At 67.3% G+C, this 56,400-nt stretch carries 52 protein-coding genes and 2 pseudogenes (2 of these 54 cut by a window edge); 28 read left to right on the top strand and 26 right to left on the bottom strand.

Annotated features, from left to right (window positions below):
* Together DTA22_RS16320 and DTA22_RS16315 are read right to left on the bottom strand one after the other, a co-directional pair.
* Nucleotides 1-1,051, bottom strand: the 5' portion of a protein-coding gene (locus DTA22_RS16320; protein WP_112300379.1) for an alkane 1-monooxygenase. It extends 182 nt beyond the left edge of the window; 1,051 of the gene's 1,233 nt are visible here — the first part of the coding sequence; it begins with the start codon at nucleotides 1,049-1,051; its stop codon lies off the left edge, out of view.
* 260 nt (nucleotides 1,052-1,311) lie between these two features.
* Nucleotides 1,312-1,662 (bottom strand): YrdB family protein, encoded by a 351-nt coding sequence (locus tag DTA22_RS16315; protein ID WP_112300110.1) that lies wholly within the window; start codon nucleotides 1,660-1,662, stop codon nucleotides 1,312-1,314.
* Nucleotides 1,663-1,749: 87 nt separating this feature from the next.
* Here DTA22_RS16315 and DTA22_RS16310 point away from each other — a divergent pair.
* A pseudogene (locus DTA22_RS16310) lies at nucleotides 1,750-2,027 on the top strand (M13-type metalloendopeptidase); the annotation flags it as partial.
* A 114-nt stretch (nucleotides 2,028-2,141) separates the two neighbouring features.
* Here DTA22_RS16310 and DTA22_RS16305 read toward each other — a convergent pair.
* On the bottom strand, nucleotides 2,142-3,026 hold the full coding sequence (locus DTA22_RS16305) for an aminoglycoside phosphotransferase family protein (protein ID WP_112300109.1): 885 nt from the start codon (nucleotides 3,024-3,026) through the stop codon (nucleotides 2,142-2,144).
* 28 nt (nucleotides 3,027-3,054) lie between these two features.
* The gene (locus DTA22_RS16300; RefSeq protein WP_112300108.1) at nucleotides 3,055-3,543 is read right to left on the bottom strand and encodes a GAF domain-containing protein; all 489 of its coding nucleotides are present in this window, start codon (nucleotides 3,541-3,543) and stop codon (nucleotides 3,055-3,057) included.
* Between the two features lie 121 nt (nucleotides 3,544-3,664).
* Between DTA22_RS16300 and DTA22_RS16295 the strand changes: the two genes are divergently transcribed.
* Complete coding sequence (locus DTA22_RS16295) at nucleotides 3,665-4,747, top strand: NAD(P)H-dependent amine dehydrogenase family protein (protein ID WP_112300107.1); 1,083 nt, start codon at nucleotides 3,665-3,667, stop codon at nucleotides 4,745-4,747.
* A gap of 32 nt (nucleotides 4,748-4,779) precedes the next feature.
* Here DTA22_RS16295 and DTA22_RS16290 read toward each other — a convergent pair whose 3' ends face one another.
* The 7 genes from DTA22_RS16290 to DTA22_RS16260 all read right to left on the bottom strand — a co-directional run bounded on the left by DTA22_RS16290 (nucleotide 4,780) and on the right by DTA22_RS16260 (nucleotide 9,537).
* Nucleotides 4,780-5,478 (bottom strand): HAD family hydrolase, encoded by a 699-nt coding sequence (locus DTA22_RS16290; RefSeq protein WP_112300106.1) that lies wholly within the window; start codon nucleotides 5,476-5,478, stop codon nucleotides 4,780-4,782.
* Between the two features lie 54 nt (nucleotides 5,479-5,532).
* The gene (locus DTA22_RS16285; protein WP_112300105.1) at nucleotides 5,533-5,856 is read right to left on the bottom strand and encodes a putative quinol monooxygenase; all 324 of its coding nucleotides are present in this window, start codon (nucleotides 5,854-5,856) and stop codon (nucleotides 5,533-5,535) included.
* Between the two features lie 41 nt (nucleotides 5,857-5,897).
* Complete coding sequence (locus tag DTA22_RS16280) at nucleotides 5,898-6,470, bottom strand: TetR/AcrR family transcriptional regulator (protein WP_112300104.1); 573 nt, start codon at nucleotides 6,468-6,470, stop codon at nucleotides 5,898-5,900.
* Nucleotides 6,471-6,490: 20 nt separating this feature from the next.
* Nucleotides 6,491-6,961 (bottom strand): nuclear transport factor 2 family protein, encoded by a 471-nt coding sequence (locus DTA22_RS16275; protein ID WP_112300103.1) that lies wholly within the window; start codon nucleotides 6,959-6,961, stop codon nucleotides 6,491-6,493.
* Nucleotides 6,962-7,106: 145 nt separating this feature from the next.
* On the bottom strand, nucleotides 7,107-8,711 hold the full coding sequence (locus tag DTA22_RS16270; RefSeq protein WP_112300102.1) for a solute symporter family protein: 1,605 nt from the start codon (nucleotides 8,709-8,711) through the stop codon (nucleotides 7,107-7,109).
* On the bottom strand, nucleotides 8,708-9,061 hold the full coding sequence (locus DTA22_RS16265; protein WP_112300101.1) for a DUF485 domain-containing protein: 354 nt from the start codon (nucleotides 9,059-9,061) through the stop codon (nucleotides 8,708-8,710). Before DTA22_RS16265 ends, DTA22_RS16270 begins: the two co-directional genes overlap by 4 nt.
* Nucleotides 9,058-9,537, bottom strand: coding sequence for a nuclear transport factor 2 family protein (locus DTA22_RS16260; protein ID WP_112300377.1), 480 nt, complete (start codon nucleotides 9,535-9,537; stop codon nucleotides 9,058-9,060). Before DTA22_RS16260 ends, DTA22_RS16265 begins: the two co-directional genes overlap by 4 nt.
* Before the next feature lie 203 nt (nucleotides 9,538-9,740).
* Between DTA22_RS16260 and DTA22_RS16255 the strand changes: the two genes are divergently transcribed.
* The 6 genes from DTA22_RS16255 (at nucleotide 9,741) to DTA22_RS16230 (ending at nucleotide 16,249) form a co-directional block, all read left to right on the top strand.
* Nucleotides 9,741-10,346, top strand: coding sequence for a TetR/AcrR family transcriptional regulator (locus DTA22_RS16255; protein ID WP_112300100.1), 606 nt, complete (start codon nucleotides 9,741-9,743; stop codon nucleotides 10,344-10,346).
* Nucleotides 10,347-10,479: 133 nt separating this feature from the next.
* Nucleotides 10,480-11,673, top strand: a complete 1,194-nt coding sequence (locus DTA22_RS16250) for an acyl-CoA dehydrogenase family protein (protein WP_037226001.1) — start codon at nucleotides 10,480-10,482, stop codon at nucleotides 11,671-11,673.
* Nucleotides 11,670-12,473 (top strand): hypothetical protein, encoded by an 804-nt coding sequence (locus DTA22_RS16245; protein WP_112300099.1) that lies wholly within the window; start codon nucleotides 11,670-11,672, stop codon nucleotides 12,471-12,473. The genes DTA22_RS16250 and DTA22_RS16245 overlap by 4 nt, the downstream gene beginning before the upstream one ends.
* Nucleotides 12,470-13,318: an alpha/beta fold hydrolase gene (locus DTA22_RS16240; RefSeq protein ID WP_112300098.1), complete on the top strand. Its 849-nt coding sequence runs from the start codon at nucleotides 12,470-12,472 to the stop codon at nucleotides 13,316-13,318. Before DTA22_RS16245 ends, DTA22_RS16240 begins: the two co-directional genes overlap by 4 nt.
* Nucleotides 13,315-15,021, top strand: a complete 1,707-nt coding sequence (locus DTA22_RS16235; RefSeq protein ID WP_112300097.1) for an AMP-binding protein — start codon at nucleotides 13,315-13,317, stop codon at nucleotides 15,019-15,021. Before DTA22_RS16240 ends, DTA22_RS16235 begins: the two co-directional genes overlap by 4 nt.
* Nucleotides 15,014-16,249 (top strand): acetyl-CoA C-acetyltransferase, encoded by a 1,236-nt coding sequence (locus DTA22_RS16230; RefSeq protein ID WP_112300096.1) that lies wholly within the window; start codon nucleotides 15,014-15,016, stop codon nucleotides 16,247-16,249. Before DTA22_RS16235 ends, DTA22_RS16230 begins: the two co-directional genes overlap by 8 nt.
* 4 nt (nucleotides 16,250-16,253) lie before the next feature.
* Here the strand turns inward: DTA22_RS16230 and DTA22_RS16225 are convergent, their stop codons facing one another.
* The 4 genes from DTA22_RS16225 to DTA22_RS16210 all read right to left on the bottom strand — a co-directional run bounded on the left by DTA22_RS16225 (nucleotide 16,254) and on the right by DTA22_RS16210 (nucleotide 20,201).
* A complete protein-coding gene (locus DTA22_RS16225; protein WP_112300095.1) occupies nucleotides 16,254-17,048 on the bottom strand; it encodes an alpha/beta fold hydrolase in 795 nt (264 codons plus the stop codon).
* 73 nt (nucleotides 17,049-17,121) lie between these two features.
* The gene (catA, locus tag DTA22_RS16220; protein WP_037225990.1) at nucleotides 17,122-17,970 is read right to left on the bottom strand and encodes a catechol 1,2-dioxygenase; all 849 of its coding nucleotides are present in this window, start codon (nucleotides 17,968-17,970) and stop codon (nucleotides 17,122-17,124) included.
* A gap of 21 nt (nucleotides 17,971-17,991) precedes the next feature.
* Nucleotides 17,992-19,608 (bottom strand): 4-hydroxyphenylacetate 3-hydroxylase family protein, encoded by a 1,617-nt coding sequence (locus tag DTA22_RS16215; protein ID WP_112300094.1) that lies wholly within the window; start codon nucleotides 19,606-19,608, stop codon nucleotides 17,992-17,994.
* A 20-nt stretch (nucleotides 19,609-19,628) separates the two neighbouring features.
* Nucleotides 19,629-20,201, bottom strand: coding sequence for a flavin reductase family protein (locus tag DTA22_RS16210; protein ID WP_112300093.1), 573 nt, complete (start codon nucleotides 20,199-20,201; stop codon nucleotides 19,629-19,631).
* A gap of 238 nt (nucleotides 20,202-20,439) precedes the next feature.
* Between DTA22_RS16210 and DTA22_RS16205 the strand changes: the two genes are divergently transcribed.
* Together DTA22_RS16205 and DTA22_RS16200 are read left to right on the top strand one after the other, a co-directional pair.
* A complete protein-coding gene (locus DTA22_RS16205) occupies nucleotides 20,440-21,387 on the top strand; it encodes an AraC family transcriptional regulator (RefSeq protein WP_112300092.1) in 948 nt (315 codons plus the stop codon).
* A gap of 65 nt (nucleotides 21,388-21,452) precedes the next feature.
* On the top strand, nucleotides 21,453-22,892 hold the full coding sequence (locus tag DTA22_RS16200; RefSeq protein ID WP_245973416.1) for an HNH endonuclease signature motif containing protein: 1,440 nt from the start codon (nucleotides 21,453-21,455) through the stop codon (nucleotides 22,890-22,892).
* A gap of 26 nt (nucleotides 22,893-22,918) precedes the next feature.
* Here DTA22_RS16200 and DTA22_RS16195 read toward each other — a convergent pair.
* The 4 genes and pseudogenes from DTA22_RS16195 to DTA22_RS16180 form a co-directional block, all read right to left on the bottom strand.
* Nucleotides 22,919-23,902 (bottom strand): annotated as a pseudogene (locus DTA22_RS16195) (LLM class flavin-dependent oxidoreductase); the annotation flags it as partial.
* Between the two features lie 570 nt (nucleotides 23,903-24,472).
* Entirely contained in the window at nucleotides 24,473-25,684 is a 1,212-nt protein-coding gene (locus tag DTA22_RS16190; RefSeq protein ID WP_037225981.1) for a cytochrome P450, read from the bottom strand.
* Nucleotides 25,685-25,698: 14 nt separating this feature from the next.
* Nucleotides 25,699-27,063, bottom strand: coding sequence for an NAD(P)/FAD-dependent oxidoreductase (locus tag DTA22_RS16185; protein ID WP_112300090.1), 1,365 nt, complete (start codon nucleotides 27,061-27,063; stop codon nucleotides 25,699-25,701).
* Complete coding sequence (locus tag DTA22_RS16180) at nucleotides 27,053-27,271, bottom strand: ferredoxin (protein WP_112300089.1); 219 nt, start codon at nucleotides 27,269-27,271, stop codon at nucleotides 27,053-27,055. The genes DTA22_RS16185 and DTA22_RS16180 overlap by 11 nt, the downstream gene beginning before the upstream one ends.
* A 360-nt stretch (nucleotides 27,272-27,631) precedes the next feature.
* Here DTA22_RS16180 and DTA22_RS16175 point away from each other — a divergent pair, with 360 nt between their 5' ends.
* The gene (locus tag DTA22_RS16175) at nucleotides 27,632-27,916 is read left to right on the top strand and encodes an ANTAR domain-containing protein (RefSeq protein ID WP_037225973.1); all 285 of its coding nucleotides are present in this window, start codon (nucleotides 27,632-27,634) and stop codon (nucleotides 27,914-27,916) included.
* Here DTA22_RS16175 and DTA22_RS16170 read toward each other — a convergent pair.
* On the bottom strand, nucleotides 27,913-28,257 hold the full coding sequence (locus DTA22_RS16170) for a TraR/DksA family transcriptional regulator (protein ID WP_037225970.1): 345 nt from the start codon (nucleotides 28,255-28,257) through the stop codon (nucleotides 27,913-27,915). The two genes, DTA22_RS16175 and DTA22_RS16170, sit on opposite strands and share 4 nt — an antisense overlap.
* A gap of 86 nt (nucleotides 28,258-28,343) precedes the next feature.
* On the opposite strand from DTA22_RS16170, the gene DTA22_RS16165 reads away from it, so the two are divergent.
* A complete protein-coding gene (locus DTA22_RS16165) occupies nucleotides 28,344-29,105 on the top strand; it encodes a class I SAM-dependent methyltransferase (protein WP_112300088.1) in 762 nt (253 codons plus the stop codon).
* Between the two features lies 1 nt (nucleotide 29,106).
* Here the strand turns inward: DTA22_RS16165 and DTA22_RS16160 are convergent, their stop codons facing one another.
* Nucleotides 29,107-29,646, bottom strand: a complete 540-nt coding sequence (locus DTA22_RS16160) for a DinB family protein (RefSeq protein ID WP_112300087.1) — start codon at nucleotides 29,644-29,646, stop codon at nucleotides 29,107-29,109.
* Nucleotides 29,647-29,688: 42 nt separating this feature from the next.
* Nucleotides 29,689-30,708: an Lrp/AsnC family transcriptional regulator gene (locus DTA22_RS16155; protein ID WP_112300086.1), complete on the bottom strand. Its 1,020-nt coding sequence runs from the start codon at nucleotides 30,706-30,708 to the stop codon at nucleotides 29,689-29,691.
* 128 nt (nucleotides 30,709-30,836) lie between these two features.
* Here DTA22_RS16155 and DTA22_RS16150 point away from each other — a divergent pair, with 128 nt between their 5' ends.
* The 6 genes from DTA22_RS16150 to DTA22_RS16125 all read left to right on the top strand — a co-directional run bounded on the left by DTA22_RS16150 (nucleotide 30,837) and on the right by DTA22_RS16125 (nucleotide 39,216).
* The gene (locus tag DTA22_RS16150; protein WP_112300085.1) at nucleotides 30,837-32,081 is read left to right on the top strand and encodes a M20 metallopeptidase family protein; all 1,245 of its coding nucleotides are present in this window, start codon (nucleotides 30,837-30,839) and stop codon (nucleotides 32,079-32,081) included.
* Nucleotides 32,078-33,406 carry an MFS transporter gene (locus DTA22_RS16145; protein WP_112300084.1) on the top strand — a complete coding sequence of 443 codons (1,329 nt, stop codon included), beginning with the start codon at nucleotides 32,078-32,080 and terminating at the stop codon, nucleotides 33,404-33,406. Before DTA22_RS16150 ends, DTA22_RS16145 begins: the two co-directional genes overlap by 4 nt.
* Before the next feature lie 93 nt (nucleotides 33,407-33,499).
* A complete protein-coding gene (locus tag DTA22_RS16140; RefSeq protein ID WP_112300083.1) occupies nucleotides 33,500-34,642 on the top strand; it encodes a lipase family protein in 1,143 nt (380 codons plus the stop codon).
* 157 nt (nucleotides 34,643-34,799) lie between these two features.
* Complete coding sequence (locus tag DTA22_RS16135) at nucleotides 34,800-36,455, top strand: sigma-54-dependent Fis family transcriptional regulator (protein ID WP_112300082.1); 1,656 nt, start codon at nucleotides 34,800-34,802, stop codon at nucleotides 36,453-36,455.
* 116 nt (nucleotides 36,456-36,571) lie between these two features.
* A complete protein-coding gene (locus tag DTA22_RS16130) occupies nucleotides 36,572-38,080 on the top strand; it encodes an aldehyde dehydrogenase family protein (RefSeq protein WP_112300081.1) in 1,509 nt (502 codons plus the stop codon).
* 23 nt (nucleotides 38,081-38,103) lie between these two features.
* Nucleotides 38,104-39,216, top strand: a complete 1,113-nt coding sequence (locus DTA22_RS16125; RefSeq protein ID WP_112300080.1) for an NDMA-dependent alcohol dehydrogenase — start codon at nucleotides 38,104-38,106, stop codon at nucleotides 39,214-39,216.
* Nucleotides 39,217-39,259: 43 nt separating this feature from the next.
* On the opposite strand, the gene DTA22_RS16120 is transcribed toward DTA22_RS16125, so the two are convergent.
* On the bottom strand, nucleotides 39,260-40,255 hold the full coding sequence (locus tag DTA22_RS16120) for an LLM class flavin-dependent oxidoreductase (protein ID WP_037225949.1): 996 nt from the start codon (nucleotides 40,253-40,255) through the stop codon (nucleotides 39,260-39,262).
* A 108-nt stretch (nucleotides 40,256-40,363) separates the two neighbouring features.
* On the bottom strand, nucleotides 40,364-41,347 hold the full coding sequence (locus tag DTA22_RS16115) for an LLM class F420-dependent oxidoreductase (protein ID WP_112300079.1): 984 nt from the start codon (nucleotides 41,345-41,347) through the stop codon (nucleotides 40,364-40,366).
* A 200-nt stretch (nucleotides 41,348-41,547) separates the two neighbouring features.
* Between DTA22_RS16115 and DTA22_RS16110 the strand changes: the two genes are divergently transcribed.
* The 3 genes from DTA22_RS16110 (at nucleotide 41,548) to DTA22_RS16100 (ending at nucleotide 48,660) form a co-directional block, all read left to right on the top strand.
* A complete protein-coding gene (locus DTA22_RS16110; protein WP_112300078.1) occupies nucleotides 41,548-46,074 on the top strand; it encodes a non-ribosomal peptide synthetase in 4,527 nt (1,508 codons plus the stop codon).
* Nucleotides 46,075-46,105: 31 nt separating this feature from the next.
* On the top strand, nucleotides 46,106-46,882 hold the full coding sequence (locus DTA22_RS16105; protein WP_112300077.1) for an RsiV family protein: 777 nt from the start codon (nucleotides 46,106-46,108) through the stop codon (nucleotides 46,880-46,882).
* A gap of 155 nt (nucleotides 46,883-47,037) precedes the next feature.
* The gene (locus tag DTA22_RS16100) at nucleotides 47,038-48,660 is read left to right on the top strand and encodes a flavin-containing monooxygenase (RefSeq protein ID WP_174233819.1); all 1,623 of its coding nucleotides are present in this window, start codon (nucleotides 47,038-47,040) and stop codon (nucleotides 48,658-48,660) included.
* Nucleotides 48,661-48,734: 74 nt separating this feature from the next.
* On the opposite strand, the gene DTA22_RS16095 is transcribed toward DTA22_RS16100, so the two are convergent.
* Nucleotides 48,735-49,241 (bottom strand): hypothetical protein, encoded by a 507-nt coding sequence (locus DTA22_RS16095; protein ID WP_112300075.1) that lies wholly within the window; start codon nucleotides 49,239-49,241, stop codon nucleotides 48,735-48,737.
* Nucleotides 49,242-49,467: 226 nt separating this feature from the next.
* Here DTA22_RS16095 and DTA22_RS16090 point away from each other — a divergent pair, with 226 nt between their 5' ends.
* The 5 genes from DTA22_RS16090 (at nucleotide 49,468) to DTA22_RS16070 (ending at nucleotide 54,718) form a co-directional block, all read left to right on the top strand.
* The gene (locus tag DTA22_RS16090; protein ID WP_112300074.1) at nucleotides 49,468-50,628 is read left to right on the top strand and encodes a Rieske 2Fe-2S domain-containing protein; all 1,161 of its coding nucleotides are present in this window, start codon (nucleotides 49,468-49,470) and stop codon (nucleotides 50,626-50,628) included.
* 28 nt (nucleotides 50,629-50,656) lie between these two features.
* The gene (locus DTA22_RS16085; protein ID WP_112300073.1) at nucleotides 50,657-51,838 is read left to right on the top strand and encodes an acyl-CoA dehydrogenase family protein; all 1,182 of its coding nucleotides are present in this window, start codon (nucleotides 50,657-50,659) and stop codon (nucleotides 51,836-51,838) included.
* 37 nt (nucleotides 51,839-51,875) lie between these two features.
* Entirely contained in the window at nucleotides 51,876-52,781 is a 906-nt protein-coding gene (gene bphC / locus DTA22_RS16080; protein ID WP_112300072.1) for a biphenyl-2,3-diol 1,2-dioxygenase, read from the top strand.
* Between the two features lie 171 nt (nucleotides 52,782-52,952).
* Nucleotides 52,953-53,744, top strand: a complete 792-nt coding sequence (locus tag DTA22_RS16075) for an IclR family transcriptional regulator (protein ID WP_007297613.1) — start codon at nucleotides 52,953-52,955, stop codon at nucleotides 53,742-53,744.
* Between the two features lie 20 nt (nucleotides 53,745-53,764).
* Nucleotides 53,765-54,718, top strand: a complete 954-nt coding sequence (locus tag DTA22_RS16070; RefSeq protein WP_112300071.1) for an alpha/beta hydrolase — start codon at nucleotides 53,765-53,767, stop codon at nucleotides 54,716-54,718.
* Here DTA22_RS16070 and DTA22_RS16065 read toward each other — a convergent pair.
* Nucleotides 54,715-55,452, bottom strand: a complete 738-nt coding sequence (locus tag DTA22_RS16065) for a PadR family transcriptional regulator (RefSeq protein ID WP_037225928.1) — start codon at nucleotides 55,450-55,452, stop codon at nucleotides 54,715-54,717. The two genes, DTA22_RS16070 and DTA22_RS16065, sit on opposite strands and share 4 nt — an antisense overlap.
* A gap of 130 nt (nucleotides 55,453-55,582) precedes the next feature.
* Here DTA22_RS16065 and DTA22_RS16060 point away from each other — a divergent pair, with 130 nt between their 5' ends.
* Both DTA22_RS16060 and DTA22_RS16055 read left to right on the top strand, forming a co-directional pair.
* Nucleotides 55,583-56,101 (top strand): flavin reductase family protein, encoded by a 519-nt coding sequence (locus tag DTA22_RS16060; RefSeq protein WP_112300070.1) that lies wholly within the window; start codon nucleotides 55,583-55,585, stop codon nucleotides 56,099-56,101.
* 118 nt (nucleotides 56,102-56,219) lie between these two features.
* On the top strand, nucleotides 56,220-56,400 hold the beginning of the coding sequence (locus DTA22_RS16055) for an FAD-binding protein (protein ID WP_112300069.1). The gene runs 1,511 nt beyond the window's last position; 181 of the gene's 1,692 nt are visible here — the first part of the coding sequence; the start codon lies at nucleotides 56,220-56,222; its stop codon lies beyond the right edge, outside the window.

The following is a 56,400-nucleotide window of genomic DNA, read 5'->3' as shown; positions in this document are numbered from 1 at the left end:
CGTCCATGCTCCGCAGCGTCTGGTAGCGCCGGGTCGGGTTCGCGTGATGGTCGCTGTGGCGCTGCAGGTGGTACAGGAAGATGTTGGTCACGATATGGTCGGAATTCCAGCTGTGTGCGGGCGCGCAGCGCTCGTAGCGGCCACTGGCAGTCTTCTGACGCATCAGGCCGTAGTGCTCGAGGTAGTTGACCGTCTCGAGGAGAGAGAAACCGTAGATCGCCTGAATGATCAGGAACGGGATGACGACCGGACCGAAGATAACGATGAGTGCGCCGAACAGCACCACCGACATGAGCCAGGCATTGAGCACATCGTTGTGAATGCTCCACGTACTCTTGCCGAGTCGCTGCATCCGGGTCTTCTCGAGTTCCCAGGACGACTTCAGGCTTCCCCAGACGCTGCGGGGCAGGAACGTCCAGAAGCTTTCTCCGAAACGTGAACTCGCCGGATCCTCCGGGGTGGCGACCCGGACGTGATGGCCCCGGTTGTGCTCGATGTAGAAGTGGCCGTAGAAAGTTTGCGCGAGAGTGATCTTGGCCAGCCACCGTTCGAGTTCGGTCTTCTTGTGACCCATCTCGTGTGCGGTGTTGATGCCGATGCCGCCCATGACGGCGACGCTGAACGCGACGCCGATCTTCGACACCAGCCCGAGGCCGCCGTCGATGCCGAGCCAGGAGAGGTTGTCCGCCGACCAGAGGTAGCACGCGAACACCAGGCTCGCCATCTGGAACGGGATGAACACGTAGGTGCAGTACCGGTAGTACCTGTCGTTCTCGAGCTGTTCCATCACTTCCTCGGGAGGGTTCTGGCCGTCGGGCCCGAAGAACCTGTCGAGGATCGGGAGCGCGATGAACAGCAACAGGGCGCCGATCCACCACCACACCGGAGCCACCACCGACCATCCGAGTTGGTTGAACGCCCACACCAATCCCGCGGCGAGGAACAGGGCGGTCGGGGGTATCAACCCCATCAGCCACAGGTAGCGCTTGCGGTCGCGCCAGGCTTCCGGTGGTGCTTCCTCTGTCGTCCTGCCGATATCCGACGTCGTCACGGTCCGAACCTCCTCGTCCAGTAGCTGTCGCGGTATGAACCAGCTCACTCTGCATTGGACAGTACATGGCTATGCATCCAGAGTCTAGACAAATCAGCGTATTTGTAAATTAGTGCGGTGCTCTAACGCCGGGGGCTTCGCCACCGATAGAGAGTTCGACACTGTTCCACTGCTGAGGAGGCCTTCGATGTTCCGTGACCCCGGACTTCCCGACTGGCTCGAATTCGTCCTCGGCCTGCTCGGGTACCGCTGGTAGTCGTCTACTCCGGCGTCCGCGAGCGCGCCGCGAACGTCGCTGTCGCCACGACGGCGAACACCAGCCCCCACCACGGGTGACCGGCGACTGCGACGAGCACGCCGGTCACCGCGAACAGCGCGGTCTGAGCGAACAGTCGTGCGGGATTGTGTAGTCGTCGAAGCGATTTCGGTGCCATGGTGACGCCCCAGAGCACGGCCGCGGCCACTGGGAGGAGCGTCGCCAGTACCACCTGAACGACCGTCGAGTTCGCGAGCGACCAGCCCGCGACGGCGAGCAGGACCAGCATCGCGATCTCGCAGGCGAAAGCCACGACGTCGAGAACACCCACTCGTGGCGCGCCGGCTTCGCTCATCGACCCAGCTTAGATGCGTACGTTGAAAGGGAGGCCGAACACGGGACGACGGAAGAGAGACTGGTGCAGATCGGGGCCGGCAAGGTCTTCGGTGGCATCGGCTCCGTCATCGGACACGAGGCAACGCACGGGTTCGACGACCAGGGAAGCCAATTCGACGGCAACGGCAACAACGTGAACTGGTGGACACCCGCGGACCGAGAGCAGTTCGCGGCCCGGACGGAGAAACTCGCCGACCAGTTCGACGCCTACACCCCGATCCCGGCCGGCCCGACGTCCACGTCCACGGCAACCTGACTCTCGGCGAGAGCATTGCCGATCTCGGTGGAGTCAACGCGTCGTACGACGCACTGCAGGCCGTGCTCGATTCCGATCCCGGTACGGCGGAGGAGAAGATCGACGGGCTACAGTTCGGACAGTCGTTCGGCTGCCCTGCTTCGCCTGTGAGTACTTATTAACCACGGGCGGTTAATAAGTACTCACAGGCGAAGCATCGCGGCAATGTGCCCGAGCCGGGGCTGGTCGATCGACCCCTCCACGCAGCGCGCGAACAGCCACAGCTGTAGCCGCTCGACTTCGAGGCCGAGCAGGCCCGCCATCCGGTTCGAGAATCCGACCGGGTCGGCGGCGAGGCGATCGACATGGTCGAGCATGTGCTGCAGCACGTCGTACATCGGATCGCCGACGTACGGTTTGGGATCGATCACCAGCCACGGCTCGCGGGCGGCCGACAGCACGTTGTCGGGGTGCAGATCGGTGCACAGCAACCGCGACTGCGTTGCCGTCCTCGGTAGCTCGCGGAACAGCTCCATCCCGGCTCGCGCGAGGCCCGGATCCAGGCGCGGCGTGCGTGCGAGTTTCTCCTCGAACTCGTCGGCCCATACGTCGCACATGCCGGTGAGTGGGCGGAACGGAGTGCCGGCAGGGGGTTCGATCCACAGTCTGCGCAGCAACCCCGCGATCACGACGTCCTGTTCCTCGGGCGGCCGGACGTCGGACAGCGGGGTGCCGGGTTCGCAAGCTTCGAGGAGCAGCGCCGTGGTGTGGTCGAGCACGCGGTGGTCGAGCAGTCGGACGGCGCCGTCACCGTTCCACGCCGCCAGTCCGTCCGCCTCGTGCAGTGCCTCGTCGTGTCGCCAGCCGACCTTCAGTACCACCCGTTCGCCGGCGGCGGTGCGTGCGGGCGCCGTCCAGGACGTCACGCCGCCCGGCTGGAACGGGCGCCCGACGTCCAGCGACCACTCCCGGCTCACCGTCGCGACGACGGCGGGGAGGTCGGCCAGCCACGTTCGGCGCGGCGCGTCGGGAGCGTCGTACTCGGCCATCTCTCGCACGAGGTTCGTCGGCAGTTCAAGATCCGGCACACCGCATTGTGCCTCGCGGATCGTCGGGTCACCGCCTTCCGCGGTCCCACACGCGCTGCGTCTGCTCGGCGATGTCAGAGTGGTGGGTCTGCTGGAAGTTGCGTCCACCGCGGGCGAAGGTGTGCACGGTCGCGGGCGGTACGTCGAGCTCGGCGACGGGTGCGTCGAGCCACTCGCAGTCTCGGAGGTGCACCAGATCCACAGCCGCGGCCTCCGGACTCGAGTCGTAGCGCCACGGACCGTCGATCCGGCCGAGGAGGTAGAGCCCGTCGGCGTCACGCGACCAGACGAACGATCCGTCCAGCACCTGCGTGAAGCGTTCGAGCCGGCGTGCGGCCGGATCACCGTAGGTGCGCTCGGTCGCGTCGAGCGCCTCACTCAGATCGACGGGAGGTGGGGCCAGCAACCCGCCGATTCCACACACGTCCATCGCGAGCGCGCGCTGCACCGCGAGCCCTGGGTCCACGCCGTCGCGGCGGGAACGCATCGGTGCGCGGTAGACGTCGGTGGGTGTCATACGTATGGATTCTCCCTGACGCCGAACCGCGACAGCACGCTTCGGCGATCGCCTACCCGGACAAACTAGAACCTGTTACATTCGCGGGAGGGGTACTACTTCTGGAACTCGGAGAGAACTCATGAGCTACCGCGTCGTCGAATGGTCCACCGGTACGGTCGGGCGTCACGCCATCGCAGGCATCGACGCCCGCGACGACCTCGAATTGGTCGGCGTGTGGGTATCCAACCCGGAGAAGGTCGGGAAGGATGCCGGGGAGCTGGCCGGCCTCGGCCGAGAACTCGGGGTGACGGCGACCGACGACAAGGCGGCACTTCTCGCCCTGAAGCCGGACTGCATCGTGCACACCGCGATGACGGACGACCGCATCTTCGACGCGATCGAGGACCTGATCTCGTTCCTCGAAGCGGGCATCAACGTCGTGTCCTCGGGACCCGTTCTGTTGCAGTACCCGATCGGTGTGGTCCCGGACGAACTCGTCGACCGCATCCGCCGCGCCGGCGAACAGGGAGGCGCAAGCCTCCACGTGAACGGCATCGACCCCGGATTCGCGAACGACGTTCTGCCGCTGGCCATGACGAGCCTGTCGCAGCGGATCGACCAGGTGCGCTGCTCCGAGATCGCCGACTACTCCACCTACTACCAGCCGGTGGTGATGAGTGAGATCTTCGGATTCGGCAAACCCGTCGAGGAGACGCCGATGCTGTTCCAGCCGGGCGTGCTGTCGCTGGCGTGGGGGAGCGTCGTCCGCCAGATCGCCGCGGGACTGGACCTCACGCTCGACGAACCGCTGGTGGAGAAGTTCGAACGCATCCCCGCCGAGGAGGATCTGGACATTCTGTCGTGCCACATCGCAAAGGGCACGGCGGCGGCGGTGCGGTTCGAAGTCGTCGGAACGGCCGACGGGGTGCCGCGCGTGGTCCTCGAGCATGTCACCCGCACCCACCCCGAACAGAAACCGGACTGGCCGAAACCCACTCGCGGCGACGGGTGCTACCGCATCGACATCACGGGCGAGCCGATGATGACCGTCGAGTTCAACCACCACGGCGAGCACGGCGACCACAACGTGTCGGGGATGATCGTCACCGCGATGCGGCTGGTGAATTCGGTGCACGCGGTGGTCGAAGCGAAGCCCGGGCTCGTGACCGCAGTCGACATGCCCCTCGTCACCGGTCGCGGATTATGCGCTTCGCGCCCGTGAGTACTTATTAACCGCCCGTGGTTGATAAGTACTCACAGGCCGAAGGCACTGAGCGCATTTCGGAGACCGTCGGGGCGCTCCGCGAGTGGAACGGGTTCGACGAGTGCGAACGCGCAGCCCACCTTTCTCGCCGCACCGTCGGCTTCCTCGCTGTCGCCGATCATCAGAGTCCGTTCGGGCTCGGAACCGAGTGCGGCGAGGGCGTGCTCGAAGATCTTCGGGTCCGGTTTGATCGCACCCACCTCGAATGACAGCACGAACGCGTCGACGAGATGCTCCACTCCCAGATTCGCGAACGCGGGCCGGATGTCGAACGCAATGTTGCTCAGCACCGCGACCTTGATTCCACGGTCCTTCAGTGCCGCAAGCACTTCCGCGGTATCGGGGTATGCGCTCCAGCATCCCGGGTCGATCACCCGCTCGTACAGCCCGACCGCCTGGTCCTCGTGTGCGACCCCGGACTTGCGGAGCACGTCGAGGTACGCCTGCCGGTGAAACCGGGGGTCGAGGTCGCGGTTGGTCCACGCGTGGTGCTCGGCCGCGTCCATCTCGACGGTCTGACCGACGGGCGCCGTCATGCGCCGCATAAGCTCGGCCTGCTGGTGGAGGTCGAACGGTTCACCTTCGTGGTCGGTGAGGTCGGACATCCAGCTCTCGTCCTCCTCCAACCGGAACAGCGTGCCGGAGAAGTCGAAGATCACTGCGTCGAATTCGGTGAGATCGGAAGCCACGTTTCCCAGGCTAACGCGCGGTGCGCGCGACTTCAGGGTGAAGCCGGACGGGGGTCAGTCGACTTCGAGTTCACCCATCAGTGACCAGTCGGTGCCGTCGATCGTGGTGTTGATGATTCGCGGCGTCTGCGCGAGGGCGGGCTTCAATTCGTGCATCGCATTCTGGAAATGCTCGCTCTGTACGTGGGCGACCGCGGCGTCGTCGTCACGGAACGCTTCGACGAGGACGTACAGGTTCGGATCCTCCACCGCGCGCGACCAGTAGAACCACAGGTTGCCCGGTTCGTTTCGGGTCGCGTCGGTGAACGGCTGCACCCGGTCGAGCCAGCCGTCCGCGTGGTCCGGTTTCACGGTGAAGTTGACGACGATGAAGATCACGGCTGCCTCACTTCTCGAGTTCCCGCATTCCGTGACGAATCCTACGCGCGCGATTCCGCCGGATCCTCGACCGAACGCCGTAGCCGGGTGAGGATGCGCGTGAAGCTGTCGGGGTCGTCCAGGGCACGAGCGAGAACGAGCGCGCCCTGGATTCCTGCAACGACCTCCTCGGCGAGTGGACGCGACTGGGTGCGGTGGCCGGCGTCGGCGAGGGCGCCGGCGAGCGAATCGACCCAGTCGGTGAAGTAGGCGCGGACCCGGTGGGCGAAGCGGTCACGTTCGAGGCCGAGCGCGAACGCTCCGAACAGACAGATACGGCGACCCGACCGGAAGTACGTCTCGACCTCGTCGAACATCCGCTCGAGGCGGGCGACGGCGGGCTCGGACCCGCGCAGCGGCCGGTACACGGCGGTCTGGAACCAGGCGTCGACCTCGTCGAGGACGGCCTCGGCCATCTCGTCCTTGCCGCGGGGGAAGAAGTTGTACAGGCTTCCTTTGCCGAGTCCGGTGTGCTCGGTGATGACGGCCAGACTCGCGCCGTCGAACCCGTGGGATCGGAACACCTCGGCCAGCACGGGGACGACGTCGCCGCGCTCGGCTACTGCTCGGGGCATGACTACTCCTCGTGTGCCGGTCAGAGGCCGAGATCACTCAGCCCGGGATGATCCGACGGTCGCACGCCGGACATGTCCCAGAAGAACTTGCGGTCGCATTCGTCGATCGGCACGTCGTTGATGCTGGCATGCCGCCACCGCATGAGACCGTCGTCGTCGAACTGCCAGTTCTCGTTGCCGTACGCGCGGAACCACTGCCCGTCGGTGGTGTGGAACTCGTACGCGAACCGGACCGCGATCCGATTCCCGTCGTGCGCCCACAGTTCCTTGATCAGACGGTATTCCAGTTCGCGGTCCCACTTCCCGGCGAGGAAGTCGACGATCTCGCGGCGCCCCTGCAGAAAGGTGGACCGATTGCGCCACCAACTGTCCTCGGTGTAAGCCTGCGCGACCTTCTCCGGATCACGGGAATTCCAGCCGTCCTCGGCGGCGCGGACCTTCGCGCTCGCGGTGTCGAGCGTGAATGGTGGAACGGGTGGGCGGACGGACATGGTGAGCGCTCCTTTTCGGAGAGGGGCTTGTACCTTTCAGTACAGACTGTACCGATAGGTACAAGCGCTGTCCAGGGTCGCGCCGCACTCAGTTGACGGCTGATGCCCCCGCCGTGACGGCGAGGGCATCAGCTGATCGTGAAAACTAGTGCGTTTCGGCGAGTTCCGCGCCGATGCCGGTCTCGGCGCGCACCAGCATCTCGGCGAATTTCTCGTCTCGATCCGCCGAACGTCCGTGAAGGCGTTCGCCGGCGAGGGAGCCGATCACGGCGGCGGCACACCCGAGCGGCATCGTGATGATCACCGGCAACTGAATGGTCAGCGGCGCCGGTCCGCCACCCAGCCAGAGCGCTTCCGTGAACATCAGGCTGACCACGGTGGATGTCAATCCCACGGAGATGCCCCACACGGCGCCGGTGCTGTTGAACCGACGCCAGTTGAGGCTGAGCAGCAGGCTCGGCAGGTGCGCACTGCCTGCGACCATGAACGCCATTCCCATGAAATACGTGATGTTGGTGGTATCGCCGATCGCCATCGTCAGTCCGATCGCGACGACGCTGAAACCGACGGCCGCGTACCGGGCGACCTTCGCCTCGCGGGCATCCGCGGTCTCCGTGTCGGCGTCCGCAGCCTTCCTGCGGGTGAGGGTGGGCCACACGTCGTGGGCGAACGTTCCCGCCGCGGAGATCACGACGCCCGCGACGACGGCGACGATGCTCGCGAACGCGACGGCTGCCACCATGGCCAGCGCGATCGATCCGCCGATGGTGCCGACGCCTCCGCCGAGTTCCGTGACCAGCGTGGGTGCCGCGAGATTGCCGCCTGCGCCGACACGATCCGCCCCGTCCGGACCGAGGAGCGCCGCGGTGCCGAAGCCCATGACGATGACGATGAGGTAGAAGATGCTGCACAGTGCGACGGTCCAGCCGAGCGACTTCCGTGCCGTCGCGGCCTCGGGGACGGTGAAGAAGCGAATCAGGATGTGCGCCATACCGGCCGTGCCGAGCGCGAACGCGAGGGAGTACGAGATCAGGTTGATCGCGCCGGTCTGCCCGAAGATCAGGCCCGGGGAGAGGATCGCATCTCCGGCTGCCGCGTTCGACGTCGCCGCCCCGAGCATGCCGGGGAGGCTAAAGCCGAATTTCGCCAGGATCCCGAGGCACACCACGATTGCCAGGATCGACAGGATGGACGACTTGATCACCTGAACCCACGTGGTCGCCAGCATTCCGCCGACGAAGACGTAGATACCCATGAGTGATCCGGCCACCACGACGGACAGGCCGAACGGGATCCCCGAGACGGACTCGAGCAGGACGCCCGCTGCCACGAGCTGGGCGAGCAGCACGAATGTTCCGGTGACGATGGTGCTGAGAGCGACCACCACCCGCACGCGACGTGCACCGGTCCGGAACACCAGAACATCGGCGAGTGTGAACTTTCCGACGTTCCGCATCTTCTCGGCGAGGAGGAAGAGGACGGGGAGGAAGGAGACCACCGACGTGCACAGAATGACGGCGCCGTCGACGCCCTTGTAGAAGATCAATCCCGTGGTGCCCAGGAAGCTGCCCGCCGAAATGAACTCGCCGGCGATCGCGAAACCGTTCTGCCAGCCCTTGATCGAGCGGCCCGCGGCGAAGAAACCGGTGGCGCTACGGCTTCGGCGCGATGCGGCGAACGTCACCCACAGGGTGAGCGAGATGACGGCGGCGCAGATGCCGATGGCGAGGAAGTCGGCGTCGCCGGTCATGAGACATGCTCCTGATCACGTTGCGCGATGGCCCGGACGGCGTCATCGGCGGCGGGTTGGATGTAGGTACGGGACAGTCGGAAATACGCGTACACGAGTACCCAGGTGCCGGCGAATTGGGAGAACACCACCCACAGCGACAGCGGAACACCGAATGCTGTGTTATCGCCGAGGAATTCGGGGAAGTAGGCGAATCCGACCAGAAACCCCGAGAACAGTGCGATCGCGATCAGGCCGAGTCCGGTGGTGACGGCGCGTCGGCGGCGTCGCAGTTCGACGAACTCCGGCAACGCGAGAATCGGTGACCAGACGGCTGCGCTCGCCGCGGTGGCAGGGGACTCGGTGGTCACGCGCTCACCGCCGCGCGTCGCGCCGACTCGAGGGCGAAGCGGTTCTCGTCCCAGCCCTCCGAGAGCGGCCCGAAGTAGTGGAAGCGCACCTGTTTGACGCGGTACAACCAGCGGCCGTCGACTTTGACGGCTTCGTCCGTGTACCGGCCGGCGGCGATGGAGGCGTTGCCGTCGGATACGCAGGGCTGCCAGAGGAACGACCGGACGGTGGCCCGATCGCCGTCGAGGTCAATCTCCAGGTTGGTGATGAAGTGCCAGAACGCGGTGAGCCCGCCGGGGGCGAGGCCGGCGAAGAACGCCCGCATCTCGCTCTTGCCCTTCGGGTTGGACAGCCCGTCGAATTCGCCGTCGTCGGTGAACAGATCCATCAGGGCGTCCCAGTTGGCGTCGTCGAGATGGCGGCAGTACTGCGCGTCGAGGTACCGGATGGCCTCCAGGTCTTCGAGGCGGCGGATTCGTTCTTCGAGGGTGCTCAAGGTGGCATACCTCCACGGTGTGAGGAGCGGAATGCGCGAACTGGTCATTAACAGCCGTTCACGTGATCTGGACCATAACGGACGCGCTACCGTCGGTCAACACCGTGCGCCGTTCACCCCGTTCGACGTGCGTAAAGGCTGGTGAACTGCATTTTCTGCAGGGTGTGTTGCCCGCGCCTCGCGCGGCACCTACCCTCCGAGGGATGAACACTCGGTCCAGTGGTGCGGTGATTCCCTCCGTCCGGCAGCGGATCCTGGACGCGGCGCTGGAGGAGTTCTATACCGCCGGCTTTCATGCGGCGACGATGCGCACCATCGCCAAGCGTGCGGGCTGCAGCGCCGCCAACGTGTACAACCATTTCGAGAACAAGGACGAGCTCCTGGTCGAGATTCTGCGGTCGGCCAGTGACGAGCAGTTCACCGCCACCCGGACCGCTCTGCGGAAGGCGGGGTCCGCACCGGCGGAGCAGTGGACTGCCGCGGTGGTCGCACATTCGCTGTATACCGCCCGCAATCAGCAGGCCTGCCTCGTGGCGAACACCGAACTGCGCTATCTGGATGAGGTGGATCGCAAGCGGGTCGTGGGCTCGCGCGATGCGCAGGAGCACCTGTTCGTCACCATCGCGGAGGCGGGTGTGGCCGCCGGCGACTTCGACGTCCCCCACGTTCACCAGGCGGTGACTGCCGTGCTGACGATGTGCGCGGGCATCGCGCTCTGGTACCGGCCGGACGGACCACTGTCCGCGCAGGCGGTTGCGGACTCGTACGGCATCTACGCGCTCAACCTGGTCGGATATCGTCCGGCCTGAGTCGGCGGTTCAGCATTGACGCTGTGGTCCGGACATGCTCTACTGGGTGAACAAGCGTTAATGTGATCCGAGTGCAGAACTACGAGTTCTCCCGGGTCGCGCGCCCCGTAGTTCGAATGGATGAGGAGTGTCCATGACTCACCGGCCGTCGCAGCCGCGTACCGATTCACCGCGGTATCTGACCGAGGACCGATTGGCGATCCGCGACCTGGCTCGCGATTTCGCGATGAAGCAGGTGCTCCCGGTCGCGAACGAACTCGACCCGGTGCAGGGCACCATTCCCGACACGCTGAAGAAGGCGATGGCCGAGGTCGGCTTCTTCGGGATCATGATCCCGGAGGAGCACGGCGGTCTCGGTCTCGGTGTGTTCGAGTACTGCCTGGTCGCGGAGGAGTTGTCGCGGGCGTGGATGAGTGTGTCGGGACTGCTGGCCCGCGGTAACGGGATGGGCGGCGGGTTCACCCCGGAGCAGGAGGCGGCGTTGCTGCCGAAGGTCGCCCGCGGCGAGTACCTCGGCGCGTACGCCCTGTCGGAGGCCGAGGCCGGATCGGACGTCGCGAACATCTCCTGCCGCGCGACCCGGGACGGTGACGACTGGGTGATCAGCGGCACGAAGATGTGGTGCACGTACGCCGACGAGGCCGATTACCTGGTGCTGTTCGCCCGCACCGATCCGAACAAGGATCCGGCGAAGCCGCACCGCGGGATCAGCGCGTTCCTGATCGAGAAGGACCGCGGTGGTTTCCCCGAGGGGATCAGCGGGACGAAGATCCGCAAGATCGGGTATTTCGGGTGGAGCACGTGGGAGCTCTCGTTCGACGGTTTCCGGGTGCCGGCCACGTCGATGCTCGGGGAGGAGGGCAAGGGCTTCTACCTGGCGGTGTCCGGTCTCGAGGTGGGGCGGGCGCATACCGCGGCCCGGGCGATCGGTCTGGCCCGGGGCGCCTTGGAGGATTCGATCGCGTACCTGCATACCCGCCGTCAGTTCGGGCACGAGTTGGCCGATTTCCAGCATCTGCGGTTCAAAGTGGCGAAGATGGCCGCCGACATCGAGGCCGCCCGGCAGTTGATGTATTCGGTCGCGACGGATATCGACACCGGCCGGCGGTGTTCGCTGGAGGCGTCGATGTGCAAGCTGGTGGCCACGGAGATGGCCGAACGGGTGACCAGTGAGGCGGTGCAGATTCACGGCGGCGCCGGGTACACCACAGATTTCCAGGTGGAACGGCATTGGCGGGATGCGCGGCTCACGAAGATCTTCGAGGGCACCAGCGAGATCCAGATGCGGATCATCTCCGACGAACTGCTGGGAAGGACTGCAGAATGAGCACACTCACCATGAGCATCGCTGTCGGCGATCGCACTGTGAGCGACGCCCGGCGCGTCTCCGAACTCGGACTGTCCCTGCCGGACGCATCGCTGACGGGGATCGTCGCGGCAGGAATACTCGCGCCGCCGGCGACGTACGGTGCCACACGTACCGGGCTGCAATGGAATTCGCAGTCCGCGGTGACAGGTGACGATGTCGTCCATGTCGAGTCCGTCGTCACGCGTGTCGAACAATCGAAGGACGGAGCCGTGTTCGATCGCCACGTGCGGCTCGTCGACGACGGCGGTTCGGTACGTGAACAGGGAATCGAGACGTGGAGTTCGCCCGAACCGTCCGACGTCCGATTCGATCCCGCTGTCGACTTCTGCACTCCGGCCTGGGGAGAGCGTCTCCGCGAACCCCTCTCCACCGATACAGCCTTCGCGTCCTCACTGTCGTCGTGGGACGGCACCGTGGGCCTGCGTTGCACCGACTCCTCGGGCCGGGCCCGCGAACTGCACCTACGGATCTATCGCGGAAATATCATCGACGTCGCCCGCCGGGTCCCGGGTGGGGCCACGTTCACGCTCATCGCTCCGGCTGTCACCTGGGTCGACCTGGTGTTCGCCGAACGGAACGACTTTCTGCGCCGCGCCATCCGGGGCGAATTCTCCTCCAGCGGTGACGGGTACGAATACCTGCGACTCACCAAACCGCTCGACATCATCATCGCCCACGCCCGCAGCGCCGCACGTGAGTGGCAAAGCGTGCCGGGGCACACTTTGCCACTCACGTGCGGAAGGGAGGCCCGGCCATGATCGAGGCCCGATACCTGGAGATCGACGGAGCGCTCGGCTTCGTCGAGATCATCACCCCCGACAATCACCCGGACACCGACGTGCCCACCGTGCTGTGCCTGCACACCGCGGGCCAGAGCGGAGTCCAGTGGCGGCACGTCGCGTCCGAACTGGCAGACCGCGGCTACCGGGTGATCGTCCCCGACCTTCCGGGGCACGGACGTTCCGAGCCCGCGGTCGACGGGCCCGTCACCAGCATCGTCACGTTCGGCGACTGGCTCTGGAAGGTACTCGACGCACTCGCCGTCGAACGTCCCTTCGTCATGGGATGTTCCATCGGAGGCAAGCTGACACTCGAGCTCGCCACGAGGTCGTCGAGGCCGCTGGCCGGAGCGATCGCGATGGCAGCGGAGGCCGGTCCCGGCCGCGTCAACGTGGCTGGGCTGCGCCGCGAACTCGAGGACGTCGCCGGACCCAGCCGCTCCGACCGCACGTACCTGGGCACGCTCGCCTCGATCGGAGACACCGTGCCCGAGCCCACGGCGCAGCTGATCGCCACCATGCACAAACGTGAGGACCCGGAGATCTCGTCCTCCGACCTGATCGCGTGGGGAACGCACGACGTGCGCGACCGACTCGCCGACATCACCTGCCCCATCAGGCTCGTCGCCGGAGCGCAGGACCCCTGGATCGATGCCGCAGTCGTCGAGCAGGCCGCGTCGGCACTCGACGCCGCCCAGCCGGGACGTGCGACGTTCACCCTGCTCGAGGGTGTCGGCCACTACCCGATGGAGGAGGTCGACGACTTCGCCGCGGTGACGGACGAGTGGTTGACCGAACTGCGTGCGGCGGTGGTGCTCTCGTGACAGCGCACACCGCCACCACGCGCCGTGACACACTCGCCGCGTTGCTCGGCGAACTCGTGACGGCCGACCCGGATGCCGCCGCCACCCTCGACGTCGTCGACGGCGAGCCGATCGTCACCAGTCGAGCCGAACTCCGTGCCCGCGTCGACGCGCTGACGTCGGAACTCGTCGGCGTCGGCGTCCGGCGCGGCCAGTGTGTGGCGGTGTTGCTGCCGAACTGGTCGGACGCGATCGTCTGGCAACTCGCCGCGTCCGCGGTGGGTGCGCACGTCATCGGCGTCAACACCCGCTACAACACGCACGAGATCGCGCACATCCTCACGTCGGCGCGTCCCGCGGTGGTGGCCGTGCCCGACCACTTCCACGGTCTCGACCTGTTCGGGCGGCTCGACGAGGCACAGCGCTCCCTCGACCTCCCGGCCCCGGCGGTCGCCGTGGTGCGCGGTCCCGGAACGACGAGCGACGCCCCCGACCCGGCGCGATTCGATCTCGGCGGTGGCGCCTGGACAGCCGGCAGCACGGACACCGGCACCGTCCAGGTGCCGGAGACACCCGACATGGCCGCCACCACCGCGGCGGGCGAGCGGGCGGCGCCGGACGACGTGCTCGCGGTCGCGTTCACGACGTCCGGATCCACCGGCGTCCCCAAACTCGCCGCCCATCGCGAATCCGCGGTGGTCCGGCACGCGCGAGCAGACGCCGTCGTCCTCGGCGTCGAACCCGGCGACGTCACCCTGTGTGTGCTGCCGGTGTCCGGGGTGTTCGGATACAGCACCGCCCTGGCGACTCTCGCCGGCGGCGGCGCCCTGCTGATGGAACCGGTTTTCGACGCCGCGGACACGCTGGCCCGTATGGCGTCGCTGAAGGTCACGCACGTGGTCGGCGGCGACGACCTCTTCGCGCGGCTGTACGACACGTGGCACGGGGGCGACCGCGCCGACCTGTCGTCGTTGAAGCGCCTCGGGATCGCCGACTTCCTCGGGCGTTCGCACGAGGTGGCGGCGTGGGTGCGTGACGAGTTCGACGCCGTCACGACGGGCGTCTTCGGGTCTTCCGAGGTGTTCGCGCTGATGCTGCTGTGGGATGCCGCGGATCCGGAATCCCTGCGCTGGAACGGCGGCGGACGTCCGGTCGAACCCGGCATCGAGGTGCGCATTGTCGACCCGCTGGACGACTCGGCCCTTCCGGACGGCGAGCAGGGCGAGCTTCAGGTACGCGGACCGAACGTCGTCGACGCCTACCTTGGCAATCCGGATGCGGCCGCGCGAGCATTCACGCGGGACGGCTGGTTCCGCAGCGGCGACCTGGCCGTCGCGACCGGCGACGGCGGCTATACGTATGTATGCCGGATGGGTGACGTGCTCCGGCTGCGCGGGTTCCTGGTGGATCCCGCCGAGATCGAGCACCGGCTGGCGGAACACGAGGCCGTGCACCTGACGAAGGTCGTGGGGATCACCGGCACCGGCGGATACACCGAGGCGGTGGCGTTCGTCGTTCCCACCGAGGGCACATCGGCGGATGCCGCAGATCTCAAGGCTTGGTGCGCAGAGTCGTTGGCGGCGTTCAAGGTCCCGGCCGCCGTGCACATGATCGAGCAGATGCCGACCACGGTGGGTGGTAACGGAACCAAGATCCGAGCGGTCGAACTGCGCGAATGGGCGCAGCGGTGGACCGATCACGAAAGGGATTTCCGCAGTGCCTGAGAATTCGAATGCCCAGGGCAGCGATGTCGTCGTCTGTGAGCCCCTCCGCACCCCCGTCGGCCGATACGGCGGACAGTTCAAGGACGTTCCCGCCGCCGACCTCGGCGCGCGGGTGGTGTCCGAACTGCTCGCTCGCACCAAAGTGGATCCGGGCAGCATCGACGACGTGATCTTCGGTCAGTGCTACCCGAACGGCGAGGCACCCGCTATCGGGCGGGTCGTGGCCCTCGATGCGGGACTGCCGGTGACGGTTCCCGGACAGCAACTCGACCGCCGCTGCGGATCCGGTCTGCAGGCCGTGCTCGACGCGGCGATGCGAGTACAGACGGGGGTCGCCGAACTGGTGATCGCCGGCGGCGTGGAATCGATGAGCCGCGCCGAGTACTACACCGAGTCGATGCGCTGGGGAGCCAAAGGTGCGCCGGCAGCGCTCCACGACAGACTCGCCCGCGGCCGCGTCACCGCGGGCGGACGCAATTATCCGGTGCCGGGCGGCATGCTCGAGACGGCGGAGAACCTGCGCCGCAAGTACGACATCAGCCGTCGGGAACAGGACGAGCTCGCGGTGAGTTCCCATCAGCGGGCTGTCGCTGCGATCGACTCGGGAAAGTTCGCCGAGGAGATCGTCCCGGTGGACGTGCCCGTCCGCAGGGGCGATCCGCAGGTCGTCGATCGGGACGAGCACCCCCGAGCCGACACGACGATCGAGTCACTCGCTCGGCTGCGGCCCATCGTCGGCAGCACCGACCCCGACGCGACCGTCACCGCAGGCAACGCCAGCGGACAGAACGACGGTGCGGCAGCGTGCCTCGTCACTACCCGGGCACAGGCGGAGCGTCTCGGGCTTCAGCCGCTCGCCCGCCTGGTCACCTGGGCGGTCGCGGGTGTGGAGCCGTCCGAGATGGGTATCGGACCGGTGCCGTCCACCGAACGGGCCCTGAAACGCGCCGGGCTGACTCTCGCCGACATCGACCTGATCGAACTGAACGAGGCATTCGCGGCGCAGGCGCTGGCAGTCACGCGCGAATGGAACTTCGGTGCGCGGGATTTCGACCGCACCAACGTCAACGGCTCGGGGATCTCGCTCGGACACCCCGTCGGCGCGACGGGAGTGCGAATCCTCACCACCTTGCTGCGCGAGATGGACCGCCGCGGAGCCCGTTACGGTCTCGAGACGATGTGCATCGGCGGCGGCCAGGGGCTGAGCGCGATCTTCGAGCGGGTCTGACCGCTCAGCTGTCGAGAGCCCGAATCCAGTCGGTGAGCGCCCGCACAACGTGTGCGGGCGCTTCCGGCATCAGTGCGTGGCTGGCATTCGGGACGACGGTCACGGTGACCAATTCGCCGAACCGATCCCGCAATTCGTTCTCCGTCTCACGCGGACGGAACGGGTCGAGAGCGGACTGCAGGTCCAGGATCGGGTGGTGCGCGACATCCCACCACTCCTCCTTGGGTGTGGCGGCCGATGCGGCGAGCTGGCGCTTCGACACCTCCGGGTACCAGCCGGTGAGCCACTCCGCCGGATCGTTGCCGGGGGCGAAGAAGCCGGTCTGCAGGTAGCCGATCCGCTCTTCGTCGGGCAGCGTGGAGTCCGAGCACTTCACCGCCAGCGCTGTCAGCTCGGCCGGGTAATTGCGGGCGCCTGCGGCGGCCACGACGATGCCGCGCACCAGGTCGGGCCGGTCGGCGGCCAGCATTCGTGCCACGTAGTGCCCGAAGGCATGACCGACCACCACGGCCGGACCGTTGTCCTGCGCCTCGATCACCGCTCCGACGTCGGCGGCCAGATCGTGCAACGTGATGTTCTCCAGCGGTCCCGTGCTCCGGCCGATGCCACGCGGCTGCGGACGGGATACCCGGAACCCGTTCTGCGCGAGACCGTCCGCGACGTCGTCGTAGTCGTACGATTCGCGCCCGAGCGAGGGCAGCAGGATCACCGACGGACCACTGCCCTCGACGACGACCTCGATCACGGCCGCAGCCGTGTGGACGAATTCCGTCGTCCGCGCCTGTGGCGTGCTCGGCATGATGATTCCTCCGTAAACGTTGAAGCCCCGGGCGACACGATCTTTCGTGTCGCCCGGGGAAATTGACGGTGTGTCAGTCTGCTTCGGGATCGAGCGCGAAGTCGTAGCTGACAACCTTACGCCCGGTGTCGTCGAGCCGGGGGTCGAGGAGGAGTTCGGGTTTGGTCGCGGTGGCGACGTCGTCGTCGATCCAGTCGCCCCCCGCGAAGTAGAGCTGAGTGATGATCGGTTGCTTGCCCGGGGAGGTCACCCGCAGGTGCAGGTGCGCCGGACGCCACGGGTGCCAGCCCGCCCCTTCGATGAACTGTCCGGTCGGGCCGTCGGTCGGAATCTGGTACGGGGCAGGCTGAATGGTGGTGATCTCGTACCGTCCCTCCGAATCGGTCACGATGGTCCCGCGGAGGTTCCATTCAGGAAGATGAGGAGCGAACTGCGAGTAGTAACCCTCGTCGTCGGCGTGCCAGAGTTCGATGATTGCCCCGCCGAGTCCGGCACCGTCCAGGTCGGTCACCCGGCCGCGGAGGACGAGAGCGGTGTGTGCCCGGTCCTCGTCGCGCATCGGCAGGGTGCACTGTGCGGGGAGTTCCGGGGCACCGGGGACGTAGTACGGTCCCTCGATGCTTCCCTTGGTGCCCCGGAACCTGGTGGAGTTCACCTCTTCGATGTCGTGCTCGACGAACACGTCGAGGAGCAGCGGCCACTCGCCGCCCTCACCCACCTCGATGAGCCACTGCTTGAGAACCCGGTATTCCGGGTAGGTGACGGCGTGCCTGTGGATCAGCGCGCTCAACCCGGCGAGCGCCTCGGTGGCGATCGCGGACAGGCGCTCGGGTGACGTGTCGGCGGTGAACCGGGCGCCCTTGAACTTGTCGGTGGCGGCGTTGCCGGAGCCGACCGCGGTAGGGCTGTCGATTGTGGTCATGGTTTCTCCTGGTCTGAGGGGCTAGCTGCGGCCGAAGTAGGACACGTCGTCGTTGCCGATCAGGTCGGGCACGGTCCAGCCGTCGAGGTCGTACTCGGCGAGGCACTGTTCGGCCAGACCCTTCATGGAGCTGACGGTTCCGCGGTTCTCGGCGAACATGAGCAGCTCCGCCTTCACGCCCTCGTGGTTGCCTGCGTAGTTGCGCTCGTACAGCTCGTGGCGGCCACCGAACTCGCTGCCGATCGAATCCCACAGCGCCTTCATGATCTTGACGCGTTCGACCGCGGTCATGCCCTCCGAGCCGCGGACGTACTTGTCCAGGTAGGGGCGGACGTCGGGACTCTTGAAGTCGGCGGCCGAGGACGGCAGGTAGATCAGACCGGACGCGACGTCCTGCTCGATGATCTCCTTGATCCGCGGGTAACCCTGCTGCATGAACATGCGGTACGTCAGGCCGTATTCGAGCTTCGGGATGACCGTGTCGCCTACCCACGGCTCGGGATCGCGGACCATCGATTCGGTCAGTGACCAGAACAGGTTCCGCCAGCCGATGACCTCACCGACTCGGGTCTGCACGCCACGGAAGCCGCCGGCGCCGGTGGCATCGAGGGCCTTCATCAGCAGGCCGGCGATGAAGTCGAGTTTCACGGCCAGGCGGGTGCAGCCCTGCAGGGTGAAGCGGGGCAGGAATCCGGACTGCGGGAAGAAGGCGTTGATCTTGTCCACGTCGCCGTACATGAACACGTTCTCCCACGGCACCAGCACCTTGTCGAAGACGAAGATGGTGTCGTTCTCGTCCATCCGCGATGACAGCGGGTAGTCGAACGGGGAGCCCATCACGGCCGCGTTCTGGGTGTAGGACGTGCGGCAGATCAGCTTCACGCCCGGTGCGTCCATCGGGACGGTGCAGATGAGGGCGAATTCCTTCTTCTTGATCGGCAGGCCGTAGTGGGCGATGAAGTTGTAGTTGGTAATCGCCGAGCCGGTCGCCACGACCTTGGCGCCGGAGACGATGAGGCCGGCGTCGGTTTCCTTCTCCACCTTCATGAACACATCGCCGACCTCGTCCGGCGGGAGCTGCCGGTCGACCGGCGGGTTGATGATGGCGTGGTTCCAGTAGAGGACCTTTTCCTGCGATTCCTTGTACCAGCGTTCGGCGTTGTCCTGGAACGGCGAGTACAGCTCCTTGTTGGCGTGCAGGGTGCCGAGGAAGGAGGCCTTGTAGTCGGGGGACCGGCCCATCCAGCCGTATGTCATGCGCGCCCAGGTGGCGATGGCGTCACGATCCTTCAACAGATCGTCGGAGTTCTTCGACGCCCGGAAGAACGGCATCGTGACGCCGCCGTTGCCGGTGTCGGTGGGCGTCGTCAGGGTCTCGACGTGCTCGCCGGTGTGCATGGCGTCGTAGAGGCGGGCGGTCATCCGGATGGGGTTGCGGAACGCCGGATGCGTGGTGACATCCTTGACACGCTCGCCGTGCAGGTAGATCTCGCGGTCGTCGCGCAGCGACTCGATGTACTCGTCGCCCGTCATGGGCCGCGACGCGAAGTTCTTCGTGCGGTTGGCCTCGCAGTCTGCGGCGACGTTGACCTTCGTGCGGTCGACGGCGGTCTCGGGGGCGGATTCGGTGGTGGTCATGGTGTTCCCTTCGGTCAGGATTACGAGGCAGCCTGGGCGAGCTGCAGGTGAAGCGGGGTGAACGACGCGGCGGCGTCGAACCATCCGCTGTGGGGGTCGTCGAGGCAGCCGTTCCACGCCGTGGTGCCCGAGGCGGCACCCAGATCGTGGAAGGTGCTGCGGTAGAACAGCAGTGGGTCCTTGGTCGCGTCGACGGACGCGTCGACGATCTCTCCGATGAAGATGATGTGGTCACCGCCGTCGTAGGAAGCCCAGGGTGAGCACGTGAGCGTGGCCGCGTTGCCGGACAACGCGGGAGCGATGCCGGCGGAATCCCACGCCGGTTCCGTCCGTTGCGGTTTGCCCGCGAAGTGCATCGCCGTGTCGAGCTGATCGGCGGCCAGAATGTTCACCGCGAACGGCGCACCATCCAGGTAGCTGCACGCCTTCGACTTCCGGGTCAGCGTCACCTGGCACAGCCGCGGTTCGATCGAGACGGCGGTGAAGGCGGTGACGGTCGCCCCGTGCGGCTCGCCGTCGCCGTTGGCACACGTGATGACGGTGACGCCACTGGCGAACTGGCCGAAAATGTTACGCAGAGTGCGCTGGTCCATTTCTCCTGACCGCCTTTCTGCACGATTCGTGCGATAACCCCGGCGATGGGGACCTGCACAACGTATGACGGGCGTCACAATCCGTCGATCCGCATTGCGAAGGCTCGATCCGGAACGCGAAACGGGATTGCCGGACGGGGGCCGCCGGCACTTGCCCGTGATGTGAGTCACAGGCGATGCTAAGGTCGGGAGTTGCCCGTGCGCGGTCGTTGCGCGAGGTGAGAGGTCTGGTAGGCGCATGCGAGGACAGCTGGAAGGTCCCGGTTTCACCGACTGGGACGAGGTTCACGAGGTGGTCGCGGACGCGTACTTCCCTCACGAGCTGCGTCCGCTGTCGCGGGACACCGCGGCGCGGTCTTCGCTGGAGTCCTCGCAGATGGGCGCGTCCAGGCTCGCCCGGATCGGTTTCGGGGCGCCCGTGTCGATCGAGTCCGACCATCCGGGTGCGTACGGCATCAACATCCCCTTGACCGGCCGCATCGTGTCGGTCACCGGCGGCACGGAAGTGACCTCGACGCCGGGTCTGGCCACCATCTGCCCGCCCGACACCCGGACCGTCATCACCAACTGGAGTAGTTCCTGCGAGATCATCGGATTCAAGGTGGACCGGGACTACCTGCAGCGCGAAATGGACCGCGTGCTCGCCAGGCCCGGGCAGAAGTTGCCGCGGCAACTCGACCTGCGCGCCGGCGCCGGCGCCGAGTGGCTGAGGTTCGTCCGTGCCGTCGCCGACCAAGCATTGCGCGACAGCGTTCTTCTGCACAGCGACCAGGTGTCGCAACAACTGTGCGGAGCGCTGACCACCGCGCTCGTGCTCACCGCCATGCCGGACGACGACGCGGGTGCCGCGGGAATCCGGCCGCGCATCGTCAAGCGGGTCATCGACGCGATCCAGCAGGACCCGGCCCGCCCATGGACCGCCGGGGAGATGGCCGAACTCGTCGGCGTGAGCGTCCGGCGTATGCAGCAGGGGTTCCGCGAGTACGTGGGCATGACGCCGATGGAGTACCTCGCCGATGTGCGCCTCGCGGGTGTCCATGCCGAACTCACCGGAAGTAGTTCATGCGCAACCATTTCCGAAGTCGCGACGCGCTGGGGAATCATGCACACCGGCAGATTCGCCGCCGCCTACCGCCGCAAGTACGGCGTGACACCGTCCGAGTCACTGCGCGATCGCGGGCTCTGATCGGTTCGGTGGCGAGGTCGGTTTCGCCTCCGAAACGTGTCGGACCCCCGCGGTAGTATTCGCACATGAGTTCGACTTGGGGGTCGGTGGGTAGCCGTGCGGCGGAGCATCTGTCGATGCTCGCTGCCGCGGTCGACGGGCTGCTCGATGCCGGGCTCACCGAGTTGTCGGACACCGAGGTCGTCGAGGTGATGCGCGGGATGGAGCAGTCGCTTCGCCGCGCGGAGGCGGTCTCACACCGATTGGTCGTGGAGAGCGTCGAACGCTCGGTCCCGGCGCGTCTGGGGTATACCTCGCCGAAGAAACTCCTGATCGACGTGCTCCGGATCTCGGGTGCGGATGCGTCCGCCCGTGTCACCGCTGCCCGCGAACTGGGCGTGTGGCACACCCTGGCCGGCGAGTCGATGCCGCCGGTCTTGCCGGAAACTGCTGCGGCGCAACGTGACGGCGACATCGGCGCGGATCATGTGCGGGCAATCGCGAAGGTGATGCGCAAGATTCCCCACGTCGTCGACAACGACGCGGTGGTCGACGCCGAGGCCGTGCTCGCCAACTTGGCGAGAAGCGGTACCCCGGAGGATGTGGAGCAGGCGGGGCATCGGCTGCTGGCATATCTGAACCCGGACGGGAACCTCGGCGACGACCGCGACCGGAAACGCCGGCGGGGCATTTCGATCGGCAGGCAAGACACCGAACTGATGTCGAGAATCTCCGGTGAACTCGACCCTGTCGCGCGGGCGATGCTCGATCCGATCCTCGCAAAATGGGCGCGGCCCGGAATGAACAATCCGGACGATCCCGACTCACCGGCCGGTGACGGCGAAGACCCCTCGATCGATCGTGACCTGTTGGCGGCGGCGGCCGCCCGCGATACCCGTACCGCGGCGCAGCGCAATCACGACGCGTTCAGCGCGGTATTTCGGGCGCTGCTCGAGTCGGGGGTGCTCGGCCGGCACCGGGGACTACCGGCCACAGTGATCGTCACGATGACACTCGAACAGTTGGAGCAGGCGGTCGGGGGTCTGGCCACAACGGCCACCGGTGGGTTGCTCCCGATCGCGGACGCATTAGCGCTGGCAGAGAAGGCGCATCCGGTGCTCGCGCTGTTCGATCATGCAGGTCGTCCGCTCCACCTGGGGCGGCGGCGTCGTCTGGCCGGCGCCGATCAGCGGCTCGCCCTGATCGCCTCGGACGGGGGTTGCACACGGCCGGGGTGTTCGGCGCCGTCGAGTCTGTGCGCGGTGCACCATGTCACGGATTGGCACAAGGGCGGACGCACCGACATCGAGGGTCTGTCCCTGGTCTGCGACGCCTGCCACGCCCAGGTCAACGACGGCCCGGCCGGGTGGGCGACGCGGTCCGCGCCTGTGCACTCCACATTCGCAGGCCGCACCGAGTGGATCCCGCCACCACACATCGACCCCACCCGAAGACCGCGCATCAACCACCGACATCACCCCGGTGAGTTGATCGAGCATGCGCGACGGGAGGCCCGGGCGCCGTGACAACAACTGGGAGACACCGACGTTGGTCACAGTCGGCGCATACCGCGGAGAAGTTGCACGAGTGAGAGTGAAGAGCCGAGGCCAATACGGAGTTTGGGGTGAACAGGGCTGATATTGGCAATGACGGCGTATCGGACACCGTGGTCGCGCCATTCGCTCAATTGATCGAGTATTTCCGACGGGGTCCCGGCCAGACACGTTTCACGGACCAACGACGGCGGCACACGTTCGACATAGCTGAGGGCGGTGTGTTCATCGATGGTCTGCGGCAACAAGTCTTGAATACCGGAAAATGTAGGGCCCATCGGGTGCTCGACGCCGTGGCGTGCCCACACCTCGGCGGATGCGGACAGTGCGAATGCCCGGGCCGTGGTCGATCCGACCATCTCGTCGACCTGTGCGCTGCTGCTCGCGGTCAAAACGAAGAACAACACCGCCGGCGTAATGGCCAACGGATCTCGTCCGGCGCCCTCTGCCGCCGACCTGATCACGGCGAGCTTTTGGGAGTACTGCTTCGGCTGCTGCGGATAGGAGGGGAACCAGGCGTCGGCGTACCTGCCGGCGATGCCCAGCATCCGCGGGCCGTGCGCCGCGACCCAGATCTCCGGCCACCCGCCCTTGTGCGGCGGGATGTCGAACACGGCGTCGTGGAGCGGGAAGAATTGCGATTCCCGGGTCACCGGCGCGCCGCCCGAGTCCCACAGAGCGCGGATGGTCGCGATCGCCTCGTGGAATCGTGCTACCGGCTTTGCCCAGTCAACCCCATACGGCTCGTTGCCTTCCCGTTCGCCGGGGCCGATACCGAGTATGGTCCGCCCGCGGCTGAGGTGATGAAGAGTGGCGGCGGCCTGCGCCGTCACGGCGGGGTTTCGCCTTCCGGCGTCGGTAACCCCCACGCCGAGTCTCAGTCGGGTGATCCGGTTCTGTGCGGCGATGTAGCCCAGGGTGGTCCAGGGTTCGTAGATTGCGTCCGCTCGCGGCGCGAGTTTGGCCACGCCGAGGTATTTCGGGTTCCAGATCTCATTACCACGCTTCTGACTCGAGGTGCGGTCTTCTTGCTGCACCACGAGGGGCACGCGCTGGAGCCGGTGCGACACTTTCGCATTCGCTGAACACCCGCCGCCCCGAGTTCGCGTCGTCCATCGGGGCATGATCCGCCACCGGCCAAACGAATCGTGTTTCCATGGCCAGCCAAGACGAGACCGGTCGTTTTGATAGTCCTCCCGTCAGCCCTCGATGTCACTGGTCGTTAGGCCCTCGAAAGACTGAAGCCACCCGGTCACCGACACGTCGCATCCTCCAGCCGGGCGGCGCTGCACAGTTTTGCGCTCCTACAAGGATGACATTCGGGCATCACTGGAGCGGTTCTCCTCAGTGACACCGCATAGGGTCCGCTATCGGTGACCGTCAATCGGTCCTGGCTCGGTGGCCGGCCGCGGTGGGCGATTCCGTAGTTACAAAGGTTTCACCGTCGCTCAGCGATCGATGACCGCTAGTCGCGTTTAAGCACGTGCTCCGAACTGTGCTCGGCGCGAGCATCCGTATCGACGTAATTCTCGAGTAGTTCTCGGTAAGCCCCGTCACCCACAGTCCACCAGCAGGTGCCGGGGACCTCGCAGCACCGGGTTCGGGCGGTAAGGCGGCGGGTCCTCGACGAGGCGCGGATTGGGGAGACGGCGGATGAGTTCGGCGAGCGCCATCTGCCCTTCGAGGCGGGCCAGGGGAGCGCCGAAGCAACTGTGGATGCCGCTGCCGAGACCCACGTGCTGGTTGTCGGCGCGGTCGGGGACGAACCGGTCGGCGTCGACGAAGCGTTCGGGATCACGATTCGCCGACGCCAACGCGAGGACGAGGGGCGAACCCTTCGGGACGGTGACACCGTCGATTTCGATGTCCACGATCGGCGTTCGCTGGCCCAGGAGATGCACGGGCGGTTCGAAGCGGAGCAGTTCCTCCACAGCCTGCGGCATCAGGTCCGGTTCGGCGCGAAGACGTTCGAGAGCTTCGGGGTTGCGGAGCAAGGTCAGCATGCCGTTGGTGATGAGGTTGACGGTGGTCTCGTGCCCGGCGATGAACAGCAGGATGGAGTTGGTGACCAACTCGACGGTGTTCAATTGACCGTCGGGCCCCGAATCGTTGGCCAGCCCCGACAGCATGTCGTCACCGGGATCGCGGCGACGGTCTTCGATGAGACCGGCCATGAACATGGCCATCTCCATCTGGGCCTGCTTCGCCACCTTCACCTGCTCGGTGTCGGCGCCGGCACGCCGCGGGTCGATGGCGGCCACCAGCGCGTCGGCCCAGGCGTGGAACCTGGGTTCCTCCTCGTGGGGTACCCCGAGCAGCCGGCAGATGACGGTGACGGGAAAGGGGTAGGCGAAGTCGTCGACGATGTCGATGCGCTCCCTACCATCGAGTCCGTCGACCAGTTTCGTGACGAGTGTGGCGAGTTCGCCACGCATGGAGTCGATTCGGCCGGGGCTGTGCGGCGGACCGAATTGCCGCGTCGTCAGTCTGCGTAACCGATCGTGCTCGGGCGGATCGAGTTTCAGGAAGGACTCCGGCCCGTCCCCGGCACGATCCGCACCGGGGAGCCCTGGCCCACGGTTGTGCAGGTCGGAGCTGATCCTCGGGTCGTGGAGGAGCGCCATGACATCGTAGTACCGTCCGACGAGGTAGGAACCGTTGTCCTGCGGCGCCACCCGCGTCTCACGAAGTTCCTCGTACAGCGGATACGGATTCGGCCGGCTCGCCTGGTCGGTGATCCGCTGGAACAGCTGCGCACGCGACATGGACACTCTCCCTGTTACTTCGGTAGCGAGATGAACTCGACGCGACGTTCGGTGGGCAGATGACCGGTCACGGCGACGGTGGGGCCGTGGCTGAGAACGGCAGGGTCCGGCAATTCCGACGCACGGACCTCGAACGGTTCCGCCCGGTCCATGACGTCGAAGTCCGGGGGGAACGTGGCCGCCGACTCGATCAGTCCCCGGTAGAAGTCGAGCCACTTACCCTGATTGAACGCCACCGCGGCTGTGACGCGTCCGCGGAAGCCGTACGCCGCCACGAATCGCCGATCGGCGACGGACCCCTGCGTGATCACCACCTGATCGGAGTAGGTGGGGATACCCACGGACTTGATGTTGACGCCGAACTGGCTGGACCAGAACGCCGGAATCTCCAGGTGCGGTCGCCGACGGAGGCCGTCGTGGATCATGTTGTGGGCCGCCACCTCGGCCTGACCGACCGCGTTGCCCCAGTGCTCCAGCGCCAGCAGCTGGTAGTCGTAGAGCGGATGCGGTTGCCGCGCAACGTCGCCGGCGACGAACACGTTGTCGGTGACGATGCCGTTGATGTCGAACGCACGGCAGCCGGCGTCGCAGGTGACTCCCCGGGGTCCGGCGGCGAGCCCGGAGCCGAACAACCAGTCGGTGTTGCGGATACTGCCCTGCGCGACGATCGCCACGTCGGCGTCGAGTGTGGTCCCGTCCGACAGATGCGCACGGCACAGCTGCCCGCTGCCGTCCCCGTCGAGCCCGGTCACGGTGACCCCGGTGCGCAGGTCGACGCCGTGGTCGCGTTGCATGTCGGCCGCGACCGCCGCCACCACTCCGCCGAGCGCACCGACCAGCGGTGCCGGACCCCGCTCGGTGACCGTCACGGACAGTCCACGCTCCCGGCACACCGACGCGATCTCCGAGCCCGTGAACCCGGCCCCGATCACCAGGACGTGACGTGGTCCGGCGGACAGTCGCTCGTTCAGCCGGCGCGAGTCGTCGCAGGTTCGGATGGTGAAGACGCCGTCGAGGGCGGCCTCGGACGAGTTCGACCACGGCCGGGCGCGGACGCCGGTCGCGATCAGCACCTTGTCGAACTCGACGGCGTCGCCGTCGCTCAGAACCACCCGGTTGTTCTCCAGGTCGAGACTGGTGGCCCGCACGCCGAGCCGCCACTGTGCGTCGAGGTCCGGACGGAACGGCAGCGCCGCGTGGTCGGGCGGCATGATGCCGAGGAGCACAGCCTTCGACAGCGGGGGCCTGTCGTACGGCTCGTAGGGTTCGTCGCCGATCAGGGTGAGGGAGCCGTCGAAGCCCTGCCCCCGCAGTGCCTCCGCCGCGCGCACACCCGCGAGCGACGCACCGACGATGACGATCCGCACGTCACTGCCCATCGCGGTGGTCGGGGATGTCCGTAGTGATGGCGTGCACCGGGCACGCCGCGGCGGCTTGCGACACACGGTCGCGCTCGTCGTCGGTGGGGCCCGCGTCGTAGAGCAGAGCCTCTTCTCCGTGCAGGGTGAAGACGTCGGGTGCGAGGAACACGCACTGCGCGTAACCCTGGCACCGATTGAGGTCGACGACGAGTTTCACGTCAATCATCCCGATTCTGAACAGTTCTGGTCACACGGGTCCACTGGGGCTGCGCGGCGCACGGCCGTCCGATCGCGTCGGGCGGAGACCTCCACCCGGAGATCAGTATTGCGGAATGGCCGGACTGTTCGGTTTCGATCCGCTGTTCTGGAGCCATTCAGAAATGCGCTTCTCCACGGAGTCGTACTCGCGGGTAGAACCCTGCAGTAGTAACGAGAGTTACAAGTATCTTGCCGGAGTTCGTATCCTGCTGTCGAGAAACAACTTTCGGACACGGTCTCGATTCGGCAACACGGACGGCCGGATCGTGATGTGATGTGGTGACAAGAGACCGGCAACGCCCAGTGGCGACACCTCAGAGGCGGAATATTGACGATCGAAGCTCACCGTGACACCCGCGCGACCCGGCACCTGTCCGCTTTGGACGCTGCAATTCAGATCCTGACCACCGCGCGCGGAAGCTCGTACAGCGCGGACCAGGCCTTCGACGAACTACTCGACTCCTCCATGCGGCATCAGGTCGATGTCGGAGATCTGGCGGAAGCTCTCGCCGATCTCGCCGACGGCATCCATCCCGGTGCCGACGATCACCGTCGGGCACGGGACGTGGCCACCCGGGAATGGGGAGCCCTCCTGTCCGGCAACACCGGCTAACCGGCGCAGTCGATACAGGTCTGCGCCGCAGGTAGCGCGTCGAGTCGGACCTCGGCGATCGGCAGGCCGCACCGAATGCAGAGGCCGTACGTCCCATTGTCGAGTCGCTGCTGCGCCTCCGCCAGATCCTCCACCTCACGCCGTGCGTCCGCCAGCAGTGCCGACACCTGCGCCCGCTCGAACGCGATGGTCGAGCCCTCGGGGTCGTGTTCGTCGTCGTCCGTGGTGAATTCCGAACCCTCCACGATGGCGGTGAATCGGCCGGTCAGCGATGCGATGCGGCGCTCGGCGTCGGCTCGCTCCTCGGCGATGCGGGTGCGATGCTGTTCCGGGAGGGTCATCTCCCCTTCAACATCGGTGACGGTCCGGTGCTTCCCCCCGGGTAATCCGCTCGATCGATCCGGAACTTTCTGTCAGGCTTCCCGGCATGGCACGCACATTCGAGGAGTTGGTGGCCGAGGCGGAATCCGTGTCGGTGGACGGCTGGGATTTCTCCTGGCTGGACGGCCGGGCCACCGAACAGCGGCCGTCGTGGGGGTATCAGCGCCTGATGGGTGAACGGCTCGCGCGCGCGGACGCCGCTCTGGACATCCAGACCGGGGGAGGGGAGGTCCTCGCCGGTGCAACGACGATGCCTCCCGTGATGGTGGCGACGGAATCGTGGCCGCCGAACGTCGCGAAGGCGACGGCACTGCTGCACCCGCTCGGTGCGGTCGTGGTGGCCGACACGGACGAGCCGCCGCTGCCCTTCGCCGACGGCGCCTTCGACCTGGTGACGAGCAGGCACCCCGCCACGGTGTGGTGGGACGAGATCGCCCGCGTCCTACAACCCGGAGGCACGTACTTCTCACAGCACGTCGGGCATGCGAGCGTGTTCGAACTCGTCGAGTACTTCCTCGGGCCGCAACCCGAGAAGGTGCGGCGTGGCCGCCACTACGAGGACGAGACCGCGGACGCGCAGGCCGCCGGTCTCGACGTCGTCGATCTCCGTTTCGAATCTCTGCGGATCGAGTTCTTCGACATCGGCGCCGTCATCTACTTTTTGCGCAAAGTGATCTGGATGGTGCCCGGCTTCACCGTCGCGGAGTATCGCGAACGTCTGCGGGAACTCCACGAACTGATCGAGGCGGAGGGGCCGTTCGTGGCCCACTCGACCCGCTTCCTCATCGAGGCCCGCAAACGTGGCTGACTCAGCCCATCGACTTCGACCCGTCGAGAGCCTCCCTGATGATGTCGGCGTGCCCGGCGTGCTGGGCGGTCTCGCCGATGATGTGGAGCAGGACCCGGCGCGCGGACCAGCGTGATCCCGGTTCGAACCACGGCGCCTTCGGCAGTGGGTGCGAGATGTCGAGGTCGGGCAGCGAGGCCACGATCTCGTCGGTCCGGTGCGCCACCTTCGCGTACCGGTCGAGGACGTCGGCCAGCGTCTCGTCGTCGCGGAGTGTGAACTCCTTCTCGCGATTGTCGGTGCCGGTGCCGTCCGCGGGACCGCCACGCACGGCGTCGGTGCCGCGCACGATGAAGTCGGCCCACACCCGTTCGACGTCCGACACGTGTTTGACGAGTCCGCCCAGACACAGTTCGCTCGCCGTCGTGCGCTGGGCCGCCTGTTCGTCGGTGAGGTCCCGGACGGTGAAGCGAAGGAAGTAGCGGTGCTTGGCCAGCGACTCCAGCAAGTCGGCACGCTCGCCGGTCGTCGAAGTTCTCGCGGTAGAGGTCACGGTGATCACCTGCTCCAGCCGGTCCGATGATGGCGCATTCGACCGTAGCGGTCAGCCGCCGTGCGCGGTGACGTAACCGGTGGCGCGGCCGTGGGTGTCGAGTTCCCACCCCATCCGCTTCCGGGACCGGAGCGTCACCGACGAGTCGATGATCTCCAGGCTGGGGGCCCGGCTCTCCAGCCACTCCTGCACCCGCAACAGGTCGGGCAGCGAAGACACCCACATGCTGACGAGGAAGTTCGCGGGCCCGGTGAGCGACATGCACAACCTCAGTTCGGGCCGGGTGTTGACGACTTCGACGACTTCCCGGTGTGCGCGCACGGGCAGGCGGCACCACCATGTGACGGTGATCGGCCACCGCGTCGCGTCCTGGGCCACGTCGCAGCGCAGCACCACGGCCCGGGAGCGCAGCAACCCCGCGAGCTGCCGGCGAACCGACGACGCGGGCCGGTCGATGACCGAGGCGATCTCGCGCGCGGATGCCCGGCCGTTCCGGGTGAGTTCGCGGACGAGTGCGCGGGCGACCTCGTCCGTCAGGCTTTCCGGCCGAGCCGATCCGGACTGCGGAGGGGTGTTCTCCAGTGCGGCGATCGCGGCGGACTGTGCCGTGTCGAGGGAATCGAGGCGCCAGCGGCTGCCCTCCGCGTGGAGCGCGGTGCACGTGTGGGTCCGGGTCGAATTGACGCTCGGGTGGCCGGGCAGTTCCTCGAGCACCAGGTCCGACAACTCGTGCAGGGATCCCGTCTGCACCGTCAGGATGAGGTCCCGCCCGCGCGCCGCGTGTTCGATCGACGCCACCCGCGGGTCGCGGGTGAGCGCCTCGACCAGGGCCTTCGTGCCGCTGAGATCGCACGTCACCTCGATCATGGCGGTGAACGCACCGGCGCCCGTCATCGGCGCGGGGTACGCGGTGATCCAGGCCAGTCCGCGTGCGGTGATCGACTCCCACCTCCTCGCCAGCGTCGCGGACGTCGTCCGGAGGATCGGGGCCAGCTCGGCCCACGTCGCCCGGGGACGGATCTGCAACGCATGAATGAGCGAAAGCTCGGATTCTGTCAGCATTTCACTCATAGAACACATTCTGAGTCGGTTCGGATGATCGTTTTCGACGTTCTCGGCGGTCCGTCGCCCGGCGGATCACAGCATATGACCACCGACGCATTCGGTCGAAAACGTGACCACCGACATAAGGGAGAGCAATGGATCTCTTGGACGACGCCCGCGCACTACAAGGCGACCTCGTGCAGTTGCGTCGCGTATTGCACCGCGAACCCGAGGTCGGACTGGACCTGCCGCGCACGCAGGAGCGTGTTCTCGAGGCGTTGGACGGCCTGCCGCTCGAGATCTCGACGGGAACCCGCACGACGTCCGTGACCGCGGTGCTCCGCGGCGGCAGGCGTTCGGTCGACGCCGCGCAGACGGTGCTGCTGCGCGCCGACATGGACGGACTCCCGGTCACCGAACAGACCGGACTCGACTTCGCGGCGCAGAACGGCGCCATGCACGGATGCGGTCACGATCTGCACACCGCTGCGCTCGTCGGCGCCGCGCAACTGCTCAGCCGTCACCGCGACCAGTTGGCGGGCGACGTCGTCCTGATGTTCCAGCCCGGCGAGGAGGGGTGGGACGGCGCCAAGGTGATGGTGGACGAGGGTGTGCTCGACGCCGCCGGCCGCCGCGCCGACACCGCCTACGGCATGCACGTCTTCTCCTGCCAGAAGCCGCAGGGGCGGTTCTTCTCCAAGGCGGGCACGCTGCTCGCGGCGTCGTACAAGCTGACCGTCACGGTGCGCGGGGCGGGCGGACACGGATCGTCCCCGTCGACCGCCCGCGATCCGATCACCGCGATGGCCGAGATGATCACGTCGCTGCAGACCATGATCACCCGGACGTTCGACGTGTTCGATCCCGTCGTCGTGACGGTCGCGAACGTGCAGGCCGGGTCGCGGCACAACATCATTCCCGACGACGCGCGGTTCGAGGCGACGGTCCGGTGCTATTCGCCCGCCACGTACGAGAAGGTGCCTGCGGCGCTGCGCCGGGTGCTCGAAGGGGTGGCGTCCGCGCAACGGGTCGAGGTCGACGTCACCGTGGCCCCCGAGTTCCCGATGACAATCAACGACGTGGACGAGGTCGCGTTCGGCGCCGAAGTGGTCAGCGACCTTATGGGCGAGGACCGGTACGAGACCGTCACCCATCCGATGGCCGGGTCCGAGGACTTCTCCTACGTCCTGCAGGAAGTGCCCGGAGCGTTCATCGGACTGGGCGCGTGCATGCCCGGCGCCGATCCCGCCGCCGCTCCCATGAACCATTCGCCCCGAGCGCAATTCGACGACGCGGTGCTCGCCGACGCCGCCACCATCTACGCCGGACTGGCCGTTCGACGGCTGGACAAGGCGCGGTCCGACAATGCCGCTGTGGCAGCGGGGAGTGACGCACGATGATCGAGATCGCCACCGAGGGCGGGTCCGTGAACGCCGGCCCGCCCACCGTCCGGCAGAGATCCGAGCGCTGGGAGAAGGCCCGCGCGATCGTCGGCGTGGGCACCGGCAACGGGATCGAGTACTTCGACTGGACCGTCTACGCGACGTTCGCCGCGTTCTTCGCCCCGCAGTTCTTCCACACCGGCTCCGCCGTCTCCGACCTGCTCGCGTCGTTCGGCGTCTTCGCCGTCGGATTCGTCGCCAGGCCGTTCGGCGGTCTGCTGTTCGGCTGGCTGTCGGACCGGCGGGGCCGCAAGCTGTCGATGACGCTCGCCGTCGGACTCGCGGCGATCGGCAGCCTGGTCATCGGTCTGACCCCGACCCATCAGACGATCGGTGTCGCGGCGGCGGTGGTTCTCGTGGTGGCGCGTCTCGCGCAGGGCGTCGCGCACGGCGGCGAGTTGCCGTCCGCGCAGACCTACATCGTCGAATTCGCGCCGACGGCCCGGCGTGGACTCTGGTCCAGTCTCATCTACATCTCCAATACCACCGGGGTCGTCGTCGGCACGCTTCTCGGCGCGCTGCTCACGACGACGCTGAGTTCGGAGCAGATGGCCGACTGGGGTTGGCGGGTGCCGTTCCTGCTGGGCGGCGTGCTCGGACTGTTCGTGTTGTGGATGCGGTCCCGGATGAGCGAGACCGAGGTCTACGAGGAGTCGGGTGACGAGACCGCGAACCAGTCGATGTGGCAGCTGTTCCTGGCGCACCGGCGGCAGGTGTTCCAGATCCTGTTCTTCACGGTCGGCGGCACCGTCGTCTACTACGTGTGGGCTGTGTCGGCGCCGGCGTACGCGATCGCCGTCCGGGGCATCGATCCGTCCGGTGCACTGTGGGCGGGGGTCGGCGCCAACCTCGTACTGATTGCGTCGCTGCCGTTCTGGGGTGCGTTGTCGGACCGGATCGGGCGCAAACCGGTGCTGTACATCGGCAACGTCGGTATCGCTGCCCTGCTGTTCCCGCTCAACGCCATGATCGGGCACAGCGCGGTCACGCTGTTCGTCGCGATGGCGATCGCCCTGTTCGTGATGGGCGCGATCCTGTCGGTGATGCCGGCGATGATGGCCGAACTGTTCCCGACCGGATTGCGTGCCGCCGGTGTCGGAGTGCCGTACTCGATCGGTGTCGCGGCGTTCGGTGGGACGGCCGCGTACGTCCAGACGTTCTTCGCCGACCGCGGTACGCCGGAACTGTTCGAGTGGTACGCGCTCGCGCTGGTCGCGGTCTCGATCGCCGCACTGATCACGATCCCCGAGACCCGGGGACGGAATCTCGCGTCCCAGACGTAGCCCACGTGAGTGGCAAAGCGTGCTCCGGTGCGCTTTGCCACTCACGTGCGGGGGACGCTCTATCTTGAAGCGGTGAAGACACACTCGGTACGGATGGCGCGAGCCGCGGCAGGTGTCGCGATCGCATCCCTGACGGTGGGCGGCACCTGCCTCGCCTCCCCGGCCGCGTTCGCCGAGGAGGCCGAACGCGCGCCGGGGAGTGTCGTGGAGGTCGAGCCGCTGCCGTCCGACCTCTGGCTCCCCGGCGCCGCCGACGCGCAGCGAATCACCTACTGGTCGATCGGGTCCGACGGAAGTCCCGCACTCAGCAGCGGCGCCGTGTACGTGCCACCGGGGGAGGCGCCCGACGGGGGCTGGCCGGTGGTCGCGTGGGCGCACGGCACGTCCGGTCTCGCGGACGACTGCGCGCCCTCACTCGTCGGGCCCGCGCTCCCCGACCGCGACTACCCGTACCTCGGACGCTGGCTCGAGCAGGGGTACGCCGTCGTCTCCACCGACTACGTGGGCCTCGGCACGCCCGGCGTGATGCCGTACCTCGACGGAAAGGTCGAGGCGCACAGCGTCGTCGACTCGGTGAAGGCCGCCCGCGCCGTCGACGAGTCCCTGTCGAACAAGTGGGTCGTGGTCGGCCAGTCGCAGGGCGGCGGCGCCGCGATCACCACCGCCCGCTATGCCACCGAGTACGGCGGCGAGACGCTCGACTACCGGGGGGCCGTGGGAACAGGGGTGCCCGCGAACATCGAACTGACACTGCTGCCGCTGGGTCCCGGGGTGCCGCCCACGGCGATCCCCGCCGGCCTCACGTCGTACCTGTTCTACATCCTCGCGGGACTGCGGTCGGCGCACCCCGAGATCGACCTCGACTCGTATCTCACGCCGCTCGGTGCCCACTACGTGAACGCCGCGGAGCAGCTGTGTGTCAACGACCTTCACGATGCCGCGGAAGGTGTGGTGGTCGGCGACCTTTTCAGCAAGCCGCTGAACCAGATCCCGAACTTCCACGGGCTGCTCGTGGACTACATGGGCGTCCCGACGAGTGGCTACGACCGTCCCCTGTTCATCGGGCAGGGGCTCACCGACATCGACGTGCCCGCGCCCTCGGCGTTGTCGCTGGTCGCGGCACTGACCGCCAACGGTGAGCCGGTCACGTTCCAGACCTATCCCACTGACCACAGCGGCACACTCGTCGATTCGCAGGCCGACACCATCCCGTTCGTGCGGGGGCTGTTCGACTGAGCGAACGCGGCACTGTCCAAAATCCGGACAGTTGCTCGCCGCGCCCACAGGCACTATGGCGTGGGTCACACTGTGTGGGTACGTTCGGATGTGAGTCGTGCACCGGTGCACGACCGGATGCGCGCGCGGCAAGGAGTCGAGGTTGGAGTTTGGCGGCATGACCGGGCACGCGGCGATGCGGCCGGAGATCGCGTTGTCCTGGAAGCGTTCGGCGCTCAGCGGCCTGGAACCGAGTTCGACGCCGAGCGGTGACCCCTGCTCCGACCTGGACACGTCCAGTCGGCTGCTGCAGGCGGCCCGGCCCGTCCTCGACGAGATGGAACAGCAGATTCAGGGCACCGGATTCTGTGTCCTGCTCGCCGACCGCGACTGCCGCATCGTCGCCCGGCTCTTCGACGGCCCCAGACTCGAACGCCTGATCGACGGCGCCGGCGCGGTGCTGGGGTCGAGTTTCGGTGAGGACTGCGTCGGGACCACCGCGCTGGGGACTCCGATGGAGGTCCGGCGCGGTGTCGTGATCCACGGCGAGGAGCACTACCTCGAGCGGTTCAAGGACCTCAGCTGCTACGGACACCCGATCGTCCATCCGGTGACGCGCCGCGTCGAGGGCATCCTCGACATGACGGGCGTCGCGTCGCGGGCCAACCCGCTGTTCGCCCCGTTCCTGGCCCGTGCGGCCGGGGACATCGAACGACGGCTGCTCGAGGGGTCCCGGGTGTCTCAGCAGCGGCTCGTGGACGCGTTCCAGCGGGTGTCGCCGCAGAATCAGATGGCGGTCACCGCGATCGGCGAGGACATCCTGCTCAGCAACCGGGTGGCGCTCGACCTGCTCCAGGTGTCCGATCATGCGACGCTGCGGGGGCTTGCCGCGGACCTGCGTCCGGAGCAGTCGAAGACGGTGCGGATCCAATTGTCTTCGGGCGAACCGGCGTTGGTCCGGGCCGACCGTGTGGCAGGCACGGACGGTGGGGCCGTGTTCGTCGTCCGACCGGACCGCCGGACCAGCACCCCCATTCGACGGGGCAAGTCGCCGTCGAGTTCCGTCGTCGAACGCAGCAGGTCGGAGTTGTCGCGGTTACGCGAGACGCGGGAGCCGGTGGTGATCAGCGGTGAACCGGGGGCAGGCAGGACGACGGCGGTCCGTGATCTGGCCGGCGACCAGTCGCTCGTATGTATGGACGCGGCCGCCATCGCCCTCGATGGAACCGAGGCCTGGATCGACCGACTTCTCTCGCTGGCGGCGGGACCCTCCGCGGTCCTGGCGATCGAGGAAGTGCAACTCCTGCCCGAGTCGATGCTGCCGCTGGTCGTGAAGATGCTGGCGGCCGACGCGGGGCCACGAATCGTGATGACGAGTTCGCCCCTCGGTGACCTGCCGCCGGGCGTTGCGGGTCTGGTCGGCCGCTGCCCCGGACAGGTGGTGCTTCCGCCGCTGCGGCAACGCAGCCGCGAATTCGCGGACATCGCGCAGGGGATCCTCGATTCCGTCGATCCCGGCCTCCGGCTCACCGCGAGCGCACTCGACGCTCTGATCGCCCGCGACTGGCCGGGCAACATCGCGGAACTGTCCGTCGTGCTGCAGGCGGCCGCGGGCAGGCGCACCAGCGCGAACATCGCCGTCGCGGATCTACCCGACCAGTATCGGACGCCGACGCGGGTGTCCAGGCTGGCGGGCCGCGAGCGCGCCGAACGCCAGGCCATCGTCGACGCATTGCAGGAATGCGGCGGCAACAAGGTGCACGCCGCGGCCGCGCTCGGCATCAGCCGCAGCACGCTGTACGTCCGGATCCGAGCCCTCGATATCACCGTCTAGCTGCAGTTTCATCCACCGATCCGCGACCGTCCGGAGGTGTCCGAAGTCAGGACAGTTAGTGATATGGCAACCAGTGCACTATGAGCCACGTCACATTCACAACTTCGGAGGTTTTGATGACAGCGACGATCGAACCCAGCCAAGCGGAACTCTTGCCGTCGGTACGGAACTTTCTGTCCGGCACCAAGCGATTCCTCGTCGGAGGGCAGTGGGTGGAATCGGCGAGCGGCGCGACGTTCGAGACGATCGACCCCGCCAACGGGCAGGTGCTGACCACCGTCGCACGCGGTGGCGCCGAAGACGTCGACCGTGCGGTCCGGGCCGCACGCACCGCGTTCGACGAGGGCCCGTGGTCGACCATGAAGCCCAACGAGCGGGAACGGCTGATCTGGCGGGTCGGCGACATCCTCTCCGAGCGCGCCGAGGAATTCGGCCAACTGGAGGCGCTGGACAACGGCAAGTCGGCGGGCATCGCCTCGGCTGTCGACGTCGCGTGGTCGGCCGACATCTTCCGCTACTTCGCGGGCTGGGCCACCAAAATCGAGGGCAGCACGGTCAACGTGAGCATGCCGTTCGTTCCCGGCGGCCAGTTCCACGCGTACACGCTGCGTGAACCCGTCGGCGTCTGCGGACTGATCGTTCCCTGGAACTTCCCGCTGCTCATGGCCGCGTTCAAGCTGGCCCCCGCGCTCGCCGCAGGCAACACGGTGATCCTCAAGCCCGCGGAGCAGACCCCGCTGACCGCACTTCTGCTCGGCGAGGTGTTCGAGGAGGCCGGCTTCCCGCCCGGCGTCGTCAACATCGTCACCGGTTACGGAGACGCCGGGGCCGCACTGTCGGCTCACGACCACGTCGACAAGATCGCGTTCACCGGTTCCACCGAGGTCGGGAAGAAGATCGTCGACGCCGCCAGGGGCAACCTGAAGAAGGTGTCGCTCGAACTTGGCGGCAAGAGCGCCAACGTCGTGTTCGCGGACGCGGACTTCGACGCCGCCGTCACCGGATCGCTCAACGCCTGGCTGTTCAACCACGGCCAGTGCTGCGTCGCGGGCACCCGGATGTTCGTCGAGGACAGCATCTTCGACGACTTCACGGCGGCGGTCGCCGAGGCTGCGAGCCAGGTCAAGATCGGTCCCGGACTCGACCCCACCACCCAGCTCGGACCGCTGGTGTCGCAGGAGCAGTTCGACAAGGTCACCGGCTACCTGGCCGCCGGACTCGCCGACGGCGCCCGCGCCCTCACCGGCGGAAAGCGCTGGGGCGACACCGGTTTCTACGTCGAGCCGACGGTGTTCGTGGACGTGAAGCCCGAATTCAGCATCGTCGAGGAGGAGATCTTCGGCCCCGTCGTCGCAGCGCTCCCGTTCAACGCGGAGGAGGGAGTCGCGAAGGCGGCGAACAGCAGCATCTACGGCCTCGCCGCCGGGATCTGGACGAAGGACCTGTCCAAGGCGCACCTCACGGCCCGTCAGCTCAAGGCCGGTTCGGTGTGGATCAACCAGTACAACGGGTTCGACACCGCCATGCCGTTCGGCGGATACAAGCAGTCCGGTTGGGGACGTGAGCTCGGGGCGACCGCCATCGATCTCTACACCCAGACCAAAGCCGTCAACATCGCACTCTGACCGTCACTCAACGAGGAGAAGACATGAAGACCAAAGCAGCGGTTCTGTTCGAAACGCACAAGCCATTCGAGATCATCGAACTCGAACTGGACGGTCCGGGTCCCGGGGAAGTGCTCATCAAGTATGTCGCGGCAGGGCTGTGCCACTCGGACCTGCACCTCACCGACGGCGATCTGCCGCCGCGTTTCCCCATCGTCGGCGGGCACGAGGGCTCCGGCATCATCGAGGAAGTCGGCCCCGGTGTCACCAAGGTGAAGCCCGGCGACCACGTGGTCTGCAGCTTCATCCCGAACTGCGGCACGTGTCGGTACTGTGCCACCGGCCGCCAGAACCTGTGTGACATGGGCGCCACCATCCTCGAGGGTTCGATGCCCGACGGGTCGTTCCGGTTCCACTCGGGCAAGCAGGATTTCGGTGCGATGTGCATGCTCGGCACGTTCGCGGAGCGCGCCACCATCTCGCAGCACTCGGTGGTGAAGGTGGACGACTGGCTCCCGCTGGAGACCGCCGTCCTCGTCGGCTGCGGTGTGCCGTCCGGTTGGGGCACCGCGGTGTACGCCGGCGGGGTGCGCGCGGGTGACACCGTCGTCATCTACGGCATCGGCGGACTCGGCATCAACGCCGTGCAGGGCGCGGTCAGCGCCGGCGCCAAGTACGTCGTGGTGGTGGACCCGGTGGCCATGAAGCGGGAGGCCGCGCTGAAGTTCGGCGCCACCCACGCGTTCGCGGACGCGGCGACCGCGGCGGAGAAGGTCAACGAACTGACCTGGGGACAGGGCGCCGATCAGGCCCTCATCCTGGTGGGCACCGTCGACGAAGAGGTGGTGCAGAACGCGACCGCCGTCATCGGCAAGGGCGGCACCGTCGTCATCACCGGCCTCGCCGACCCCGCGAAGCTCACCGTGCACATCTCGGGAACCGACCTGACCCTGAACCAGAAGACGATCAAGGGTTCGCTGTTCGGCTCGGCCAACCCGCAGTACGACATCGTCCGCCTGCTCCGCCTGTACGACGCGGGTCAGCTCAAGCTCGACGAGCTGATCACCACCAAGTACACCCTCGAGCAGGTGAACGAGGGTTACCAGGATCTGCGGGACGGAAAGAACCTGCGTGGCGTGATCGTCCACCAGCAGTAGGCGGCTTCGCCGCCCGTGCGCGGTTGACGAGTCCAGAGACTCGCTAACCGCGCACGGGCGCTCCGCGCCACACGTCGGCGAGCAGGTCGTACGTCTTCAGCCAGGACTCGGTGTTCTCGGCGTGGGAGGCGACGATCAGCTCGTCGGCCTGCGCGTGCTCGGCGAACTCGTCGAGGTACGTCTTGACCTCGGTGGGGGTGCCGACGGCGGAGTAGCGCACCATCTGCGCGACCTGCTGACCCGCCGGGGACGTCATGATGAGGTCGACCTCCTCGGGGGTGAACTTCTGCCCGCGGCCGACCATCTGCACCACCCGCCGCCGCAGGGACGCTTCGAACTGCCGGTGCGCGTCCTCGGTGGTGTCCGCGGCGATGGCGTTGACGCCGGCGATCACGTAGGGCTCGGACAGATCCTCGGACGGCTCGAACCGCTCCCGGTACAGCGTGACGGCGTCGACGAGCGAATCGGGGGAGAAGTGGGACGCGTTGGCGTAGGGGAGGCCGAGCTTCGCGGCGAGCTGCGCGCCGAACAGCGAGGACCCGAGGATGTAGAGGGGAACGTTGGTGCCCTTGCCGGGGATGGCGTCGACGCCGGGAACCCGTGACACACCTCTGAGGTATGCCTGGAGTTCCAGCACGTCCTGCGGGAACCGGTCCGCGGACGCCGGGTCGCGGCGCAGCGCGTACATCGTCTTCTGGTCGCTGCCGGGGGCGCGTCCGAGTCCGAGGTCGATGCGGCCGGGGTGCAGTGTCGCGAGGGTGCCGAACTGCTCGGCGATCGTGAGCGGGGCGTGGTTGGGCAGCATGATGCCGCCGGCGCCGAGCCGGATGCTCTCGGTGTGTGCGGCGACGTGCGCGATGAGAACGCTCGTCGCGGACGAACCGATCGACGGCATGTTGTGGTGCTCCGCGTACCAGATGCGGCGGTACCCGCGGGTCTCCGCGAGTTGTGCGAGCTTCACGCTCGCATCGAAACTGTCCCGCGCCGTGTCGCCCTCGCGGATGTAGGCCAGATCCAGAATCGACAGAACAGCGCTCACGGGTTTCGTACCTTTCGTCACCAAGAACCGGCGCGAGAGGTTAGCCTCGCGCACTACCTCTGGGTGCAACCGCAGAGGTAGTGCGCGTATTCCGGGCTGCCGGAACGGTCAGGCGTCGACGAGTGGACGTAACGTGCGCCCGGTGAGTTCGACGATGCCGGGTTCGTGTCCGTTGGCGACGAGATTGAGGACGATGCCGTCGATTCCCGCGTCGAGGACACGGGTCTTCAGCTGCTCGGCCACCTCGTCGGGGGCACCGCAGAACTGCCGGTCGGTGGCGGCGGCGCGTTCCTCGTCCGACGCCGTCGACAGGTCGACGCCCTGCGTGAGCAGGAAGTCGTGCTGAAGCTGCCGGGCACGGTCGCCGTCCTCGTCGATGATGACGAAGGCCAGGTAGCTGGTCTCCAGCGTGGACCGGTCGCGACCGATCTCCGAGCACCGGGTATCGAGAGCCTCGAGCTTGCGCGGCAGTTCGCGGGCGTTGCAGATGATGTTCAGATGGTCCGCGAACCGGGCGGCGAGACCGAACGTCTTCTTCTCACCCCCACCCCCGAGCATGATCGGCAGGTTGTCGCGGATCCGCGGCTCGTTGATCGCGTTCTCGACGTGATACCACTTGCCGTCGAACGTCGGACGTTCGCCGTGCAGCATCGGCGCGATGATCTGCAGTGCCTCGTCGAGTCGTTCGAATCGGTCGGTGAACGTGCCGAACTCGTAGCCGTATTGCTGGTGCTCGAGTTCGAACCAGCCGGCGCCGATTCCGAGGACGGCCCGTCCGCCGCTGGCGACGTCCAGGGTGGTCACCGCCTTGGCGAGCATGGGCGGGTTGCGGTAGGTGTTGCCGGTGACCAGCGCGGACAGCTGGATGTTCTCGGTGGCCGTGGCGAGGGCGCCGAGGGCGGTGTACGCCTCGAGCATCGGTTCGTCGGGCGCACCGATGCCCGGCAGCTGATAGAAGTGGTCCATCACGAATGCGGTGTCGAAGCCCGCGGATTCGGCCTCACGGGCCTGCGCGACGACGGTCGGGAACAGGTCCGCGACGGGGGTGGAGTAACTGAAATTCGGCATCTGATATCCAAGGCGAATAGTCACCCGTTCGACGCTACTCGGATGGACGCCTCGGCACCTCCCCGAATTCGAGGGTAGGCAGGTGCGCACCCTGGGGTGCCTGGTGAAGGCGGTGCGGGGCGAGAAGGCTGATGGTTGGTGCCATAGCAGTCGCCGATCCGACATCCGCGACGACTCTGCGCAGTGGGGTGATGGAGTGCAGAGCGCAGCCCGAGGGGGGAAAGATGATTTTCGATTTCGATTCGCAGCAATCCGGCGGCACGACGTGCGCCTGCCCGGAAAGGCCCGCGCCTGTCCGGCCCGGCGTCGCCATCGTGGAACGCCCGCTCGGGCACCCGACGCGATCGACCGTGGGCGCCTTCCCGCTGACCGCGGCGCAGCGATCCATCTGGTTCGCGCAACAGCTCGCGCCGGAGACCCCGTACGTCATCGCCCACTACGTCGATCTGCGCGGTCCGGTCGAGCCTGCCGTTCTGCGTGACGCCACCCGTCGCGCGAATCTCGAATTCGGCTGGGGATCGGTGCGCCTGGTGGACATCGACGGACAGCCGCATCAGGTCGTGGACCCGGCCGTCGACGATCGGGTACCCACCACCGACCTTCGCGGCGAGGACGATCCCGTCGACGCTGCCCACCGCTGGATGCGGAACGACCGGAGCGCACGCACCGACATGTACGACGGACCGCTCCTCGTCTCGCACATTCTGCAGCTGGGCGACGATCACTACTACTGGTACTCCCGCGCTCACCACATCGTGTCGGACGGGTACGCCGCGATGATGCTGATGAGCCGCACGGCCGAACTGTATGTCGCTGCCCTCGAGGGCAGCGAACCGCCGGACAGCCGGATCGTGGGACCGGAAGCTCTCGTGCGGGAAGATGCGACCTACCGTGCCTCCACCCGGTTCGCCCGGGACCGCGACTACTGGCGCGACACCGGCGGCGACCTGGCTTCGGCCCTCAGCCTCAGCGGTCGCACGGCGCGGCCGGACACCGACGCCCGGACGGCGACCGGGCACACGAGCCCGAACGGGAACTCACGGAATTCGACGGCCGTAACGGTCGCCGCCTTCGCCGCCTACCTCGCCAGGATGACCGGTGTCGACGACGTGGTGCTGTCGCTTCCGGTGTCGGCGAGAACGACGGCCCGCCTCAGGTATTCGGGCGGTTCGGTCTCCAATGTGATTCCGTTGCGGCTGAGAGGAATCGGCTCTGCCACCGTCCGTCATGCGGTCGGAACCGCCGAGGCGGCGTTGACGGCGGCACTGCGCCGTCAACGTTACCGCCGCGAGGACATCGGCCGGGACCTCGCCACGGGCGGTGTCGAACTCCTGCATTTCGGTCCGGTGGTCAACGTCATGATGTTCACGAAGGAGATCACGCTGGGCGCCGTGCACGGGACGGTGCGGGTACTCACCACCGGTCCCGTCGCCGACCTCGCCGTCAACATCTACCCCGGGGCCGAGGGCAGTGCCGCCCGCATCGACTTCGAGGGAAATCCGGCACTGTACGACCACGCCGAACTGACCGGACATCACGCGCGTTTCCTCGCCTACCTCGACAGGTTCACCGCAGCGATCGTGTCGGATGGACCGGTCGCCGACCTCGACGTCTTCCTCTCCGGCGAACGCGAAGAATTCGCTCCCGCGCAGGGGCTTCCGGATGCCGAGCCCCTCACACTCGACCGCCTCCTCGCGGGGACCGTCGCAGAGCACCCGGAGGCGATCGCGATCCGCGACCGCGGACGTGAACTGTCGTACGGCGACCTGGACCGGCTCGCAGGCCGGCTCGCCCGGCTCCTGACCGGCCGGGGCATCGGACCCGAGAGCATCGTCGCCGTCTCCATCCCGCGGTCGATCGAGTCGGTGCTGGCGTTGTGGGCCGTCGCCAAGGCCGGCGCGACCTACGCTCCGATCGACCCCTCGCACCCGAGCGCTCGCATCGCGTACACCCTGGACGATTGCGGCGCGACAGTCGGGCTGACGGTCCACTCGGAGCGCGCCCGACTGCCCGGCACCGTCGCATGGCTGAACACGGATATCGACGACCTCGAAAACCTCTGTGAAGAAACCCTCCCGGATGCGGAACGGACCCGCCCGCTGCTCGTAGACCATCCCGCGTATCTGATCTACACGTCCGGGTCGACGGGAGCGCCGAAGGGTGTCGTCGTCACCCATCGCGGCCTCGCCAACCTCGCCCAGGAGATTCGGGACAAGTACGCGGTGTCCGCGCGTTCTCGCGTCCTGCATTTCGCCTCACCGAGCTTCGACACCGCGCTCGTGGAAGTACTCTCGGCCTGTGTCGGCGGCGCGACGCTCGTCGTCACCCCGCCCGGGGTGTTCGGTGGTGAGGAACTGTCACGACTGTTGCGCGACGAACACGTCACTCACCTCCTGATGACGCCGTCCGCCCTGGCCGCCCTCGACTCCTGCGCACTGGACGACCTGGAGTTGGTACTGGTCGGTGGGGAGGTGTGTCCGCAGGAGCTGGCGCGGCGGTGGGCCGGTGGCCGGACCATGCGGAACGCGTACGGTCCGACGGAGACGACGTGCAGCGTCACTCTCACGGATCCGGTGTCACCGGACGAGCGGATGACGATCGGCTCGCTCATGCGCGGCGTGGACGCGGTGGTTCTGGATCACCGGCTGCGTCCGCTTCCTCCGGGTGCTGTCGGTGAGCTCTACCTCGCCACCCCGGCACTCGCCCGGGGCTACCATCTGCGTCACGGGCTGACCGCTTCCCGGTTCGTCGCCGACCCGTTCGGCCGCAGCGGATCCCGGATGTTCCGCACCGGGGACGTGGTGCGGTGGACGGCGGCAGGGACGCTCGAATTCCTGGACAGGGCGGACGACCAGGTCAAGATCCGAGGATTCCGTGTCGAGCTGGGCGAGATCGACGCCACGCTGAACACGCACCCGGGTGTCGGCTTCGCCGCGACGGTGGTGCAACGGAATTCGGCCGGCGACCCGACGCTCGTGTCCTACATCATGGTCGAGGGTGACGCGTCGATCGATCGCGAGGCAGTGAAGGCGCACCTGGCACGGTTCCTGCCGGACTACATGGTCCCGAAATCGATCATGCTCGTGAACTCGATTCCGTTGACACCGACGGGAAAGCTGGACCGGGCGGCGCTCCCGCTGCCGGAGTTCGGCTCGGATTCGGTGCCTCACCGCGACCCCGAGACCCCGGCCGAGCGCCGCGTCGCGCGCGTGTTCGCGCAGGTACTCGGCGTGGATTCGGTCGGTGCCGACGATTCCTTCTTCGACCTCAGCGGCGATTCGCTGTCGGCTATCCGCGTGGTCGCGACGATCAACGCCGAGCTGGGCACCGCACTGGGTGTGCGCGAGCTCTTCGATGCACCGACGGTCGCGGCGCTCGCGCGGACGGTCGCGGAGGCGGCCGCACAGCCGCAGAACGCGGGGCGGTCCCGCGGACCCAAGTTGGGCGCCGCACCACTGCCGGACCGGGTGCCGCTGTCGCCGTCGCAGTACTTCATCGACCGCACCGTCGTGGAACCCGCGCTCCACAACATCCCGTTCACGGTGCGAGTGCGCGGCGCCTTCGACGTCGACGCTCTCCGCTCGGCGATGGCGGACGTCCTGCGCAGGCACCGCTCGCTGCGAACGGTGTTCCCCGACTCGCCGTCGGGGCCGTACCAGCGTGTGCTCGACGTGGCCGATGCGTTGCCCGACCTGACTCCGGTGGAGACCGGTGACGCGGACGTGGCGGCGCAGACGTCGGAACTGCTGTCCGCGGGATTCGACGTCCGGCGGGACCCTCCGCTGCGCGCCCGGCTGTTCCGGCTCGGTGACGGCGATCATCTTCTGGCCTGCGTCATCCACCACATCGCCGCCGACGGCTGGTCGCTCGCACCCTTGGCACGAGATCTCGCCGACTCCTACCGTGCCCGGGCGAACGGCAGTGAGCCCGTGTGGGAGCCGCCGATCGTGCACTACGCCGATTACACGGTGTGGCGTCGGGCATTGCTCGGCGACGAGAACGACCCGGACAGTGTCGCGTCCCAGCAGATCACCCACTGGACGAAGGAACTGTCGGGGCTTCGGGGGGAGCTCGCGCTGCCCACCGACCGCCCCCGGCCGCACCGGTGGACCTATCGAGCGGGCAGACTTCCGTTCTCCCTCGACGAGCATGCGCATCGTGGCCTGCTGGCCACCGCGCACGAGCACCACGCCAGCCTGTTCACGGCGCTCAGGTCGGCCGTGGCGGTACTGCTCGCCCGCGTCAGCGGCGATCCCGACATCGCGATCGGAACTCCGATCGCGGGTAGGGGAGACCCGGCGCTCGACGACGTGGTGGGAATGTTCGTCAACACGCTGGTTCTGCGAACCCGGGTGGACCCGACGATGACGCTGTGCGACATCGTCGATCGATCGCGCGGTGTGGAGCTTCGGGCTCTGGCGAACGCCGACGTGCAGTTCGAGCGACTCGTCCAGGTGCTCGACCCGCCGAGGTCACCGTCCCTGCATCCGCTGTTCCAGGTTGCGCTGTCGCTGAACAACTTCGCTCCGGCAGCGCTGAAGGTGTCCGGGCTCGACTTCGAGGTCACACCCCGTCCGCTCGACATCGCCAAGTGCGATCTCCACTTCCACTTCACCGAACGTCACGACGTCGACGGGCGGCCCGGCGGAATCGATGCCGAACTGGTGTATTCCGCCGATCTCTACGACGCATCCACCGCACAGGGTTTCGTCGACACGCTGCACACCATCGTCGACCCGATCGGTAGGTGACCCCGGGGAATCGACGTGGTAGAGATAGCTCATGAGCGCCATCCGGAGAGCTGGTCGGGCAGCGGCGCTCGTCGCGGCCGTTCTCGCCCTGGCCGCCTGCTCGGACCAGGCCGGCACCGCTGTGAGCGAGCCGTCGACAACAACGACCGTCTCCGCCGCGGACACGGCCGGAACCGAGGCGACCACGCCCGCGAGCCCGCCGTACTCGGAGACTGAACTGCAGGTCACGGGTTCCACCGGCCGCGTCGGCTACGACGTCCTCATCCCGCAGATCGAGGGCGGGGATCCGGCGGTCACCGCCGAGTTCAACGAATCGATGCGGGCAGCACTCCAGGACCAGATCGACGGCTCGGGCACCGACGCCTTCACGCTGAGCAGCCAGGAGCACAGCGTGGCGCACATCGGCGAGCACGTGATCAGCGGTCTGCTGGTGACGTCGTGGAACGCCGATCCACCCGGTGCGCATCCCACACCGATCGTCGCGACGGTGGTGGTGAATGCCGATGCGGCCGCGCCGATCACGCTCGCCGATCTCTTCCCGGACCTGCCGGCGGGACTGCAGGCGCTGTCGGACGAATCCGCGCGACTGCTCCCCGCGACGGTCGCGGGACCGGACTTCGAGCGCAGCGGCATCGAGCCGACCGAGGCGAACTTCGCCAACTGGCTTGCCACCCCGGCCGGCATGGAAATCCATTTCAACGACTACCAGGTGGGTCCGCACGCGATCGGGCTCGTCACCGTCACCGTGCCGTGGGACGCCCTGGCCGACGTGATCGACCCCGCTCTCGCTGCCGTCGTGTCGAGCTAGGCGCTGCCCGACCGCTCACCGGGAACGAACCTGTGGCCGCCCCGGTGCCGCGACCTACCGTCCCAGACAGGCCTTTGCTGCCGAATGTGTCTGTCGAATGGGAGAGGAGCGCGCCCGTGAGTGCACGCACCGAAGTTGATGCTCGTGCGAATCGGATCGGCGACGTGGACGCGGTCGTCGTCGGCGCCGGATTCGCGGGTCTGTACGCCGTCCACAAGCTGCGGAGCCTGGGTCTGACCGTCCAGGGTGTGGAGGCGGCGGGAGGCGTCGGTGGAACGTGGTTCTGGAACCGCTATCCCGGCGCCCGGTGCGACGTGGAAAGCGTCGACTACTCGTACTCGTTTTCGCGGGAACTCGAGCAGGAATGGGATTGGAGCGAGAAGTACGCCACCCAGCCCGAGATCCTGGCGTACATCAATCACGTCGCGGACCGGTTCGACCTGCGCGACCGCTTCCTGTTCGGTACCCGGGTGACGTCCGCGGAACTGGACGAGGAATCGCTGCGGTGGGAGGTACGCACCGACCGCGGCGACGTCCTGTCCGCCCGGTACTGCATCTTCGCGACCGGCGCGCTGTCCACCGCGAACATGCCGAGCATCCCGGGTCGCGAATCGTTCACCGGCGATACGCATCACACCGGTCAGTGGCCGCACGAGGGTGTCGACTTCACCGGCAGACGGGTCGGGATCATCGGCACCGGTTCCTCGGGAATTCAGTCGATTCCCCTCATCGCGGAGCAGGCCGAACATCTGTACGTGTTCCAGCGCAGCGCCAACTACAGCGTCCCGGCGGGTAACCAGACGTGGGACGACGAGATGCGGCGCGCGATCAAGGCGGGATACGACGAGCGCCGACGGTTGTCCCGGGAGAGCGGTGGCGGTTCCCCGTACAACGCGCACCCGAAGTCCGCGCTGGAGGTCTCCGACGAGGAACGCCGGGAGGCCTACGAGACGCGGTGGAAGCTCGGCGGGGTGCTGTTCGCGAAAACCTTCCCGGACCAGACGAAGACCGAGGCCGCGAACGCGACGGCACGCGAGTTCGCCGAGGAGAAGATCCGACTGCTGGTCGACGACCCCGCGATCGCGGACAAGCTGATCCCGAACGATCACCCGATCGGGACCAAGCGGATCGTCACCGACACCCACTATTTCGAAACGTACAACCGGCCGAACGTCACCCTGGTGGATCTGAAGGCGGCGCCGATCGAATCGATCACCGCGTCGGGCATCACCACCGCCGACGCCGACTACGCCCTCGACACGTTGGTGTTCGCCACCGGATTCGACGCCATGACCGGTGCCCTCGACCGCATGCGGATCGTCGGGCGCGGCGGTGTGTCGCTTTCGGAGTACTGGAGTGAGGGACCGAAAACCTATCTCGGTCTGGGTGTTCCGGGGTTCCCGAACCTGTTCGTCGTGACAGGGCCGGGAAGCCCGTCGGTGCTGGCGAACATGGTGCTCGGCGCCGAACAGCACGTCGACTGGATCGCGGACTGCATCGAGCACCTGTGGGAGAAGGACCACGACGCGATCGAGGCGTCAGTCCCCGCCACCGAGCAGTGGGTGGAGCACTGCCGCGAGCTGGCCGCGCAGACCCTGTTCCCGTTGGCGAACTCCTGGTACATGGGCGCGAACATCCCGGGCAAGCCCCGCGTGTTCATGCCATACCTGGGGGGCTTCGGCGCGTACGGGCGGATCTGCGCGGACGTCGCGGAGGAGGGGTTCCGCGGTTTCGAGTTCAGCCGGTCCCGGACGAGGCTGGCCGACCCGGTGGGATAGTTTCCCAGACATTGGTCAGCCGCGCAGGCAATTGCCTGCGCGGCTGACCATTTCGTGGGAGAACGGAGTCGAGCTCAGTCGGGCAGCGCGTACGTGGCCCACGCCTGCGCGAGCACCTCACCGCCCCGCGTGCACGTCACGGTGACGTCCGCCATTCGTGCGCCGTCCTGGACGTACGTCTGTTGCAGCGACGAGGAGAAGTCCGCACCGGACGGCACGGCCCGCCGGATGCGGGTGCGGAACCTGCGGAGGGCACCGGGGAACTGCTCGGCGCAGTAGCGCTCCAGCAGGTCCACCGCCTGATCGTCGGGCGTGACGGTCCCGGTGAAGCTGTTCGTCCAGAACTCGAAGACCAGCTGTTCGTCGCGGTTGCGGAAGCGGACGAGCAGGTCGTGGTCGCCGACCCTCCGGACGTGCGCGGAGAGGACGTCGTCCGACGTCCGGTGCGGTCGTAGCAGGAGGAAGTCCTGCTCGACGGCCGTTCCTGGTTCGGGTGCGACGACCACCCCGCTCGGGACGGCGTCGGCGCAGAGCCGGCGAATCTCCGCTGTGTGCGGCTGCGAAGAGATGAGTGCGGCCATCGTTCCTCCCAATTCACGGGTGTGTGATCCGCACGGTAGTCGCCGAGGCCGGTAAACGGGGGGTGTGGTCCCTGTGATCGGGACGCCGACGTACCGCCGTGGCGGGTGGATGCGAAAGCCTCTCGCTGAGTGGGAGAGTCGGGTACCGCAGCGGACCGCGTGCGCCGACTATGAGCTACACCACACCCCGAGGGTGTTCTTGACGTACAGCGAGGCGGAGGTAGACATGGCGCGCAACAGTGCCGTTGACGGCGACGAAGTCCGGATGATCGAAGTGGGATCGGCACCAACGCGTTTCGCGCGCGGGTGGCATTGCCTGGGGCTGGCGAAGACCTTCCGGGACGGCGCCCCGCATCAGATCGATGCGTTCGGGACGTCGCTGGTGGTGTTCGAGACGTCCGACGGGACCCTCAGTGTGCTCGACGCCTACTGCCGCCACATGGGTGGCAACCTGGCGCACGGCACCGTGAAGGGCGATTCCATCGCGTGCCCGTTCCACGACTGGCGCTGGGGCGGCAACGGCAAGTGCACGGGAATCCCGTATGCGCGACGCGTCCCGCCGCTGGCGCGGACCCGGGCCTGGACGACCATCGAGCGCAACGGGCAGCTCTACGTGTGGAACGACCCGCAGGGCAACCCGCCGCCCGCCGACGTGACGATTCCCGAGATCGAGGGATTCGGCTCCCCGGAATGGACCGACTGGACCTGGAATTCGCTGCTCGTCGAGGGCTCGCACTGCCGCGAGATCGTCGACAACGTGGTGGACATGGCGCACTTCTACTACGTCCACTTCTCGTTCCCGCGCTACTTCAAGAACGTCTTCGAAGGGCACGTGGCCACCCAGTACATGCAGTCGACGCCCCGCCACGACATCTCGGTGGGCACCAGCTACGACGACCCCAATTCGACGCTGCGTTCGGACGCGTCGTACTTCGGCCCGTCGTACATGATCGACAAGCTGTGGAGCGAAGCGAACGGCATGATGATCGAGACGGTGCTGATCAACTGCCACTACCCGGTCAGTGCCGATTCGTTCGTCCTGCAGTGGGGCGCCATGGTGAAGAAGCCCGAGGGGCTGTCGGACGAGGTCGCGAACGGCATGGCTGCCCAGTTCGCCGAGGGCGTGGAACTCGGGTTCAAGCAGGACGTCGACATCTGGCTGAACAAGTCGCGCATCGACAACCCGCTGCTGTCGGAGGAGGACGGGCCGGTGTACCAGCTGCGTCGCTGGTACCAGCAGTTCTACGTGGATGTCGAGGACATCACCGACGACATGACCAAGCGCTTCGAATTCGAGATCGACACCACCAGGGCGGTGCAGAGCTGGGAGGCGGAGGTCGCCGACAACCTCGCCAACGGCGTCGTGCCGCTCGACACCAACGCCTGAGCCGGCACCGAGAAGAAGGACACGACAGATGACCCACGAGGTTCTCGACAACATCATGGCGATCGCGGATCAGCTCCGCGATCAGGCCCCCGAGGCCGAGCGGATCGGCCGGCTGCCCGACGACACGGCGAAGAAGCTCCGCGAGGCCGGACCGATCAAGCTGCTCCAGCCCGGCAAGTACGGCGGCTACGAGTCTCACCCCCGCGAGTTCGCGGAGACGGTGATGGCCGCCGCGTCCCTCGACCCGGCGACGGGCTGGGTGTGCGGCATCGTCGGCGTGCACCCCTGGCAGCTGGCGTTCGCCGACCCGAAGGTGCAGGACGAGGTGTGGGCGGCCGACAACGACACCTGGATGGCCTCGCCCTACGCACCGACCGGGATCGCGACCCCGGTCGACGGCGGCTATCTCTTCAGCGGACGCTGGCAGTTCTCGTCGGGAACCGATCACTGCGACTGGATCTTCCTCGGCGCGATGCTCGGCGACAAGGACGGCGCGATGGCCCTGCCGCCGAAGATGCTGCACATGATCCTGCCGCGCAGCGACTACGAGATCGTCGAGGACTCGTGGAACGTCGTCGGGCTCAAGGGCACCGGGTCCAAGGACATCATCGTCCGGAACGCCTTCGTCCCCGACTACCGGGTGATGGACGCCGACGAGGTCATGAACGGCACCGCGGTGCAGAAGTTCGGGCGCACCGAGACGCTGTACAACATGCCGTGGTCGACGATGTTCCCGCTCGGGATCTCCTCCGCCGTGGTGGGAATCGCGGAGGGCGCCCTGGCCGCTCACCTCGACTACCAGCGAGACCGCGTCGGAGCGCAGGGCACTGCGATCAAGGACGACCCGTACGTGCTGTTCGCCGTGGGCGAGGCCGCGGCCGACATCAACGCCGCCCGCCAGGAACTGCTCGCCAACGTCGACAGGATCTGGGACCTCGTCGAGTCGGGCAGGGAAGTCACGTTCGAGGACCGCGCGGCCGGGCGCCGGACGCAGGTGCGTGCCGCGTGGCGGGCGGTCACCGCCGTGGACCAGATCTTCGCCCGCTCCGGAGGCAACGCGCTGCGCATGGACAAGCCGCTGCAGCGGTACTGGCGGGACGCGCACGCCGGCCTGGCACACGCCATCCACGTGCCGAGCACCGTCTACCACGCCTCGGCGCTCAGCTCGCTCGGCCTCGACCCGGCCGACAACCTCAAGTCGATGATCTGACCGCCGTCGGACCTCGAAAACAGTAGAAGGACAAAACATGACAGACATCAAGGGGCTTGGCTACGTCAAGATCCAGACCAACGACCTGGAGCGGTGGCGCACGTTCGCGTTCGACGTGCTCGGATTCGCCGAGGGTTCGGGCCCGGACGAGGACGCCCTGTACCTCCGCATGGACGAGCGCGCGGCCCGCATCGTGATCGTGCCGGGCGAGACGGACGAGGTCGTCACCATCGGGTGGGAGGTTCGCGATCACGCAGGCCTGGTCCGCGTCCAGGAAGCGGTCGAGGGTGCCGGGATCGCCGTCAAACCGCTGTCGGTGGAAGAGGCCGACGCCCGCCGCGTCGAAGAGGTCGTCACGTTCCAGGACCCGACCGGCGCGACCATCGAGATCTTCCACGGCGCGGTACTCGACCACAGCCCGGTGGTGACCCCGTTCGGCGCGAAGTTCGTCACGGGGCCGCAGGGTCTCGGCCATGTGGTGCTACCGGTGATGGATTTCAGTGGTGCGTTCGACTTCTACACCGAGGTGCTCGGTTTCCTGCCCCGCGGCGCCTTCCGCATCCCGGCGCCGCCGGAGTTCGGCCCGATGCGGGTGCGCTTCCTGGGCGTCAACGAGCGTCACCACAGCCTGGCGCTGTGCCCCGCACCGCACGGCGGCGCGCCGGGTCTGGTGCACATCATGGTGGAGGTCGACACGATCGACGCCGTCGGGCAGGCGCTCGACCGCGTCGTGAAGGACGGATTCTCCGTCTCCTCGACCCTCGGCCGTCACACCAACGACAAGATGGTGTCGTTCTACGTGCGGGCCCCCGGCGGCTGGGACATCGAGTTCGGCACCGAGGGCATGAAGGTGGAGGAGAAGTACTACTCCGCGGAGGAGATCACCGCCGACAGCTACTGGGGCCACGACTGGTCCGGAAGCGAGCCGCTGGCGGCCATGTAAAGGGGTGTCCGGGCCCGGTGTGCGTATCTGCTCGATGCGTGCGCCGGGCCTTTGGGCTGTTCGGGGCCCGTCATCCAGCACTATTGCAAATAGGTATATGCCTATTTATAGTAAGTGTCGCCAGTCACACACCGCGTCGCCGCACCGAGCAGCGCCGCTACGGAGGTCCCCATGACGACGACACTCAGCCCCACCCCCACCGCCGGCCTCGATCGCGCCGCCCTTCTCCTCGACGCCTTCGACGGCCCGGGCAGGCTCACGCTCGCGCAGATCGTGCGCCGCACGGGGCTTCCGCGCTCCTCCGCGCACCGGATGCTCGAACGTCTCGTCCAGCTGCGGTGGCTCCGCCGGGAGGGCCGGGACTACGAACTCGGCATGCGGCTGTTCGAACTCGGGTCGCTGGCCGTGCACCAGGACCGCCTGCACCGGGCCGCCCTGCCCTTCCTGCACGAACTCCACCGCCTCACCGGGCACGCCGTGCACCTCGCGGTGCTCGAGGGGATCGACGTCGTCTACCTGGAGAAGATCGCCGGACGGTTCGGAGTCGGACTGCCGTCCCGCGTCGGCGGCCGCCAGCCCGCGCACTGTACGAGTGTCGGCAAGGTACTGCTGGCCCACTCGCCCGAGTCCGTGGTCGACCGCGTCGTCGAAGCGGGTCTGCCGCGCAGCACACGATTCAGCATCGACTCACCCGCCGCGTTCCGCGCCGAGTTGCAGAAGACCCGCGAACGCGGAGCGGCCTACGACCGGGAAGAGGATCTCGTCGGCGTCAGCTGTGTCGCCGTGCCGGTGGGCACCGAGGACAACGTGGTCGCGGCCATTTCCGTGTGCGGCCCCAGCAGCCAGATCAAGCTCGATCACCGCCTGACCGCGCCGATTCGCATGTCCGCCAAGGGCACCTGGCGTAACTACATGTCGACCGCGACGCCGGCCGCCGGACGCGCCGACCGATACTCCGCCTGAGGCGGGACGAAGGAGCACGAATGCCGCTCGACGAGCAGGCCGAGACCATCCTCCGGGGACTGAACGAGAACTTTCCCCGGGTGGAGACCATGACGGGCGCCCAGGCGCGAGCGGCAACCAAGGCGGGACGCAAGGCCGTCGCCGACCCCGAGCCGGTCGGTAGTGTGCGCGACCTCGAGATCCCCGGTGGGGCCGGACCGGTTGCCGTGCGGATCTATTCGCCGGCGGGGCACCCCGCAGAGCCCCTGCCCGTCGTCGTCTTCTTCCACGGCGGCGGGTTCGTGATCTGCGACCTCGACAGCCACGACGGCTTCTGCCGCGCGATGTGCAACGGGATCGGCGCCGTCGTCGTCTCCGTCGACTACCGACTCGCCCCGGAATCGCAGTGGCCCGCCGCAGCAGACGACGCCTACGCGGCGACGTGCTGGGTCGCGCAGCACGCCCGCGAGTTCGGCGGCGATCCGGACCGTCTTCTCGTCGCAGGCGACAGCAGCGGGGGCAACCTCGCGGCGGTCGCGGCGCTGATGGCCCGGGACAGGGAGGCCCCCGCCGTCGCCGGACAGCTACTCGTCTACCCCGTCATCGAACCGGTCTTCGACACCGAGTCCTACGAGCAGTTCGCGGAAGATCACTTCCTCACCCGCTCTGCGATGCAATGGTATTGGGATCAGTACCTGCCTACGCACCGCGAGGCCGTGCCCGCCTATGCCGCCCCGGTACGGGCCGAGGACCTCGGCGGGCTCCCACCCGCGATCGTGATCACCGCCGAACGCGACCCCCTCCGGTACGAGGGGGAGAAGTACGCCGCGGCACTCGCCGACGCCGGTGTCCCCGTCCAGTGCCGGCGGGTCGAGGGAATGTTCCACGGATTCTTGACGATCGACGCGATGGTCGCGGCGCAGACCGCGCGGGGAGAACTGTGGCCTCAGCTCCGGACTCTGATGGCGGAACCGGCGCACACCCCGTCCGACTAGTCTTCGCGCTCCGCCTCGTCGTTCGCGTCCCGGGCCGCCTTCATCGCGGCCTGGTACTCCTGCTGCGCTGCCCGGGAGCGCCGGATCGAGTGTGATGCGGTCGGTTTCGGCACGCCGGGATGTTCCGGCGTCCCTTCGCCGTGCATCCGTTCGACTGCCTCGTCGATGTCGGCGAGCATCTGCTTCGCGAGCTCGCTCTCGGCCGCGTAGTACCGCTCGGACCACTTGTTGACCATGTGCGCGAACGCCCACGTGGGTTCGACGTCCGAATCGCGGGCGTCGAGTGCGGCCTGCCTGCTCATCCCCTCCACGTACGAGATGTGCTCCTCGAGTGCTTCTTTGAGCTGCTCCGGCTCGGTGAGGTGACCGAGCCACATGCGCAGCATCACCCCGTGCTTGAGGACGGGCGGATCGATCGGCGCCTCCCGCGCCCACCTGCGCATGACGTCCATACCCGCGTCCGTGATCTTGTACAGCCGCTTGGGTTTCACCCGGGCCTCGTCGTCCACGACGGTCCGCGACGTCACGTATCCCAGGTCCTCGAGCTTCTTCAGCTCCGAGTACACCTGACTGAACGACGGGCTCCAGTAGAAGAAACGCACACTGTACGACGCCCACTTCTTCAGGTCGTAGCCGGACAGCTCTTCGCCGAACGACAGGATGCCGAGTACCGGCCAGCTCGTCGATCGGAGGCCGGCGAACCCGGAACTCTGTGTGGGGTCGGACGATGGCATTTCCCGAGCCTATCAACCGCGCGCCGGTTGCCGGACAGCGCGAAACCCTGCCGCTGGGCGGGACGAGGCATTCCCCGCCGGAAGGCGCCGCGGCCAGGCTGAACGCAACCCGTCGATCCGAGGAGACACGATGACCCGAACCGAAGAACCCGTGCCGCCGGTGGCACGACGCATCGACCCCGCCGAACTCAAGTCGGTGCTCGGGCACTTCTGCACCGGCGTCACGGTGATCACCGCACACGACGGCGAGAGCCCCCACGGCTTCACGTGCCAGTCCTTCGTGTCGCTGTCGCTGGACCCGCCGTACGTGTCGTTCAGCCCCGCACGGACGTCGACCAGCTGGCCGCGGCTGCGGGCGAGCGAACACATCTGCGTCAACGTCCTCGCCCACGACCAGCGCGACGTGTGCGGGACGTTCGCGACCAGCGGCGCCGACAAGTTCGCCGACGTCGGGTGGTCGCACGCCCGCAACGGTGCCCCGGCACTCGACGGCGTGCTGGCCAGGGTGCAGGCCACCGTCGAAATCGAGCACGACGCCGGTGACCACACCATCGTCGTCGCGCGCGTCACCGGCCTGGACGTGCTCAGGGATGCGCCGCCGCTCCTGGTGTACCGCGGTGGGCTCGGCATCTTCACCGCGGCCACGTAGCCGCGCTTTCTCCCGCTCGGCGGCGGTGCCGCTGTCTCCCGCTCCGCGGGAAGGGCTGTGGGAAAAAGTAATTGACACCGGCAGGGTGTGATCGAGACCACTTCGGAAGGTGTGCACGATGAGCGTAGACGAGCAGAACTGGGACCGGGAGGTAGATCTCCTGGTGATCGGCAGCGGTGCCGGTGGAATGACCGCCGCCCTCGCCGGGGCCGAGCGAGGACTCGACACCCTCGTCGTCGAAAAGTCCGGGGTGTACGGCGGTTCGACGGCACTGTCGGGTGGAGCCCTGTGGATTCCCA

Origin of the sequence: Rhodococcus wratislaviensis (assembly GCF_900455735.1) — a bacterium.
Lineage (GTDB): Bacteria > Actinomycetota > Actinomycetes > Mycobacteriales > Mycobacteriaceae > Rhodococcus_F > Rhodococcus_F wratislaviensis.
The sequence above is the reverse complement of the archived record's forward strand: the minus strand, read 5'-3'. Positions and strand labels throughout refer to the sequence as shown.

Bases quoted from the DNA above. Each gene is read 5' to 3' on its own strand.
- DTA22_RS16315 (WP_112300110.1), bottom strand. From the start codon at position 1,662: ATGAGCGAAGCCGGCGCGCCACGAGTGGGTGTTCTCGACGTCGTGGCT.
- DTA22_RS16300 (WP_112300108.1), bottom strand. From the start codon at position 3,543: ATGACACCCACCGACGTCTACCGCGCACCGATGCGTTCCCGCCGCGAC.
- DTA22_RS16295 (WP_112300107.1), top strand. From the start codon at position 3,665: ATGAGCTACCGCGTCGTCGAATGGTCCACCGGTACGGTCGGGCGTCAC.
- DTA22_RS16280 (WP_112300104.1), bottom strand. From the start codon at position 6,470: ATGCCCCGAGCAGTAGCCGAGCGCGGCGACGTCGTCCCCGTGCTGGCC.
- DTA22_RS16275 (WP_112300103.1), bottom strand. From the start codon at position 6,961: ATGTCCGTCCGCCCACCCGTTCCACCATTCACGCTCGACACCGCGAGC.
- DTA22_RS16270 (WP_112300102.1), bottom strand. From the start codon at position 8,711: ATGACCGGCGACGCCGACTTCCTCGCCATCGGCATCTGCGCCGCCGTC.
- DTA22_RS16255 (WP_112300100.1), top strand. From the start codon at position 9,741: ATGAACACTCGGTCCAGTGGTGCGGTGATTCCCTCCGTCCGGCAGCGG.
- DTA22_RS16250 (WP_037226001.1), top strand. From the start codon at position 10,480: ATGACTCACCGGCCGTCGCAGCCGCGTACCGATTCACCGCGGTATCTG.
- DTA22_RS16245 (WP_112300099.1), top strand. From the start codon at position 11,670: ATGAGCACACTCACCATGAGCATCGCTGTCGGCGATCGCACTGTGAGC.
- DTA22_RS16240 (WP_112300098.1), top strand. From the start codon at position 12,470: ATGATCGAGGCCCGATACCTGGAGATCGACGGAGCGCTCGGCTTCGTC.
- DTA22_RS16225 (WP_112300095.1), bottom strand. From the start codon at position 17,048: ATGCCGAGCACGCCACAGGCGCGGACGACGGAATTCGTCCACACGGCT.
- catA (WP_037225990.1), bottom strand. From the start codon at position 17,970: ATGACCACAATCGACAGCCCTACCGCGGTCGGCTCCGGCAACGCCGCC.
- DTA22_RS16215 (WP_112300094.1), bottom strand. From the start codon at position 19,608: ATGACCACCACCGAATCCGCCCCCGAGACCGCCGTCGACCGCACGAAG.
- DTA22_RS16210 (WP_112300093.1), bottom strand. From the start codon at position 20,201: ATGGACCAGCGCACTCTGCGTAACATTTTCGGCCAGTTCGCCAGTGGC.
- DTA22_RS16205 (WP_112300092.1), top strand. From the start codon at position 20,440: ATGCGAGGACAGCTGGAAGGTCCCGGTTTCACCGACTGGGACGAGGTT.
- DTA22_RS16200 (WP_245973416.1), top strand. From the start codon at position 21,453: ATGAGTTCGACTTGGGGGTCGGTGGGTAGCCGTGCGGCGGAGCATCTG.
- DTA22_RS16190 (WP_037225981.1), bottom strand. From the start codon at position 25,684: ATGTCGCGTGCGCAGCTGTTCCAGCGGATCACCGACCAGGCGAGCCGG.
- DTA22_RS16185 (WP_112300090.1), bottom strand. From the start codon at position 27,063: ATGGGCAGTGACGTGCGGATCGTCATCGTCGGTGCGTCGCTCGCGGGT.
- DTA22_RS16180 (WP_112300089.1), bottom strand. From the start codon at position 27,271: ATGATTGACGTGAAACTCGTCGTCGACCTCAATCGGTGCCAGGGTTAC.
- DTA22_RS16170 (WP_037225970.1), bottom strand. From the start codon at position 28,257: ATGACCCTCCCGGAACAGCATCGCACCCGCATCGCCGAGGAGCGAGCC.
- DTA22_RS16165 (WP_112300088.1), top strand. From the start codon at position 28,344: ATGGCACGCACATTCGAGGAGTTGGTGGCCGAGGCGGAATCCGTGTCG.
- DTA22_RS16155 (WP_112300086.1), bottom strand. From the start codon at position 30,708: ATGAGTGAAATGCTGACAGAATCCGAGCTTTCGCTCATTCATGCGTTG.
- DTA22_RS16150 (WP_112300085.1), top strand. From the start codon at position 30,837: ATGGATCTCTTGGACGACGCCCGCGCACTACAAGGCGACCTCGTGCAG.
- DTA22_RS16145 (WP_112300084.1), top strand. From the start codon at position 32,078: ATGATCGAGATCGCCACCGAGGGCGGGTCCGTGAACGCCGGCCCGCCC.
- DTA22_RS16140 (WP_112300083.1), top strand. From the start codon at position 33,500: ATGGCGCGAGCCGCGGCAGGTGTCGCGATCGCATCCCTGACGGTGGGC.
- DTA22_RS16135 (WP_112300082.1), top strand. From the start codon at position 34,800: ATGACCGGGCACGCGGCGATGCGGCCGGAGATCGCGTTGTCCTGGAAG.
- DTA22_RS16130 (WP_112300081.1), top strand. From the start codon at position 36,572: ATGACAGCGACGATCGAACCCAGCCAAGCGGAACTCTTGCCGTCGGTA.
- DTA22_RS16125 (WP_112300080.1), top strand. From the start codon at position 38,104: ATGAAGACCAAAGCAGCGGTTCTGTTCGAAACGCACAAGCCATTCGAG.
- DTA22_RS16110 (WP_112300078.1), top strand. From the start codon at position 41,548: ATGATTTTCGATTTCGATTCGCAGCAATCCGGCGGCACGACGTGCGCC.
- DTA22_RS16105 (WP_112300077.1), top strand. From the start codon at position 46,106: ATGAGCGCCATCCGGAGAGCTGGTCGGGCAGCGGCGCTCGTCGCGGCC.
- DTA22_RS16095 (WP_112300075.1), bottom strand. From the start codon at position 49,241: ATGGCCGCACTCATCTCTTCGCAGCCGCACACAGCGGAGATTCGCCGG.
- DTA22_RS16090 (WP_112300074.1), top strand. From the start codon at position 49,468: ATGGCGCGCAACAGTGCCGTTGACGGCGACGAAGTCCGGATGATCGAA.
- DTA22_RS16085 (WP_112300073.1), top strand. From the start codon at position 50,657: ATGACCCACGAGGTTCTCGACAACATCATGGCGATCGCGGATCAGCTC.
- bphC (WP_112300072.1), top strand. From the start codon at position 51,876: ATGACAGACATCAAGGGGCTTGGCTACGTCAAGATCCAGACCAACGAC.
- DTA22_RS16075 (WP_007297613.1), top strand. From the start codon at position 52,953: ATGACGACGACACTCAGCCCCACCCCCACCGCCGGCCTCGATCGCGCC.
- DTA22_RS16070 (WP_112300071.1), top strand. From the start codon at position 53,765: ATGCCGCTCGACGAGCAGGCCGAGACCATCCTCCGGGGACTGAACGAG.
- DTA22_RS16065 (WP_037225928.1), bottom strand. From the start codon at position 55,452: ATGCCATCGTCCGACCCCACACAGAGTTCCGGGTTCGCCGGCCTCCGA.
- DTA22_RS16060 (WP_112300070.1), top strand. From the start codon at position 55,583: ATGACCCGAACCGAAGAACCCGTGCCGCCGGTGGCACGACGCATCGAC.